Here is a 57,671-nt window from a genome sequence, read left to right as displayed (position 1 = left end):
GATAAAATAATTGGAAGTGTAAATATTGACAGAACAGCTTTATTTGAGTTATTATTTGAAATGCAAAATGAAAATGAAATTATTTGCCTACCAGGCAATTATTATGTAAAGATTAGATAGAGATGGATTAGGGGGGTAAAAGCTCCTAAGGAATATATAGGAGTTGATGGTATGGGTCAGAATCTTGTTATAGTAGAATCACCTGCAAAAGCAAAAACAATAAGTAAATACTTAGGGAAAAATTATACTGTTGAGGCATCAATGGGTCATGTTAGAGACTTACCTAAAAGTAAATTAGGTGTTGATATAGAAGAAAATTTTACTCCAAAGTATATAACTATAAGAGGAAAAGGTGAATTAATTAATAAATTAAAAAAAGCAGCAAAAAAGGCTGATAAAGTATATCTTGCAACAGACCCCGATAGAGAAGGGGAAGCAATATCTTGGCATTTAGCTAATATTCTAAAAATTTCGGAAGATGAAACTTGCAGAATAGTTTTTAATGAAATTACTAAGGGAGCTGTAAAAGAATCTATTAAGGAAGCTAGAAAAATTAATTTAAATTTAGTTGATGCTCAACAAGCAAGAAGAGTATTAGATAGATTAGTTGGATATGAAATAAGTCCTATTCTTTGGAAAAATGTTAAATGGGGATTAAGTGCAGGTAGAGTTCAATCAGCTGCGTTAAAGTTAATATGTGATAAAGAAGAAGAAATTAAGGCTTTTGAACCAAAAGAATATTGGACGGTAGATTGTGTTTTAAAAAAAGGAAGAAAAAAATTTCCTATCAAATTAACAAAGCATAACAATAAGAAAATAGAAATTAATAATGAAGAAGAAGCTAATAAAATAATAAATGATCTTTCACAAAATGATTATAGAGTTGAAAAAGTTAAAAAAGGAAGCAGAGCTAAAAATCCACTTCCTCCATTTACAACAAGTACACTTCAACAAGAAGCATCTAAAAAATTAAATTTTATAACTAAAAGAACTATGTCTATAGCACAAGCTCTTTATGAAGGTGTTGATGTAAAAGGATTTGGGACAGTAGGTCTTATAACTTATATGAGAACTGATTCTGTTAGAATTTCTGAAGAAGCGCAAGGAAAAGCTATAGATTTTATTAAGCAAAGCTATGGAGAAGAATATATACCAAAAGAATTAAGAGTATATAAAGGTAAGAAAAATATACAAGATGCTCATGAAGCAATTAGACCTTCTCATATAGAAATAACTCCTGAAGTTGCAAAAGCAAGTTTAACACCAGAACAATATAAGCTATATACTTTAATTTGGAAGAGATTTATTGCAAGTCAAATGTCATCTTGTGAATTAAGTACAAATAGCATTGATATAGTTAATGGAAACTATACTTTTAAAGCATCAGGATCAACTATTAAATTTGATGGTTTTATGAAAGTATATGATTATAAAACAGAAGAAGAAGATAATGATGTATTATTACCAGAATTAGAAGAGGGAGAAGTTTTAGAGCCAGCATCAATTGAAGGAAAACAACACTTCACACAACCACCAGCTAGATATACAGAAGCTTCTTTTGTTAAACTTTTAGAAGAAAAGGGAATAGGAAGACCATCTACATATGTACCAACAATATCAACATTGTTAAGTAGAGAATATGTAGTTAGAGAAAAGAAAAATTTAATTCCTACAGAACTTGGGTTTATTGTAAATAACATTATGTGTGATTATTTTAAACAAATAGTAGATGTAGATTTTACAGCAGGTATGGAAAGAAAACTTGATTATATAGAAGAAGGTAGTGAAGAGTGGAAATCTGTTGTAGGAGAATTCTTTGCACCATTACAACAAGCTATAGAAAAAGCGGAAAAGGAAATATCTAAAGTTGTAATTGAAGATAAAGTAAGTGATGTACCTTGTGATAAATGTGGAAGAATGATGGTTATTAAAAAGGGAAGATATGGAACATTTTTAGCATGTCCAGGATATCCGGAATGTAAAAATGCTAAGCCGATTGTTGAAGAATTGGATGTACCATGTCCAAAATGTGGAGGAAAGATTTTAGTTAAAAGAAGTAAGAAAGGTAAAAAGTTTTTTGGATGTTCTAATTATCCTGAATGTGATTTCGTTAGCTGGAATGAACCAATTAAAGAAGCTTGTTCTAAGTGTGGAAGCTATATGACTATTAAGTACTCTAAAACAAAAGGTAAGCAGGCAGTATGCTCAAATACTGAATGTGGAAATGTAATACAATTAGAAGAAGATAAAAAAGAAGAATAATGAAATCACCCCAATAAGTACTTGTCGAAAGAATGTAAAAAATGTTGTAAAAGAAATATTAATATGATACTATAAAAATAATAGAGATATCATAAAATTTTGATTATTTAGAAAATTAGCATTTATTAGATAAGGATTTTGATGGGGGGAGTATTTAATTGTCATCATTATTAAATAAAACAAGAAGATTAAATAAAATTCTACAAACAGGTGGTGCAGACCCAGTAGTATTTGATGATATATGCAAACTTTTAAGTGAGGTATTATCTTGTAATGTATATATTATTAGTAGAAAAGGAAAAGTTTTAGGGCATACATTTTCTAAAGATTTTGAATGTGGAATAATGAAAAAATATGTTTTAGAAGAATGTAGATTTCCAAAAGGGTATAATGAAAGCTTATTAAAAATTACAGAAACTTTAGCAAATGTAAAAAGCAATGGAATTTGTGTTTTTAAGGGTGAGGGTAACTGCGAAATATCTAATAAAATATCTACAATTGTGCCTATAATAGGGAATAGAGAAAGAATGGGTACATTACTTTTAGCTAGATTTGGAGAAGAATTTACAGATGATGATTTAGTTTTAGCTGAGCATAGCACTACTATAGTAGGAATGGAAATGTTAAGAGCTAAACAAGATGAATTAGAAGATGATTCTAGAAAGAAAGCTGTTGTTCAATTAGCAATTGGTACTTTATCTTATTCAGAATTGGAAGCTGTTGACCATATATTTAATGAATTAGATGGTAATGAAGGTTTATTAGTAGCTTCTAAAATTGCAGATAAGGTTGGAATTACAAGAAGTGTTATAGTTAATGCTTTAAGAAAATTTGAAAGTGCTGGTGTAATTGAATCTAGATCATTAGGCATGAAAGGTACTCATATTAAAATTTTAAATGAAAAATTAGTTGATGAGTTAAAAAAGATAAGATAAATAAAAATGTGGATGTTGCATTAAGAATAAATACTACAATAATATTGTGTTGATTTTTATTTTTAAAACAATATATTGTGTATAAAAGTTTTAGTGCGACAGCCCATTTTTTGTTTTAAAAAATAAATTTTAGGCAATAATAAAAAAGATGAATTATTATCTATAAGTTTATATCATGAGTTAATTATAATAGTTTTACAATAATTTTATTCTTTTATGGCGTGAAAGATAAAATATGCAAAAAATATGTTGCTACTATATAAAGCTTATGATATACTAACCTAGGTAATAAAATACACACACAACCCAATGTATAAAGTTGGTGCCTAATTATTTAGGAAGCTTTATAAAAATGAAGGTTGTGGAGGAAAAACCAGGAGGTAACAAAATGTCAGTAATATCAATGAAACAATTATTAGAAGCAGGCGTTCACTTTGGACACCAAACAAGAAGATGGAACCCTAAGATGGCTCCATATATATTCACAGAAAGAAACGGAATATATATAATAGATCTTCAAAAGACAGTTAAGAAGGTAGAAGAAGCTTACAACTTCATGAGAGAAGTATCAATGGAAGGAAAAGATATCCTTTTCGTTGGAACTAAGAAACAAGCTCAAGAAGCTATCCAAGAAGAAGCTATAAGATCAAACATGCACTTCGTTAACAACAGATGGTTAGGTGGTATGTTAACTAACTTCAAAACTATAAAAACAAGAATTAAGAGATTAGAAGAATTACAACAAATGGAACAAGATGGAACATTTGATGTTTTACCTAAGAAAGAAGTAATCAAATTAAAAGGTGAAATGGAAAAATTACAAAACAACTTAGGTGGTATCACTAACTTAAACGTTGATAACATCGGAGCTATGTTCGTAGTTGATCCAAGAAAAGAAAAGAATGCTATATCAGAAGCAAAAATCTTAGGAATTCCAGTAGTAGCTATCGTAGATACTAACTGTGACCCAGAAGAAGTTGATTACGTAATTCCAGGAAATGATGATGCTATCAGAGCTGTTAAATTAATAACTGCTAAACTTGCTGATGGAGTTATCGAAGGAAGACAAGGTGAACAATTAGCTGAGTAATAACTTTAAGAGGTAGGTGAGGGCAACTTCATTTACCTTTTAACCTAAAATAAGGTTTACATTTAATGTCAAGGAGGAATTTAATAATGATAACTGCTAAATCAGTTAAAGAATTAAGAGAAATGACTGGTGCAGGTATGATGGACTGCAAAAAAGCTTTAGTTGAAACTGAAGGAAACATGGAAAAAGCTATTGAATTTTTAAGAGAAAAGGGATTAGCTGCTGCTGCTAAAAAAGCTGGTAGAGTTGCTGCTGAAGGTATCGTTAAGACTTTCGTTTCAGCTGATAAGAAAACTGCTGCTATGGTAGAAGTTAATTGTGAAACAGACTTCGTTGCTGCTAACGAAGAATTTGTAGGATTTGCTACAAAGGTTGCTGAAATAGCTGCTAACACAAATGCTACAACAGCAGAAGAATTAGTTGCTGAAAAGTTTGATGGAGAAGCTACTATACAAGAAGCTTTAACTGCTTTAATTGCAAAATTAGGCGAAAACATGACAGTAAGAAGATTTGTTAAATTCAATATTGAAAACGGAGCTATTGCTAGCTACATCCACGGTGGCGGAAGAATTGGTGTTATGGTAGAAGTTGCTTGTGACACTGATAGCGCTATGTTAGAAGAAGTAGCAAGAGAAGTTTGTATGCAAGTTGCTGCTGCAAATCCTCTATTCTTAAGCAGAGAACAAGTAGATAGCGAAGCTTTAGAAAAAGAAAAAGAAATCTATAGAGTTCAAGCATTAAATGAAGGAAAACCAGAAAATATCGTTGAAAAAATGGTAATGGGAAGAATCCAAAAATACTACAAAGAAGTTTGTCTTTTAGATCAAGCATGGGTTAAAGATGGAGATAAGTCAATTGCTAAATTCTTAGAAGAAAAATCTAAAGAAGTTGGTTCTCCAATAACTATTACAAGATACGCTAGATTCGAAAGAGGAGAAGGTATCGAAAAGGTTGAAGAAGACTTCGCTGCAGAAGTTGCTAAGACTATGGGTATGTAATATAAAGAGAACACTTTTGTGTTCTCTTTTTTTAAGGAAAAGACTACATATATACCATAAGGAGGGATTACAATGGCAAATGTTGCATATAAAAGAGTAATGTTAAAAATTTCAGGAGAAGCTTTATCAGGAGCAAATGGATTTGGTTTTGATTTTGAAGTAGTAGGAAGAATAGCAAGAGAAGTTAAAACTTTAGTTGATATGGGCGTAGAAGTTGGCTTAGTTGTTGGTGGAGGAAACATATGGAGAGGTAGAACCGGCGAAGGTATGGATAGAACTACTGCAGACCATATGGGAATGTTAGCAACATGTATTAATGCATTAGCTTTACAAGATGCATTAGAAGGTATTGGTGTTATGACACGTGTTCAAACTGCTATAGAGATGAAAGAAATAGCTGAACCATTTATAAGAAGAAGAGCTGTTAGACACCTTGAAAAAGGAAGAGTTGTAATTTTTGGAGCAGGATCAGGAAACCCATATTTCTCAACTGATACTGCAGCGGCATTAAGAGCAGCAGAAATTGAAGCTGATGTTATATTATTAGCTAAAAATGTTGATGGTGTATATGATAAGGATCCAAATAAGTTTGCAGATGCTAAAAAATATGATAAACTTACTTATATGGAAGTAATCGAACAAGGATTACAAGTAATGGATACAACAGCGACTACATTATGTATGGACAATAATATTCCAATATTAGTCTTTGGTATAAGCGAAGAAGGAAATATTAAGAAAGTAATGGAAGGTCAAAAAATAGGTACAATTGTATCTAAATAATTAAGGAGGTATATATGATTAAGGACGTATTAAATACTGCAGAAAGCAAAATGAAAAAAACTATATCTGTATTAACATCAGATTTAACTACATTAAAAGCTGGTAGAGCTAACCCTAAGATGCTTGATAGAATTCAAGTTGAAGCTTATGGTGGATTATGTCCAATTGAACAAGTTGGAAATATATCTGCTCCAGAACCAAGAATGTTAGTTATAACTCCATGGGATAAATCTTTATTAAAGGATATAGAAAAAGCTATTTTAAAGTCAGATTTAGGAATTAACCCTTCTAATGATGGATCTATAATAAGATTATTAGTTCCAGAATTAACAGAAGAAACAAGAAAAAATCTTGTTAAAAATGTTAAAAAGCTTGGAGAAGATGCTAAAGTAGCAGTAAGATCTATTAGAAGAGATGCTAATGAAAAGATCAAAGCATTAAAGAAAGACGGACATATTTCAGAAGATGAAGTTAAAAAAGGTGAAGAATCTGTTCAAAAGAAAACAGATCAATATGTTAAAGAAATAGATTCACTAGTTGTAGCTAAGGAAAAAGAGATTATGTCAATTTAAAACCTGCTATTTAGCAGGTTTTTTTATTAACTGCAATTTTAAAATAAATTATAAATATATTTATATTATTAGTTTTAGGAAGGTTATTAAAAAAAGTAGTTAAAAGTTTAAAATATCATTTGTTGAAGTGTGGAGGCTAAAAAATGTTAAGCTATTTTAAAGCAAATAAGAAAGAAGAAAAAACTAAGTTTGAATTAGATGCTGATAATATACCACAACATATAGCTATAATCATGGATGGTAATGGGAGATGGGCAAAAGCCAAAAACTTACCTAGAACTATGGGACATAAAGCTGGAGTTGAAACTATTAGAAGAGTTATAAAAGAAGCTGATATACTTGGAGTAAAATATATTACACTATATGCTTTTTCAACTGAAAATTGGAAAAGGCCTAAAGATGAAGTTAATGCTTTAATGAAACTTTTAGTGCAATACTTAAGAAGCGAAGTTTCAGAATTGCATAGAAATAAAGTAGTTTTAAGAGTTTTAGGAGACATTACAGCTCTTGCAGATGAATGTAGAAAAGAAATTGAAGAATCTATAGAATTAACTAAAAATAATACTGGATTAGTATTGAATTTTGCCTTTAATTATGGTGGAAGAGATGAAATTATAAGGGCAGTAAAAAATGTTGTAGATGATGTTCAAGAAGGTAAAATAAATAAGGAAAATATAACGCAAGAATTATTTGCAAATTATTTATATACTAAAGATTCACCAGATCCAGATTTAATAATAAGACCATCAGGAGAACAAAGATTAAGTAATTTCTTATTATGGCAATGTGCTTATTCTGAATTTTGGTATTCAAATATAAATTGGCCAGATTTTTCAGAAAAGGATTTACAACAAGCTATATATGATTATCAAAATAGAGATAGGAGATTTGGTGGAGTATAATATAGGAGTTGGAATATGAAGGTTAATAGCAGATATATAGGTGCACTTGTACTTGCACCATTATTAATATTTGTACTTTTAGGGGGATTACCATTAAAATTATTTACTATAGCATTATCAGTATGTGGATTATATGAATTTTATCATGCATTAAGTACTAAGGAAATTAAGAGTATTCCAATAATAAGCTATGCTTTATTAATTGCTTATTATCTTCTTAATAATAATTTTGAATCTATGATGTATATTTTAGTAATAGCAATGGTATTATCTTTAATAATACCAATTATAGATTTAAAATATTCTTTTATGGATGTTTCAGTAACATTTTTAGGATTTGTTTATGTTGTAATTTTATTTAGCTTTATTCCATTAGTAAATTCTAAAATACATGGAGAATATTTAGTTTGGCTTATATTTATAGGTGCATGGCTTTCTGATACAGCTGCATATTATTTTGGAAAATATCTTGGAAAACATAAGTTATGTCCAAAAGTAAGCCCTAAAAAAACTATTGAAGGGTCTATAGGTGGTTTTTTAGGTGGAACACTTGGATGTGGAATTTTTGGAATAGTAGTAAGTAGCTATGTTCCAGAAGTTAGTGTTATTCATTTCTTTTTAATTGGTGCTTTATGTGGTATAATGGGTCAATTTGGTGATTTAGTTGCATCATCAATAAAGAGATATGTAGGTTTAAAAGATTATAGTAACTTAATTCCAGGGCATGGTGGAATATTAGACAGATTTGATTCAATATTATTTAATGCAGTAGTAGTATTTTATTATTTAACATTTATATTAAGAATTTAAAGTTAAAAGATACAATAGAAATTAAGCTATTGTATCTTTTTTTTTAGTTATGATAAATTGTACAAATATATTTTAAAAATTTAAAACTATAAGATTAATTCAATAAATTAGGAGTGAAGGAATCCAATTTTTTATTTATACAAAATAAAGTTCACTAAAAGTAAATTACTTTGATAAATAAAAAATATTCTAAAAGATATATATATATAATAAATTAGTAGTGTGGTAGAATATAATATTTTAAGTTAAGGAGAAAAAATGAGATTATATAAGGGATATAAAAAACATTATCAATATCAAACATTAGTTAATTTATTATTATTATTATTTCTTTTTGTAATTTTAGCATTTGTAATAAAAAATTATTTTAAACCTTTTTTTATTATTATAGTTTTATTAATAATTAGCAATCCTATGTATGATTTAATAAAAAAGATAATTCAAAAAAAAGAAATTTCAGGAGCCTTAACTATTTTATCAATAAATGTATTGATGTTTTGTTTTATATTTTATTTTGGAAATTCAATTGTAGGATTAATTCAAAGTTTTTACATAAATCATATAAATGAATTAAAAGAATGGCTTAACACAATTAAAGTTATTTTTAATATAGATTTAGAAAAATTTATTCAAAATAATTATCAAGGTTTAACATCATTAACATTTAAAAGTGGACTTGCAGTAACTGGACAAGGAATAATATCATATGTTATTGCCAATATAACTGTGTATTTTATACTTGTTGATAAAAGGATATTTATAAAATTTTTAAATTTTATTTTACCCTATGATGTTATTGAAACTATAAGAATTAAAAAAAATAATTTAGGGGAAGTAATAAAAATCGAAATTAAATTAGTAATAATATGTATGATAATAACTATCGTGGGATTTAAAATATTAAATGTTCCAAGTGCAATATTTTTAGGTGTGATATGTGGTATTTTAGATATATTGCCATATGTAGGAACAATAATTGTATTTATTCCAATTATAATATACAATATAATAATGAAGAAATACTTATTAGTGGTTGGATTAATTGCTTTATATTTATTATTACAAATAATAAGAGAAGTATTAGAATTGAAATTTTTAAGTTCTAAATTAGATATTCATCCATTAGTAGTAATGTTATCTATGTATATAGGAGCAGAGATATTTGGAATAATAGGAATATTGATAGGTCCTATATACTGTTTAATAGCAAAAGATTTAATATATGAAGGAACATTATAGGAGGTATAAATGAAGAGTATTTCAATTTTAGGGGCAACAGGTTCTATAGGAACGCAAACTTTAGATGTAATTAGAAATTCAAAAGAAAGAATTAACCTTATAGGAATTACTGCAAATTCTTCCGTAGATAAAATTAAAGAAATAATACAAGAATTTAAGCCTAAATATGTAGGTATGATGGAAAGTAATTCTGCTAAAAAAATAAAGGAGTATTGTGATGAAAATTATCCTGAAATACAAGTTTTTAGTGGTATTGAAGGATTGATAAAAATTGCAACATTAGATGAAATTGATACGGTAGTAACTTCAGTTGTAGGAATGATAGGGCTAAAACCAACTATAGCTGCTATAGAAGCAAAGAAAGATATTGCTTTAGCTAATAAGGAAACTTTAGTTGTAGCTGGTGAACTTGTTATGAATAAAGCAAAAGAAAACAATGTTAAGATATTGCCTGTTGATTCAGAACATAGTGCAATTTTTCAAAGTTTAAGTGGATATGAAAATAAAGATATAAATAAAATAATATTAACTGCTTCAGGAGGTCCATTTAGAGGTAAAACTTTAGAGGACTTAAAAGATGTAACTGTAAAAGAAGCACTTAAGCATCCAAAATGGAATATGGGGCAAAAAATATCAATAGATTCAGCTAGTTTAATGAATAAGGGGTTAGAAGTTATAGAAGCACATTTCTTATTTGATAAGGATTATGACAATATTGAAGTTGTTGTTCATCCTCAAAGTATAATTCATTCAATGGTTGAATATAAAGATGCTAGTATTATAGCTCAAATGGGTACTCCAGATATGAGATTACCTATACAATATGCATTAAATTACCCTAAAAGAAAAGAAATGATTGCAAAACCACTTAATTTTTATGAAGTAGGATTATTAACTTTTGAAAAACCAGATTTAGAAACATTTAAATGCTTAAAATTTGCATATGAGGCAGGGAGAATTGGAGGATTAGCACCTACTATTTTAAATGGTGCAAATGAAGAAGCTGTTGCATTATTATTAGAAGAAAAAATAAAATTCTTACAAATATCAGAAATAATAGAAGAATGTATGATTGTGTTTAAAGATAATTATTATGATGAATTAACTTTAGAAAATATTGTTGAATTAGATGAAAAAGTAAAAAAATATATAAGAGAAAAATGGGCGTTAGGAGTGAATTAAGTGTATATTATAATGGCAATATTAGGCTTTAGTTTATTAATAATTGTTCATGAATTAGGACATTTTATTATGGCTAAGGTTAATGGAATTAAAGTAGAAGAATTTTCAATAGGAATGGGTCCAGAGATTTTTTCTAAAAAAGGAAAGGAAACTCAATATTCATTAAGGTTATTTCCTATAGGTGGATATGTAAAAATGCTTGGTGAAGAGGAAGTAAGTGATGATGAGAGAAGTTTTTCATCTAAGTCACCATTAAGAAGAATTACAGTTATTTTAGCTGGTGTTACAATGAATATTATTTTTGCAATTGTAGCATTTTCTATAATAATTAGTAATAGAGGATATACAGAAGCAAGAATAAGCAAATTAGAACCAAATACCCCTGCAATTGAATCAGGATTACAAGTTGGAGATAAAATATTAGCTATAGATGGTTCTAGAGTATTTACTACTACAGATGTATCAATGGGAATTCAGCTTTCTAAGGGGAAAACTGTTGATTTATTAGTAAATAGAAATGGAAAAAAAGAAAATATTAAAGTTACACCAAGATTAGTTGATAAAGATGGAACACAAATGTATCAAGTAGGATTTTATTATACACCAGTAGAAAATCCAACAGTACTTGAATCTATTAAAGAATCATTCAATGAAACAATTTCTTTAGTAACACAAACATATAAAAGTTTAAAGATGATGGTTACAGGGAAAGTTAACTTTAAAACTGATGTAGGTGGACCAGTTACAATTATTAAGATGTCAGGTCAAGCAGCAAAGAATGGTTTAATGACATTGACATATTTCTTAGGATTCATTAGTATAAATTTAGCTGTATTTAATTTATTACCTTTCCCAGCACTTGATGGTGGATGGACAGTAATATTATTAATAGAGCTAATAACAAGAAGAAAGGTTCCAGATAAAATAGTTGGAGCTGCAAACTATATAGGGTTTATGATTTTAATTGGATTTATGATTGTAGTTACATTAAAAGATATATTATTCCCTATTAGTTTATAGGAGTGAGGAAATATGGAAAGAAAAATTACAAGAAAAGTTAAGGTTGGATCTGTTTATGTTGGTGGAGATTCACCAGTTTCAATTCAATCTATGACTAATACAGATACAAGAGATGTAGAAGCTACATTAGCACAAATAAGAGCACTTCATGTAGCTGGTTGTGAAATAATAAGATGTGCTGTTCCAGATATGGAAGCAGCACAAGCAATAAAGGATATTTGTGCAGGGTCACCAATGCCTGTAGTTGCCGATATACACTTTGATTATAGATTAGCACTAAAGTGTGTTGAAAATGGAATTAGTGCAATTAGAATTAATCCAGGAAACATTGGAAATATAGAAAGAGTAAAAGCTGTTACAGAAGCTTGTAAAGCTAAAAATATTCCAATAAGAATAGGTGTTAATTCTGGTTCTTTAGAAAAGGACATTTTAGAAAGGGATGGAAAACCTACTGCTAAGGGGCTAGTTGAATCAGCTTTAAGACATGTTAAGATTTTAGAAGAATTAAACTTTTATGATATAGTAATATCAATTAAATCTTCAGATGTACCTATGATGATTGAAGCTTATAGATTAATGAGCACAAAATGTAATTATCCATTACATTTAGGAGTTACTGAATCTGGTACTGTGTTTAGAGGAACTATAAAATCAACTCTTGGTATAGGAACTTTATTAGCAGAGGGAATTGGTGATACTATAAGAGTATCATTAACTAGTGATCCGATAGAAGAAATTAAGGTAGCAAAAGAAATGTTAATTGCTTTAGGTTTAAGAAAGCAAGGAATGACATTTGTATCTTGCCCTACATGTGGTAGAACACAAATAAACCTTATAAAAATTGCAGAAGAGGTAGAAAAGAGGCTTGAAAAGTGCAATAAAAATATTAAGGTTGCAGTTATGGGATGTGTTGTAAATGGACCAGGTGAAGCAAGGGAAGCTGATATTGGTATTGCTGGTGGAAAAGGTGAAGGATTAATCTTCAAAAAAGGTGAAATAATTAAAAAAGTTAAAGAAGAAGACCTTATAGAAGAATTAATGAAAGAAATAGAAAACTTATAATATTATAAAAAAAATTTTAATAAGGATAAATTAAGCTTAAAATCTTAATTTATCCTTATTTTTTATTAAATTAGAAAGTTGATTTATATAATATTTTAAACTGTTCTACATATATTGTTAGTAAACTAGAATATTTAAAAAAATGGAGTGATGTAAAGATGGATGATAATGCCCTGATATTGATTGTTGTTATTGCTATTCTTATTATTATGTCAGCATATTTTTCAGCAACAGAAACTGCTTTTTCTAGCTTGAATAAAATAAAATTAAAAAATTTAGCTACAAATGGAAGTAAAAGAGCTGAAAATACAATAAATCTTGATAAAAAATTTGATAGTATACTTTCAACAATATTAATAGGCAATAATATAGTGAATATAGCATCAGCATCTATAGCAACTATAGTTTTTACTAAATATTATGGAGATGCAGGTGTAACAATATCAACAATCGTTATGACTATAGTTGTATTAATATTTGGGGAAATATCTCCAAAAAGTTTATCAAAAGAAAGTCCTGAAAAATTTGCAATGTTTTCTACACCAATATTAAAAATATTAATGATTATATTTACACCATTAAATTTTTTATTTGGATTATGGAAAAAGATGATGTCTAAGGTAATAAAGGTTGAAGAAATACCAATAGAAGTTGAAGATGAATTATTAACAATGGTAGAAGAAGCTGAAATTAAAGGCGGTATAGATGAACATGAAAGCAAATTAATTCGTTCAGCTATAGAGTTTAATGATTTAGACGCAGATCAAATCTTAACTTCTAGGGTGGACATGATTTCAATACCAAAGGAAACTACAATGGAGGATGTTAGAAAGGTTTTTAAGGAAAATAAATTTTCCAGAATTCCTGTTTATGAAAATAATATAGACAATATAATTGGAGTAATTCATGAAAAAGATTTTTATGATGCATTAGATGAAAAAAAAGAAAATATTGATAGTATTATAAAGCCGATTTTATATGTAACATCAAATACTAAAATTTCAGAGCTTTTAAAAAAGTTTCAATATATTAAAAATCATATGGCAGTAGTTATAGATGAATTTGGGGGAACTATGGGGATTATAACACTTGAAGATGTATTAGAAGAACTAGTAGGAGAAATATGGGATGAACATGATGAAGTTGTAGAATATTTTAAGAAATTAGATGAAGGAAAGTATAATGTTATGTGCAGTGTTTCTTTATCAGATTTTTTTGAAGAATTTAATATGAAAGAAGAAATAGATGATTTTGAAGTACAAACTGTTAATGGATGGATTATAAAAGAATTTGGATATTTGCCTAGTATAGGAGAAAGTTTTATATATAAGAATTTAAAAATTTCTATTTCTAAAATTGGAGATAGAAAGATAGAGGAAGTGATAGTTGAAAAGCTTAATGAACAAGTAGTTTAATTAAAGTTTAAAAAAAGTAAAATACAATTGAGCATATTATAACTTATCAAAATTAAATTTTAATGGGGCTGTCGCACTAAAACTTTTATACACAATGTATTGTTTTAAAAAATAAAAATTAATACAATATATTGTAGTATTTATTCTTAATGCGACATCCCCATTAAACTATAATGGAAAGTAAATTAACTATATGTTATAATATGTAATAGTTTAATAAAAATGGTACATAGTGAGGGTGAAATGAATAAAGAAAATGAAAACAAAGTAACATTATTTAGTGAAAGATTAGTATTAAGAGAATTTAATGAAAAGGATTTTTCAGCAGTTCATGTAAATGCTTCTGATAAAGAAAATATAAAATATATGATATGGGGGTAAGGGATGAGAGTTGAGTTGAAGAGGGGTACATTAAATGATTTATTTACCCTTAAGGAGTTAGTATCTATGAATTATATAGATACTTGTGATAAAGACATTACACAAGCTTATATTACAGAATATATAGATAAAACTTTTACTATACCAAAGTTAAGTAAGGAACTTACAAGAGAAGATTCATTATTTTACCTTATGTATGTTGATAAAAAGTTAGTTGGATATACTAAATTAAATAAATATGAAGCACAGTTAGATATTAAGTCTCCAAAGTCATTAGAAATAGAAAAAATATATATTTTAAAGGATTATCAAAGTAAAGGATTAGGCAAAATTTTATTAAATGAAATAATTAGAATTGCAAAAAATGATAATAAGGAATTTATATGGAGCGGGGTATTAGAGAAAAATAAAAATGCAATTTCATTTTATAATAAAAATGGCTTTAAACAAATTGGAAGGTTTCCATTTAAGGTAGAAAACTATATTAAAACAGGCTTTATAATGCAAAGAAATATAAAGTAATATAGAAATAAGCTTTTGAAAAAATAAAAAAAGATATAATTAAAAATTAAAATATGAAAAACTCCAAATTTAAAATTTGGAGTTTTTTCAGACTGTTGACAAAGTGTCAGCAGTCTTTATTTTTATCCAAATATGTAATATAATCTAAAATATATAAAATTGTTACATAGAGGTTTTATTAATGATAAACGAAAGAAAAGAAGCACAAAGTGAAATAGAAGTAGTAATGTTAGAAGAATTAGTCCCACAAGACCATTTATTAAGGAAAATTGATAAATATATAGATTTTTCATTCATTAGGGATTTAACTAGGGATTTGTATTGTCATACAAATGGTCGACCAGCTGTTGATCCAGTAGTATTATTTAAAATGTTATTTATAGGATATCTTTATGGCATACGCTCCGAAAGGCAGTTAGTTAAAGATATAGAAGTAAATTTAGCATATAGATGGTTTTTAGGATATTCAATTACAGAGAAAATTCCAGATTCATCTACAATAAGTCAGAATAGAATTAGAAGATTTAAAGGTACTGATATTCCACAGAAAATATTTGATAATATAGTTTTTCAAGCTATGGAAAAAGATTTAGTTGGAGGTAAAATTCTTTATTCTGATTCAACTCATATAAAAGCAAATGCTAATAAAAGAAAGTTTGAAAAAGTTGAAGTAGACGTAACTCCTAAGGAATATATAGAACAGTTAGATATTGATGTTAATGAAGATAGAGAGAATCATAATAAAAAGCCTTTAAAACCAAGAAAGTTCAAAAAAGAAACAAAAGAAATTAAGAAAAGTACAACTGATCCTGATAGTGGATATATGATGAGAGATAATAAACCCGAAGGCTTTTTTTATTTAGACCATAGAACTGTAGATAGTAAAAATAATATAATTATGGATGTTCATGTTACCCCTGGTAACGTCAGCGATAACGAACCAATATTAAAGAGAATAGATAGAATTAAAGAAACATTTAATATAAAACCTAAGTATCTTGGTTTAGATGCAGGATATTCAACTAATCCTATTTTTAAAGGAATAATAGATAGAGATATAATACCTGTTATTGCATATAGACGTTCTCCTCACAAAAAAGGAATGTATACAAAGAATAAATATATATATGATTATGATAAAGACATATATATTTGTCCAAATAATGTTGCTTTAATATATAAAACAACGACTCGCGAAGGCTATAAAGAATATAGCTGTTTTGAAGAAATATGTATGTGTTGTCCTCATAAAGATAAGTGTCTTGGAGAAAAATCTAAATATAAAATAATTAGAAGACATGTTTGGGAAAATCACAAAGACGATAATAAAAATTTTCTTAGAACCGAGAAGGGAAAAGGAATTTATGATAGAAGAAAAGAGACAGTTGAGCGAAGCTTCGCAGATTCAAAAAATCTGCATGGGCTTCGCTATGCTCGCTTCCGCGGACGCGAAAAAGTTTCAGAGCAATGCCTGCTAACTGCAGCAGTGCAGAATATGAAGAAGATAGCAACAAGACTATCTTTGTTATTTTTATATTATATTATTAAATTTGATAATATTTTTAATATTAAATTTTATCCACAACTAATAATAGAAAAATCCTCTATTTTTAAACAGGGGGTTTTTCAACAAACTGGAAAAACTCCAAATTTAAAATTTGGAGTTTTTTTTATATAAATTGGATATATAAATAGATAAGGATTATAATAAACAATAATTATAATATTAATTTGGAAAGGTGGTTAAGGTATGGTTGATATATGTTTATTAGGATGTGGTGGAGGAATGCCAATGCCATTTAGAAGTTTATCATCAACAATTTTAAATTTTAAAGGTAGAAAAATTCTTATTGATTGTGGAGAAGGAACGCAAGTATCTATGAAAATTGCAGGAACAGGATTTAAAGATATAGATTTAATTTGCATAACTCATTGTCATGGAGATCATATTGTTGGACTTTCAGGTCTTTTAGCAACTATAGGAAATAGCGGAAGAATACAACCCTTAACTATAATAGGGCCAAGTGGAATTACGGAGGTAGTAAATGGGCTTAGGGTAATTGCTAAATATTTACCTTATGAAATAAATATAATTGAAAATCCAAAAGAAGTTAAATTTGATATAAACAAAGAAAAATTAGAATTATCAAAGGAAAATTGTCAATTAATATTAAGCTGTTTAGAGGTTGAACATTCATCGCCATGTTTAGGATATAGCTTTTATTTTAAGAGAGATAGAAAGTTTTCACTTGAAAAAGCTGAAGAAAATAATGTGCCTAAAGTTTTATGGAATAAGCTTCAAAAGGGAAATAATGAAATAATAATTTATGATGGTAAAACTTATAAAAAAGAAATGGTACTTGGTGAAGAAAGAAGAGGAATAAAATTAAGCTTAATTACTGACACTAGACCTTTAAAGGATATAATAACATTTATAAAAGATAGCGATTTATTTATTTGTGAAGGAACTTATGGTGATGATGCAGACATTGAAAAGGCAATTAAGAATAAACATATGACTTTTAGAGAAGCTGCATTGCTTGCAAAGGAAGGAAAGTGTAAAGAAATGCTATTAACTCACTTTTCTCCATCTATGATTGAGCCAAAGGAATATGAAGAAAATGCAAAAAGCATTTTTGAAAATACAATTATAGGTGAAGATAGGATGAAAAAAAAATTAGCGTTTAAATAGTTAGCATTTTTTAGTTAGTAGTTTGTAGTTTGGGTATAAATTCAGCTTAGTATGTGTAATACTTTGATTTTGAATAGGAGTAGGTTCCTTTATTCCTTATTTTTTTAATATATCATTTAAATCATTACTAATTCCTAAATTTTTAAAATTTATATTAACTTACCTTTTATCTTTCATATAAAGTTTTATCTTATTATAACATTCATATATGTTAAGTGAAAAGCAAGATTGTTATAAATATAAAAAATATTAACGTATAATTTGTAATAAACAAACAAATTTTTAATATAAATACAATAATATTAGGAAATCATCTAATTTTGTAGTAAAATAGTAATTAAGGAATAAATTTGATATTAAGATAAAAGTATATTATAAATTTATATAGGAAAAGAGGTCAAAAGTTATGCTAAATGAAATCAACATAAAATTAAAAAAGTTAAAGAATGATGTTTCTTTAAAAAGTACATTAAATTGTGATATAGAAATGTTAGATAATAATTTAAACAAAGAAGAAAAAGAATTAAGATATTTAGAAAGACAATTAAATAAAGAAAAAAAACAAATGGATGATTTGAACAAGCTATCTATTTCTAATATATTTACATCTATATTTAAAAATAAAAAAAGTAAAAAAGAAAATCAAGAAAAAGAATATCTTGATGCAAAGGTAAAGTATGAAAAACAATTATTAATAGTAAATTCATTAAGAGAAAAAATAAAAATTAAAAGAAATGAACTTGATAAAATAGAAAATTGTGAAGAAGAATATGATAAATTAATGGACGAAAAAATAAATGTTCTTAAATTACAAGGAGATTATTTTACTAAAGAAAAAATAAGGCTTTTAGATGAAAAATTAAATGAATATTTAAAAATAAATGAAGATATTAGAAAAACACATAAGATTGGAAAAAATTTATTAGAAGAAGTTAAATTAGCAAAGCATGATTTAGAATGCTCAAAAAAATGGGGGAAGGTTGATATGGTAGCTAAAGATTCAATGTCTTCTATAGCTAAACAAAATAAAATAAGAAAGGTAAAATTAAAATTTGAAAATATAGAAAAATTAATAAATCAATTTAATAAGGAATTAGAAGGTATAAAAATAAATAATTTAGAATTTTCTAATATTACTTTTGCAATGGATATATTTTTTGATAACATATTTACTGATATTTCTGTACAAAGACAAATTAATGATTCAATAGAAGATATTGAAAGATTAGAAGATAAAGTTCAAAATATTTTATATAAATTGCAAATAAAAAATGAAGAAGTTATAAAAAAAATAAATAATGTAAAAAATGATTATATTTCATTTGTAGAAGAGGCAAGTTAAAGAAAGTTAATGCTATTTAAGTTAAATTTTAAATAGCATTAACTTTTTACTATTTTATCATTTAATTTAACATGTTTAAGAAGTAAAAATTTGTGCTATAATAATGTAGTTAAAAAATTATAAACACAGGGGGAAAAGGATTGAGTAAAGATATTATAAAAAAATTAACCCTTGAAATAAATAAGCATGAGAGTTTAGAGGATAAAGAACTTAAAATAATTAAGTTCCAGCTTTTAAGAAAAAGTATGATTTTAAAAGTTGTTTTAAGAGGTAAAGAAAAATTAACTCATGAAGAGGAAGAGTTAATAAAAAAGATTATTTGTAAGACTTTAATGATAAGAATTACAGTAGAAATAGTATTTTATAGAGATGCATCGGATATTTCTTTAGAGGAAGTAATAGAAAATCATTGGATTGAATGTATTTCAAGTACTATAAAAAATACACCTTTATGTAAAAGTCTTTTATTAAATTGTAAAAGGGAAATTAAGGATAATAAAGTTATCATATATAATGGATATGATAAATTAACAGAGCATTTAAAAGGAAAAAATGGAGAAAAATCACTAGAAGATACTGTAAAAACTATATTTGGAATTTCTTGTAGGTTTGAATTAAAGTTTGAGCCTGAAATGGAAGTAACAATAGATTTTGAAGCAAGAAAAAAAGAAGAAAAAGAATTATTAAGTAAGGCAATGAAAGCAAGAGCACAAGAAGTAACGAAAAGTGTTACTGGCAATAAGTCTATAGAGAAAAGGCAAGCTGAAAAGAAACCTTATGAAAAAAGAGAAAATATTTATAAAAAAGAACAAAAAGCTGAAAATGCTATTTATGGAAGAAATATTTCTATTGAAGAAACTCCAATTAATGAAATAAATGAAAGATCAGGGTATGTTGCAGTTTTAGGAGAGGTATTTAAAGTAGATACAATGGAAACTAAAACAGGAAAGATAATTTTAACATTTTATATTACAGATTATACTAGTTCAATAACTGTAAAATGTTTCTTAAAGCCTCAGGAAAAAGATAAAGTTCTTGAAAATGTTAAAGAAGGACTTTATTGTAAAGTAAGAGGAGAAGCAATATATGATACTTATCAAAGAGAAGTTGTAATCATGGGAAGAGACATCTTAAAGATGAAAAAAGTAGAAAAGGTAGATTCAGTAGATGAAAAGAGAGTTGAACTTCATTGTCATACTACAATGAGTACAATGGATGGAGTTACACCAGTTTCTAAAATAATTGAAAGGGCTGCAAAATGGGGGCATCCTGCTATAGCAATTACAGACCATGGAGGGGTTCAAGCTTTCCCAGATGCTCAAATAGCTGCAAAGAAAAATAAAATTAAGGTTCTTTATGGAGTTGAGGGATATTTAGTTGATGATGGAGTACCATTAGCATTAAATGAAAAAGGACAAAATTTAAATGATACCTATGTTGTATTTGATTTAGAAACAACAGGTTTTTCATCTAAAAATGATAAGATTATTGAAATTGGAGCTGTGAAAATTAAAAATGGAGAAATAATAGGTAACTTTAGTGAATTTGTTAATCCAAAAAGACCAATACCATATAAGATAATAGAACTTACAGGTATTAATGATGATATGGTTAGAAATGCAGAAACAATTGAAGAAATACTACCAAAGTTTTTAGAGTTTATTGGTGATAGTGTAGTTGTTGCACATAATGCTTCATTTGACTGTAGTTTTATTTCGAAAAATTGTAATGACTTAGGATTAATTTTTGAACCAACTATAGTTGATACCGTACCTTTATGTAGATTTTTATATCCAGAATTAAAATCTGTTAAGCTAAATATAGTTGCAAAGCATTTAGGAGTTAAGCTTGAAAGCCATCATAGGGCTGTAGATGATGCAAAGGCAACAGGAGATATATTACTTGAATGTATTAAAAAAACTAAAGAAGAAATGCAAATTGATACATTGGCAGGATTAAATAAGATTTTTTTAGAAAAGGTAGATATAAAAAAATTACCAACTTATCACATAATTATATTAGCAAAAACTCAAGCTGGAATAAGAAATCTTTATAAACTAGTATCAGAAGCTCATATAGATAATTTCTTTAGAAGACCTAGAACTAAAAAGTCAAGACTTATGGAAATGAGAGAGGGACTTATAATAGGTGGAGCTTGTGAAGCAGGAGAAATTTACAGAGCAATTATAGGTGGAAAAAGTGATGAGGAAGTAAAAGACATAATGAGATTTTATGATTATGCTGAAATTCAACCTATTGGAAATAATGCATATATGATTGAAAAAGGTTCTGTTAAGGATGAAGATGAGCTTAAAGATATAAATAGAAAAATATATAACTTAGCAAAGGAAATAAATAAACCTACTGTTGCAACATGTGATGTTCATTTTTTAGATCCTCATGATGAAGCTTTTAGAAGAATCATAATGGCAGGACAGGGATTTGGTGATGCTGATAATCAAGCACCTCTTTATCTAAGAACTACGGAAGAAATGTTAAAGGAATTTGCTTATTTAGGAGAAGAAATTGCGAGGGAAGTAGTTATTAAGAATCCAAATTATATTGCAAATTCTATTGATGATAATTTAAAGCCAATTCCAGATGAAACTTATCCACCTAAAATTGAAGGTGCAGATGATGATATAAGAAATATGACAATGAATAAGGTGCATTCAATTTATGGTAATCCTTTGCCAGAAGTTGTCCAAAAAAGATTAGATAAAGAATTAAACTCAATTATAAATAATGGTTATGCTGTGTTATATCTAATTGCACAAAAGCTTGTTGCTAAGTCATATTCTGACGGATATTTAGTAGGTTCGAGAGGATCTGTTGGTTCTTCATTTGTTGCAACTATGTCAGATATAACAGAGGTTAATGGACTTCCACCTCATTATGTATGTCCAAAGTGTAAAAAATCACACTTTTTCTTAGATGGATCTGTAAGCTCAGGAGCTGACTTAGAAGATAAGGATTGTCCAGATTGTGGTGTTCCTTATATTAAGGATGGTCATGATATTCCATTTGAAACCTTCTTAGGATTTGAAGGTGATAAGGAACCAGATATAGACTTAAATTTCTCTGGTGATAACCAAGGAGATATTCATAAATATACAGAAGTTTTATTTGGAAAAGGATATGTATTTAAAGCCGGGACAATTGGTACTGTAGCAGAAAAAACAGCATATGGATTTGTTAAAAAGTATTTAGATCAAAAGGGACTTGTAGTATCGCAAGCAGAAATTGAAAGATTAACTATTGGATGCACAGGAATAAAAAGAACTACTGGTCAGCATCCAGGGGGAATTATGGTTGTGCCTAATTATACTGATGTGTATAATTTTACGCCAATTCAAAGACCAGCAGATGATTCAACATCTGATGTTACAACAACTCACTTTGATTACCATTCTATTTCAGGTAGACTACTTAAGCTAGATATTCTAGGACACGACGATCCGACAGTACTTAGAATGTTACAAGATATAACAGGATTAGATCCTAAAACTATACCTCTTAATGACAAGAAGGTACTGTCTTTATTTACATCTCCAGAAGCCTTAGGAGTTACAAAAAAAGAATTAGAATGTGAAGTTGGCTCTTATGGATTACCGGAGTTTGGAACTAAGTTTGTTCGTCAAATGTTAGTTGATACTCAACCACAAACTTTTTCAGATTTAGTTAGAATATCTGGTTTATCACATGGTACTGACGTTTGGTTAAATAATGCTCAATATTTCATTAAGGAAGGATATACTACCTTAAGAGATTGTATTGCAACAAGAGATGATATCATGGTTTACCTTATGTACAAGGGGGTTGCACCAAAAACCGCCTTTACAATAATGGAAAGTGTAAGAAAAGGTAATGGATTAACAGAAGAATTTGAAAAAACAATGAAGGAAAATAATGTTGAAGATTGGTATATAGAAAGTTGTAAAAGAATTAAATACATGTTCCCTAAAGGTCATGCTGTTGCATATGTTATGATGGCTGTTAGAGTAGCATATTATAAGGTATATTATCCTTTAGCATATTATGCAACATATTTTACAGTAAGAGGTGCTGATGATTTTGATGCAGACTTAATTTGTAAGGGAGAAACTGCAGTTCATGCAAGACTTCAAGAATTATATGAACTTGGAAATCAAGCAACTGTAAAAGATAAGGGATTAATAACTGTATTAGAACTTTCTTTTGAAATGTATAAAAGAGGATTTAAAATGCTAAAAGTAGATTTATATGAATCGCATGCAACAAAATTCTTAATTGTAGATAATGCATTAAGACCACCTTTAAGTTCATTACAAGGGGTTGGAGTGAATGCAGCAAAATCTATTGCAGAAGCAAGAAAAGATGGAGAATTTATTTCAAAAGAAGATTTAAGATTAAGATCAAAGGTATCAAAGACTGTAATTGAAACATTAAGTAATCATGGATGTTTAGAAGGAATGTCTGAAACTAATCAATTATCATTATTTTAATATTTTAAAATAAAAAAGACTTATTATTAAATGAGAAAATGTATCTTTATATAAGGATATAATGGTATTTTAAAATCATTTAATAATTTGTCTTTTTTTATTATTGAGTAATATTATATAGTTAATTTACTAAGGAAAGTTATTAAATTATAACTTTTTCTATATTGCTTAAATTTATATTATAATAATGAAAAAACATTGTAATTAGAACAAATATTAATTTATTATCATAGGATATATTTAAGTAATAATTAAAGGAGATTAAAGTGAGTTATAATTCAATTTATGATATCATAGGATTGCACAATGAGGTAAATAGGTTAGAAACTCAAGCAAAATTAGGATGGGATAAAGAATTTAGAACATTAAAATGGTTAGGATTAAGAGATGGAATGAAAATATTAGATGTTGGAGCAGGTCCTGGAGCTTATACAGAACTTTTATTAGAAAATTTACCCAATAGTAAAATAACAGCTTTAGAAATAGATAAAAACCTATTATCAATAGCTAAAGATAGATTATGTGAATATCCAAAAGAAAGATTAAACTTTAAATATGGTTCAATAAATAATTCTGGACTAAAAGAAAATTCTTTTGATTTTGTTATTTGTAGATTTGTGTTTCAGCATTTAGAAAAACCATTAACAGGAGCAAGAGAAATTTATAAAGTTTTAAAGCCAGGGGGAATAGTTGCAATTATTGATTCAGATAGGGGTATGTATGGAGTTAGTGACCCAGATATATTATTTAAAAGTGGAAGAGGATTTATTACTCAAATAGAAAAAAGGACAAGGTGGAATAGGGAAGTAGGCAGAAAGCTTATAAAAATTTTAAAATATGAAGGTTTTGATAAATTAGATTTTGAGGCAGTAACAATTCATAGTGATTTGGTAGGTATAAAAAATATTATTGGATATCAAGAGGTTCCACCTGAATTAATAAAAATTGTAAGCAGAAATAATCCAAGATTAGGAAGAATAATGAGGTTATGTTGTGATAAAAATGAAAGGGAAAATTGTACTATAATTTTTCTAAATTTAATAGCAAAAGGGCAAAAGCCAATTATAACATAAAATAAAGGGGATGTCGCATTAAGAATAAATACTACAATATATTGTGTTTATTTTTATTTTGTAAAATAATATATTGTGTATAAAATTTTTAGTGCGACAGCCACATTACTAGTTGTACCACCACTTAGATATAGAATTTTTTTTAGGATAATTAAAGTTTTGTGTATTTTTAATTAAAGTTTTATTATTATATAAATTAATACAATTAAAAGATAAATTTATAAATAATAATGGGATAATAAAAAATATTTTTTTCATCATAACCTCCTTAAAAATAAAATATTATATTAATAATATCCCACATATTTATATTAAATATTTATATGATAAAAGCTCAGTATAAAAATATAAATTAATACTGAGCTTTTATTTATGTTCTAAAATCAAATTTTGTAGAACATCTTTTACAAGTAACGACTATGTTTCCTTTTTTTCTTGGAAGTCTTAATTTTTGTTTGCAGTTAGGACAAGTAGTTATTTTATAATTACGAAATTCATTAAATTTATGTTTTATATTGTTAAATAAGATAACAAAGTTATTTAAATCATAATTTTGTAAATTATAAGGTATAGATTTACCGAACTTATTTAATAATTTATTTGTATATGTATAAAATACATTATATTCTTCTTTTCTTTTATAAATCTTCTTTGAAAATGCTCTGTAAATAGCATAAATTAATATTAATAATCCTAAAATTCTTGTTATATCAAAAACATTAAGTATAAAAGATAATAAAATAAGTACTATAGATAATAAATCAAATCCATAAGTGCCTTTTAAAAAATCCATTTAATCACTCCTAAAAAATATAAATTTTATGATAATTATAATATAAATTAAATGCTTGTACAATTTAAAATATAATAATAAATAATGAATAAAAAATTAATAATAGGAAAATATAAAAGTGTAGTCAGTTAGTTACAAAGTAACTGATGATGATTATGGGGCGTTGCAGTAAAAAATGCAACGTCTTTTGTTTTTATAATTTGGTTTTTAAATATAAAAATATTAATAATTGAATTATTAATATTAAAGGAAAACCTAAAGTAAATTTTAAGTGTTTAGTCTTATGTCTAAAAGTATATATTCCTAGTATTTCACCTAAACTTCCACCTAAAATACATAAGATAAAAAAAGATTTTTCACTAATTCTCCATTTATGTAATATAGCTCTTTTTTTATCAACATACATTAAAATAAACGATAGTAAATTTATTAATAAAAAATATATAAATATTAATTTCATATAATCTCCTAAAAATAAAAAACACTGATTTTTTTTCAGCGTTTTAATAAAGTTATTTTTCTTCACCTTTAATTAATCTTACTATATTAGCTTTATGTCTCCAAAAAACAAGTAAACAAGCAAATAACGTTGCATAAACATAATATTTATCATAACCAAGTAGCAATGTAGATAAAAATAATGTTACACCTGCTGCTAATGAGCGTATTGAAACTATTTTAGTAAATAATTTTAAACCAAAAAATATAATTGCTGTAATTATAAAAGGAATAGGTACAACAATCATAAATGCTGCAGCTGAAGTAGCAACACCTTTACCACCTTTAAATTTTAGAAAAATAGTATAGTTATGACCTAAGATAGCGGCTATAGCAACCAATGATAAACTTAAACTTTCATTAGTGTTTAAAATGTGTGTCCAAATCAAAATTCTTGTTAATAATACGGGAATTATAGCTTTTAGCATATCACAAATAGCAGTAATTTTTGAAAGTTTTTCTCCAGCAATTCTTCTAACATTTGTTGCTCCTATATTTCCACTTCCATAATCTCTAACATCTTTATTAAGCTTTTTCTTTACTAAAATATATCCAGTAGGAATTGATCCCATAAGATAAGAAAAAACGATTAGTAATGGTAACATGGATACCTCCTCAATATATATATTTACATAAATATAATATTTAAGAATGTTAAAATATGCAAGAGATATTTGGTGATTTTAAACTTACATATAAATAGTGCAATAAATTTTTTAATAATTTAATATATTCAAAGAATATTACTTTTAGTTAATTTAGAAATATTTAAATAATATTGATAATTAGTTTAATATAATTCATAAGAAAATGATAAACATAAAATTAAGATATTTAGGAAAATATAAATTATATAATTGCGGCAGAAAACTTAAGGGAAAAATTTATAACAATATAAAATACTAGAAAAATAAGAAAAATGTGAATAAAGCGAGAAAAAGCTACTAAAATCTTGAATTATAAAAGTAAAAATGTTGACAAATATTATTAAGTTGTCGTATTCTGTAAAAGTGTGAAATTTTATTTTAACATTTTATTGTATTAAAAAAAGTATGAGGTGAATTATCAATGGGAATAAGACTAGAAAATCTAGTTGTAAAATTTGGAGATTTTAACGCAATTAATAATGTTACGTTACAAATACCAAAAGGAAAATTAGTTTCATTATTAGGTCCGTCAGGTTCAGGGAAATCAACTACATTATTTACGATTTCTGGAATACATAAACCTTTTAGTGGGAAAATATTTTTTGGAGATAAGGATGTAACAGGATTAGAACCAGAAGAACTTGGAATAGGGCTTGTTTTCCAAAACTATGCACTATATCCACACATGACAGTAAGAGAAAACATAATGTTCCCTTTAAAGAATTTAAAGTGGAACAAAGAAGAAGCTGAAAAGAGAGTAATAGAAGTTGCTGAAATAGTAAAAATAGCTAATCAGTTAGATAAAAAACCAGCTCAACTTTCAGGGGGACAACAACAAAGAGTTGCAATTGCAAGAGCTTTAGCTAAAAAGCCAGATATTCTTCTTTTAGATGAACCATTATCTAACTTAGATACAAAGTTAAGAGTTGAAACAAGACAAGAAATAAGAAGAATTCAAAAAGAAACTGGTGTTACAGCTATATTCGTAACACACGATCAAGAAGAAGCAATGTGTATTTCTGATGAAATAGTATTAATGAAAGATGGAGCAATCCAACAAGTTTCTTCACCAACAGATATCTATATGAATCCTATTAATAAATTTGTTGCTTCTTTCATAGGAAGTCCAGAAATGAACTTTATTAATGTTGATTTAAAAGATGGAGTTGGTACTTTAGATACTTTAACTATGGAAAATTTACCAAAGAATAAGAACAAAGCAATTATTGGAGTAAGAGCAGAAGATTTTGAGGTAGCAGAAAAAGGTCTTAATACTAAAGTTGTTACAGTAGAAATATTAGGTAGAGAAAGATTATTAACATTAGAGCATGCGGGAAAAGAATATAAGATGCTAGTTGATAAAGAATTCTTTATAGATGAAGGAGCACAATTAACAATCAGACCTAAGGCTGGAAAGTGTTATGTGTTTGATGCTGAAAGTGAGGAGTTCATAACAAAATGTTAAAGAAAAATAGAAAAGGATATTTATATTTACTACCTGCACTTATTATACTTAGTGTTTTTGTATTTTATCCTATAATAAACACTATTATTTTTAGTTTTGATGAAACTAAGGCTAAGGGATTTGTTTTTGGTTTTGGATCTTATAAATACTTATTCCAAGATAAAAGATTTTTACAATCTTTATTAAACACTGTGATATATGCAGCAATAGTACCAGCATTATCAGTATTTATTTCACTTTTACTTGCAAATGCACTTGTAAGTATTAAAAATGAAAAGGTTAGAGGGATATTCCAAAGTATATACTTCTTACCATATGTAACATCTCTTGTTGCAATAGGGATAGTATGGTCATGGTTATTTAATTCAGAATATGGAATAATAAATTTCTTTTTGGAAAAGATAGGTATTAACCCTATAAACTGGTTAAGTGATCCTAAATATGCAATGGTAGCATTAATAATATTTGCTGTTTGGAAAAGTTTGGCGTTTAATACTTTAATATTAACAACAGGGATTGCATCAATTAATCCTCAATATTATCAAGCAGCTAAGATTGACCAAGCAACTAGTGGAACAATATTTAGACAAATTACAGTTAAGTTAGTTTCACCTATGATTGCATATACATACGTTATTAGTTTAATTGCTTCATTTAAGGTTTATACTGAAGTATATGTTCTTTTTGGAGGGCGTACATTAGATGGAGCAGTATCAACTGTAGTTAGATATATAATAGACAGATTCTATGGGGATCAAGATTTTCCATTAGCATTTTCAGCTTCAGTTGTTCTTTTAGTTATTATATTAACAGTAACTTTAGTTCAAAAAACTGTTGCACGTAATAAGATTCATTACTAAGAGGTGTAAAAATGAAAACTACAAATAATATAAAAGCAGCCATTAAATACTTCTTATTAGTTGCCTTTGCTATTGTAACGCTATTTCCATTTTATTGGATGATAGCATCTTCATTAAAATCAAGCTTTGAAGTTATTCAAACACCACCAACAATGGTACCGGATAAATTCATGTGGAGTAATTTTAGTACTGCATTATCAATGGCTCCTTTTGGAAGATATTTTATAAATACTATAATAGTTACAGCATTAAGTATAGTTACTACTGTAGTAGTTGCTATTTTATCAGCATTTGCTTTTTCACATCTTGAGTTTAAGGGAAGAGATTTAATATTTTCAATTTTCTTAGCATCAATGATGATTCCAGGAGAAGTACTTATTGTAACAAACTTTAAAACTATTTCAACACTAAAAATGATAGATAGTTATAGTGCTTTATTTGTGCCATATATGGCAAATGTATTATATATATACATGCTTAGAGAATTCTTTTTAAAGATTCCAAAACAGCTTTATTATGCTGCGAAGGTTGATGGAGCAAGTGATTGGAAATTTTTATGGCAAATAGTTGTGCCTATGGCAAAACCATCAATAATAACAATTTGTATATTAGTTGGTATAAATTCATGGAATGCATTCTTATGGCCTTTATTAGTTACTAATAGTGATAATATGAGACTTCTTGCAAATGGATTAACAGCATTCCAATCAGATGTAGGAAGCAGATATGAATTATTAATGGCAGCATCAACAATAATAACAATGCCAATAGTTATAGTTTATTTATTCTTACACAAGAAAATTATGAATGGTATATCAATTGGGGGGACTAAGGGATAACCAAAATTAGATTTTTAAGAAAAATATATTTTGAAAGATTAAATATTAATAAATTAATTATCTTATGTACTAGCAATTATATTTTGATAATTTAAATAAAGACTAATTTTTGTCTTTCAAATATATTTTCTTATAAATAAATATATATAAGGTTTTAGAGGTGAAAACAATGAGAAAAAGATTATTAGCATCTTTAATGGCTGCAACAGTTGCAGTTACAACATTAACTGGATGCGGAAAAACTGATTCATCAAAAAGTTCAGAAATAGTTACTGAATTAACAGGACCAGTTTCAATTGAAATGTGGCACTATATGACTGGTAAACAATCTGAAGTATTACAAAGTATAGTTGATGATTTCAATGCAAACAATGGGAAAGGAATAACAGTTACTGCTTTAAGCCAAGGAGCAATTCCTGACTTAAACAAAAAGATAATAGCAGCATCACAATCAAATACATTACCTGCAATAGTTAATATTTATCCAGATGCAGCAACAGGATTAATTAACGATAAAAAAATTGTTAATTTAAGTTCATATATAAATGATGACACAGTAGGAATGAAAGATGATATAAAAAATGACTTTATACCAGATTTCACTAAAGAATTATCTCAATGGGGAGAAAATAAAGTTTACGGATTACCAATGACTAAATCAACTGAAGTTCTATATGTTAATAAAAACTTATTAGAACAATTAGGTTACACTACAGATGATTTAAAAGATTTAACGTTTGAAAAGTTAGCTGAAATTTCTCAAAAAGCTTATGATGAATTGGGAATAGCTGGATTTGGATTTGATTCATCATCAAATGCCTTTATTTCTACTTTAAAAGAAGATGGTAAAGATTTCGTTCAAATGGATGGAAAGATAAATATTCAAAATGATTGGGCTAAAAAGTTCATGCAATTCTTTAGAGAAAAGACTCAAAGTGGAGCATTTAGAGTTGTTGGAGAAGACAAGTTCTTATCAGGGCCATTTTCAAATCAAAAGATATTATCTTACCAAGGTTCATCAGCTGGATTTGCACATATAAATAACAATGATGAATTTGAAATTGCTGTTGCGGAAGTTCCTCACTTTGAAGGAAAAGATAAAGCTATAATACAACAAGGGGCTTCTTTATTTATTACAAACAATGTATCTGCAGAACAACAATATGCAGCATATGAATTTATAAAGTTTGCTACAAATACTGAAAATACAGCGAAGTTTGCTACATCTACTGGATATTTACCAGTAAGAAAATCAGCTCAAGATACTGATACAGTAAAAAATCTTTTAGCTGACTCTACTTCTTTATATGGTAAGATTTATAATGTAGCATCAGAATCTTTAAAATTTGCTTATTTTACACCAGCAATAAACAATGCTCAATCAGCTAGAAGTGTTGCTGAAGAAAAATATGCATCATATGTTACAGGAACATCAGATGATGTTGATGCAATGTTAAAAGAAATGAATGCACAAGTTGAGACTTCTATAAGTCGTCAATAAAATAATTTTTAAATTCTACCCTACTTATTATAAGTAGGGTGTTTTTTATTTTAAATATTATTAGTATAATATAGTTATAAATTAAGGAGGTTAATATTAATGAAAGAAAAATTAATGAAAGATATAATAAATAAAATTGAAGAGTATGATACTATTGCAATATATAGACATGTATTTCCAGATCCAGATTCATATGGTTCACAAACAGCATTAAAAAGTATAATTAATAATACATATCCAAATAAGAAGGTTGTAATTTTAGGAGAGCATTCTAAAAATTTAGAATACATAAACAAAATGGATGAAGAAATTGAATTAGATGAAAATTCATTAGCTATTATTGTAGATGTAGCAAACAAAGAAAGAGTTGATAATCAAAGTTTTAATAAATGTGGTTATATTATAAAAATAGATCATCATAAACCTTTTGATGAACCTTTTGAGCATTTAACTTTTGTTGATACAAATTATTCTTCATGTAGTGAAATGATTTTAGATTTATATTTAAGTAATTCAGATAAGTTTAAAATAGATGAAAAGGGAAGAAAAGCAATATATACAGGGATTGTTGGAGATACAGGAAGATTTGCATATATAGAAGATCCTACTGAATTATTTAAAAAATTATCTAATATAACTTATGGTCTTGAAACAAAGGATATTTATGCAAATATGTATAGACGTGAAGAAAAAGAGTTAAAATTTTTAGGATATATATATAGCAATTATAAAACTACAGAAAATGGATTAGCATATTTAAAGGTTCCTAAAGAAGTTGTAAGAGAATTTGAATTAGAAACTATTAGGGCTGCTAGAATGGTTAATGCTCTTCAAGATACAGCTGGTATAATAAATTGGAATTTTTTTGTTGAAAAAGATGAAGATGGAATTTTATGTGAATTTAGATCTAGTGGGCCTAAGGTTAATGATATTGCAGCAAGCTTTGGGGGTGGCGGTCATATGTTGGCAGCAGGAGCAACATTAGCTAATTGGGAAAAGGTAGATGAAATAATTAAAGCATTTGATGAAAATTGCAAAGAATATAAAAAAAACAATTAAATATTTATAATAAAGATACCTAAAGGCAAAATTATAAAAATGTCTTTAGGTATCTTTTTGTGTAAAAAACATTTCAAATGAGTAATAATATGGTATAATTGATATGTATTTTACTTAATTAGTAATTAATTACAAATTAGGCGGAGTATAATTTGGTTTAAAGAGTGTTTATATTTAATTTATATGGAAGTTAAATATAAAAAAGAGAAAAGAAGATTTGTGGGAGGAGCAATATGGCAAGATTTACATTACCAAGAGATATTTATCATGGAAAGGGAAGTTTAGAAGTATTAAAAACATTAAAAGGGAAAAAAGCTATTGTAGTAGTCGGTGGCGGTTCAATGAAGAGATTTGGATTTTTAGATAAAGTAGAATCTTATTTAAAAGAAGCTGGATTAGAAGTAAAGTTAATAGAAGGTGTTGAACCAGATCCATCAGTAGAAACTGTTATGAAGGGTGCAGCTATTATGAGAGATTTTGAACCTGATTGGATAGTTGCAATGGGTGGAGGATCACCAATAGATGCAGCAAAAGCAATGTGGATTTTTTATGAATATCCAAATTTTACTTTTGAACAAGCTGTTATACCATTTGGATTACCAGAGCTTAGACAAAAGGCAAAATTTGTTGCAATACCATCTACATCAGGAACTGCGACAGAAGTTACAGCATTTTCAGTAATTACAGATTATAAGGCAAAAATTAAATATCCTTTAGCTGATTTTAATTTAACTCCAGATATAGCAATAGTAGATTCAGACTTAGCACAAACAATGCCAGCTAAACTAGTTGCACATACAGGTATGGATGCCTTAACTCATGCTATTGAAGCTTATACAGCATCATTAAGATCAAATTTTTCAGATCCATTAGCATTAAAAGCTATAGAAATGGTTAATGAAAATTTAGTTAATTCTTTTAATGGTGATGAAGAGGCAAGAAGTTTAATGCATGAAGCACAATGTTTAGCTGGTATGGCATTTAGTAATGCTTTATTAGGAATAGTGCATTCAATGGCTCATAAAGTTGGAGCTGTATTTCATATTCCACATGGATGTGCAAATGCAATATTCTTACCTTATGTTATTCAATATAACAGAAAGGAATGCGAAAATAGATATGCAGATATAGCTAGAGTATTAAAATTAGAAGGAAAAAGTGATAGTGAATTAACAAATTCATTAATTAATAAAATAAGAGAGTTTAATGTTGCACTTAATATTCCAGCAACTATGAAAGAATATGGTATTACTGAAGTAGATTTCTTAGCAAATGTTAAACATATAGCACACAATGCTGTATTAGATGCATGTACAGGATCTAATCCAAGAACTATAGACGATGAAACAATGGAAAAGCTTCTTTCATGTACATTCTACGGAAGTGAAGTGAAACTTTAGGATAGTAGGTAGCAAGTGACAAGGGATAAGTGACAAGTGACAAATTATAGGATAAGGAGGAAACTCCTTAAGGAGCTATGGGTAGTTAAAAGTGATAAGTTACAAGTTAAGGAGTTTCTTAAAATATATTTATTTAAATTCAGAATTAGCTGAATTTATACCTTAACTTGTTACTTGCCACTTAAAACTTGTCACTAACTATAAAATGGGGGTATTAATTTGTATAAAATAACGAATAAAAAATTATTAACTGATAATATTTACTTAATGGATATTGAAGCACCTAGAGTGGCAAAATCTGCTCAACCAGGACAATTTATTATTATTAAAAATAATGAAAAGGGAGAGAGAATTCCTTTAACAATAGCAGATTATAATAGGGAAGAAGGAATGGTAACAATAGTTTTTCAAACTGTAGGTTATACAACTAAAGAATTAGCAAAGTATGAAGTTGGAGACTATGTGAAAGATTTTGTTGGACCATTAGGTCAACCAAGTGAGTTAATACATGAAGATTTAAATCATTTAAAAGATAAAAATCTTATATTTATTGCTGGGGGAGTAGGGGCAGCTCCAGTATATCCACAAGTTAAATGGTGTCATGAAAATAATATTGATGTTGATGTTATTATTGGAGCAAGAAATGAAGAGCTTATTATATTAGAAGAAGAAATGAAAAAAGTTGCTAAAAATTTATATATATCAACAGATGATGGCTCTTATGGATTTGATGGTAGAGTTACAGATTGTTTAATTGACTTAGTTGAAAATCAAGGGAAAAAATACGATCATGCAATAGTGATAGGGCCTATGATAATGATGAAGTTTATTAGTGCTCTTACAAAGAAATTAGAAATTAAAACTACAGTTAGTTTAAATCCAATTATGGTTGATGGAACAGGAATGTGTGGTGCATGCAGAGTTACTGTTGGAGATAAAGTTAAATTTGCATGTGTAGATGGTCCAGAATTTGATGGGCATTTAGTAGATTTTGATGAAAGCATGAGAAGGCAAACTCTTTATAAAAGTGAAGAGGGAAGAGCTATGTTAAAGTTAGAGGAAGGCGACACACATCATAGAGAAGGTTGCGGATGCGGAGGTCATAAGTAATATGAATAATGTAGTTGATAGAATGAAAAGAACACCTGTTGTTGAACAAGAAGCTAGCATAAGAGCTAAGAATTTTGAAGAAGTATGTTTAGGATATGATGAAGAAAGAGCGTTTAAAGAAGCAAATAGATGCTTAGGATGTAAAAATCCTAAATGTGTTAGTGGATGCCCGGTATCTATAGATATACCAGGATTTATTTCCAAGCTTAAAGAAAATAATATAGAAGGGGCAGCAAAAGAAATAGCAAAGTATAGCTCATTACCAGCAGTTTGTGGAAGAGTTTGTCCTCAAGAAACACAATGTGAAGGAAAATGTGTTTTAGGAATAAAAGGTGAAGCTGTAGCAATAGGTAAACTAGAAAAGTTTACTGCAGATTGGGCTAGAAAAAATGATATTGATCTTTCAAGCAAAGGGGAATCTAAAGGGAAAAGAGTTGCTGTTATAGGTTCAGGGCCAGCAGGACTTACTTGTGCAGGGGATTTAGCAAAGAGAGGTTATGATGTTACTATTTTTGAGGCATTACATGAAGCAGGTGGGGTTTTAGTATATGGTATTCCAGAGTTCAGATTGCCAAAAGATGAAGTTGTAAAAAAAGAAATAGAAAATATTAAAAAGCTTGGAGTTAAGATTGAAACTAATGTAATAGTAGGGAGAACAGTAACAATAGATTCTTTAGTAGAAGATGATGGCTTTGATGCTATATTTATAGGTTCAGGTGCAGGGCTTCCTAAATTTATGGGTATACCAGGTGAAAATTCTAATGGTGTTTTTTCTGCAAATGAATTTTTAACAAGAGTAAATTTAATGAAGGCATTTAAAGAGGAATATGATACTCCAGTAAAAGTAGGTAAAAAGGTTGCTGTAGTTGGAGGAGGAAATGTTGCAATGGATGCAGCAAGAACTGCATTAAGACTAGGAGCAGAAACACATATTATATATAGAAGAAGTGAAGCTGAGCTTCCAGCAAGACTTGAAGAAGTACATCATGCAAAAGAAGAAGGTGTTATATTTGATGTATTAACTAATCCTACTGAAATTTTATGTGATGAAAATGGATGGGTAACAGGAATGAAATGTGTTCAAATGGAACTTGGGGAACAAGATAAATCTGGTAGGAGAAGGCCTGTAGTTAAAGAAAACTCAGAGTTTATTATGGATGTAGATACTGTTATTATGTCTTTAGGAACATCACCAAATCCACTTATATCATCTACAACAAAGGGATTAGAAATCAATAAGTGGAAGTGCATAGTTGCAGATGAGGAAACTGGATTAACTACTAAAGAAGGGGTTTATGCAGGAGGAGATGCAGTTACAGGTGCAGCAACAGTTATTTTAGCTATGGGTGCAGGTAAAAAGTCAGCTATGGCAATAGATGAGTATTTAAGTAATAAATAACAAGAAAACTAATTGACAATTTTATAATAAATTAATAAAATTATCTTATAACTCCAAAGTTATTATCTTTCTTTGGGGTTTTTCTTTATAATAATGGAAAGTAACAGTAGGTGGGAAAATGAAATTAACTAAAGTACAAGATAGATTTATAAAAAATAAAAATATGGGCTTTTCATTGATGAAAGGAAAATCATTAACAGGAAAGACATTAACAGCTTTGTATAGAGTTATAAATTTAGAAAATAATTATTGTATATATAATAATGATAAAATATTATATATTTCTTTAGAGCATGATAAAGCTAGGGAAAATGAAAGATTATATAAAAATATAAGCAAAAAAGAAGAATTTTATTCTTTATTTTCATTAAATGAAAAGAGAGTAAGTTTTAATTCAATAAAAGTATTAATTGAAAAATATTCTAATAAATATTTAAAATATAAAAATAAAAATTTAAAATTAATATCTTTTGAAAAGGGAATTGAATTTTTAAAACATGAAGAATTTATAAAAAATTTAAATGAATTTTTAAAGAAATCTAAAGTTTTAAAACGAATTTCTATTGAAGAACTATACGATGAGATTTTATGGATTAAATCATGTAATTTTTCAAAAGAAGAATATGAAATTACTGAAAGAAAAGCAAGAAAATTTAGGTGTGTTAAAAATTCATTTACAAGAAAAGCAATATATACATTGATGGAAGTATATACAAATTTATTAAGAAATTATGAATCTTATGATAAATATGATGAAACTATATTTGCAATTAAATACAGTAAAATTATAAATGATAAATACACTCATGTAGTTTTAGATAATGTAGAAGCCCTAACTAAGGGAGAAATAGAATTTGCAAAAAGTGTTTATTCAAATAATGCTCATTCTTCATTTGCATTTATTTTAAATAATGAAATAAAAAATAGCTATAATTGTTGGATGATTAAAGGAAGAAGGCTTAAAACTCTTGGTGCAGATTTTAAAGGAAAGAGCTTTAGCTTAAAGAAAGAATTTAATAAAGAAGAAAAATTAAATAATATAATAGAAAATAAATTTATAGATAAATTTGAATATGTAAATTTAAAATATAAAAATATTGTTGATTTTAATTTAGATAATGGATCATCTAAAAAGGAAATTTATTTAGAGGATAATATAGTATTTTCTGAAGATGAATTAATAGACGTAAATGTTTATAGTGACATTGCAGCAGGAACTCCTATTGAAATGAATGATGAGGTAATAGAAAAGTTCCCATTGCCAAAAAGTTGGATAGAAAGAGGAAAAGATACATTTATACTTCATGTTAAAGGTGATAGTATGATTGAAAAAAACATCAATGATGGAGATATGGTAGTTATAAAGAAGCAAAATACTGCATTAAACAATGAAATTGTTGCTGCAAGTTTAAATGGGGAAGCCACACTTAAAACTTTAAAATTAAATGGGGATTCTCCTATGTTAGTTCCTGCGAATCCTAAATATAGTGAAATTTATTTAGAAGGAAAAGAAGTAAGTATTTTAGGTGTAGCAATAGGTATTATTAAAAATAAATTAAATTAATATAGGGGGCTAATATATGATTTCTAACAAAATGAAAACTATGGTTTCAAATAGCTCTGTAATTAGAGCAATGTTTGAAGAGGGAAAAAGACTTTCAGAAATTTATGGTGAAGAAAATGTTTTTGATTATAGCATAGGTAATCCTAATATAGAAGCACCTAGTGAAATAAAAGATATAATAATTAAAATTCTTAATGAAGAAAATCCAAATAAATTACATGGATATATGAATAATTCAGGATATGAGGATGTTAGAGAAGGTATAGCTGAAAATATAAATGTAAAATATAATACTAAGTTAAATTATGAAAATATAGTAATGACATGTGGAGCTGCAGGGGGATTAAATATTATTTTAAAAAGTATTTTAAACCCAGGTGATGAAGTGATTATATTTGCGCCTTTTTTTGGTGAATATATAAATTATGTAAATAATTTTGATGGAAAAATTAAGATTATTTCAGCTGATACAAAGAGTTTTCAGCCCAATTTAAAAGAGTTAGAAAAAGAAATAACATCAAAAACAAAAGCTATAATTATAAATTCACCTAATAATCCAAGTGGTGTTATATATAATGAAAATACTATAATTAAAATGTCAAAAATTTTAAAAATGAAAGAAGAGGAATTAGGAAGTCAAATATATTTAATTTCTGATGAACCATATAGAGAAATTATATATGATAATGCAAAAGTTCCTTTTATTTTAAATTATTATGATAATTCTTTTATTGGATATTCTTATAGTAAATCATTGTCTTTACCAGGTGAAAGAATTGGTTATGTTGTTGTTAATTCAAAAATAAAAGAATTTAAAGAAATGGTAGCATCATTAAATATAGCAAACAGGATTTTAGGGTTTGTTAATGCACCATCATTATTTCAAAGGGTAATAAAAGAAAGTTTAAATTTAGAAGTTGATTCTAATATTTACAAAAAAAATAGAGACTTATTATATAATCATTTAATTCAAATAGGATTTGAATGTATGAAGCCAGAAGGGACTTTTTATTTGTTCCCTAAATCACCAATTGATAATGATGTTAAGTTTTGCGAAGATGCAAAGAAATTTAATATTTTAGCTGTGCCAGGAAGTACATTTGGATGTCCAGGTTATTTTAGATTATCTTATTGTATATCTTATGAAAAAGTTGAAAAATCCTTAAAGGCTTTTGATAATTTAATGAAATTATATAAAAGTTAAAATAAAAAAGTTATAAATATTACATATTATAAAGCTTATTGAATAAAAACATTATATTTAGGGTAAGTTTAAAATGGGGAACGTAAAAGTTGCTTAGCCCCTTGTTTTTATTAGTAAAGTATGTTAGTATGTATAAAGAAGTAATTTACTAATAGCTAGGAAGTATAGAGTGGGGCAGGTTCCCGCTCTTTCTATTTGAACGCAACTACTTTTTTAGTTGCGTTTTTACATATATATTTTTTAAATTACTTAAAAATTGAATATTGCAAAGGAGGATAATTATGAAAAATGATGCCTTAGTTAATGAAATTTACGAAATGGTAAAGCCAATAGCTGATGAACTTAACTATGATATATATCATGTAGAATATGTTAAGGAAAATGGAGAATTATATTTAAGAATATATATAGAAAAAGATGGCGGCATCACTTTAAGTGATTGTGAAGCTCTTTCAAGAAGAGTTAGTGATCTTATGGATGAAAAAGACCCAATTAAAGATCCTTACTTCTTAGAAGTATCATCACCAGGATTAAACAGAACATTATTTACAGAAGAACACTATAAAAGATTTATAGGAAGAGAAGTAATGGTTAAGTTTACCAAATCTGTTGATGGAAAGAAAAATATTAAAGGTATTTTAAAAGAAGTTAATGAAGATAGTATAGTTGTTGAAGCAGACCAATTAATTAATATACCAAAAGATAAAATCAAGTCTGTAAATATTGAAGGGGAAATATAGTAAGGAGGGTATTTAAGATGAACCAAGAGTTTATAGGTGCTCTTAAAGAAATAGTAAAAGATAAAGGTATTAGTGAAGATTTATTATTCACAACAATAGAAGATGCATTAGTTGCTGCATATAAGAAAAATTATGCTGGACCAACATCATCTGCACAAAATGTAAAGGTAACAATTGATAGGGAAACAGGTGAAATACATGTTTACTCTCAAAAGGTTGTAGTAGAAGAAGTTTTTGATAATGTTACAGAAATAGGTTTAGAAGAAGCTCAAGAAATAAAGCCTACTTATGATTTAGATGATGTTGTTGACTTTGAAGTTACTCCAAAGAACTTTGGAAGAGTTGCAGCTCAACTTGCTAAGGGTGTAGTTACTCAAAGAATAAGAGAAGCTGAAAGAAGTATCATATATGGTGAATATAAAGAAAAAGAATATGATATTATCACTGGAACAGTTTTAAGAGAAGATAAAGGAAATGTTTTTGTTAACATTGGAAAACTTGAAACTGCAATAGGACCAAATGAACAAATTCCTAGAGAAAAATATAAATTTAATGAAAAAATTAAATTATATGTTGTTGAAGTTAAAAATACTTCAAAGGGAGCTCAAATTATAGTTTCTAGAACACATCCAGGATTAGTTAAGAGATTATTTGAATTAGAAGTTCCTGAAATATATGAAGGTGTAGTAGAAATAAAGAGTATTTCTAGAGAAGCTGGTTCAAGAAGTAAGATAGCAGTAGTTTCTCATGATGAAAATGTTGATCCAATGGGTGCATGTGTTGGACCTAAGGGTGCAAGAGTTCAAAATATAGTAAATGAACTTAAGGGTGAAAAAATAGACATAATTAAGTGGAGTAAGAACCCAGAGGAATTTATAGAAAATTCTTTAAGTCCAGCAAAAGTTTTAAGTGTAACTGTTGATGAAGATAAAAAATCAGCAAAAGTAATTGTTGATGATAGTCAATTATCACTTGCTATTGGTAAGGAAGGACAAAACGTAAGATTAGCTGCAAAATTAACTAATTGGAAAATAGACATAAAAAGCAAATCACAAGCAGAAGCAGAAGCAACAGAAATTGTAGAAGAATAGGGGGATTTTTTATGAAAGTAAAAAAAATACCTTTAAGAATGTGTACTGGATGTATGGAAATGAAACCTAAAAAGGAACTTATAAGAGTTGTTAAGAGCCAAGATGGTGATGTTTCTGTTGATTTAACTGGTAAAAAAGCAGGAAGAGGTGCTTATATTTGTAAAAATATAGAATGCTTAGAAAAAGCTTTTAAAGCTAAAAGATTAAGTAGAAACCTTGATGTTGCAATAGATGAAGAAATATACAACAAATTAAGGGATGAGATAGTTAATGAATAAGTTTTTTAATTTTTTAGGTCTTGCTAAAAGATCAGGAAATTTAGTTGAAGGATACAGCAAATGTGATGAACAAAGAAACAAAGTGAAATTTCATCTTGTTATATTAAGTGATGATGCTTCAAATAGTACAAGAAAGAAATTTAAAAATCACTGTGCTGAAAAGGGAATTCCGATTATAGAAGACTTTTCAAAAGAACAACTAGGAAGCCCAATTGGAAGAGAGGAAGTAAAAGTTTTAGCTGTGTTAGATAAAAATATGGCTCAAAAACTAATAGCCTTATACCAAAATGAAGAAGGAAGAAATTAACCGGGGGTGATTTTATTGTCAAAAATCAGAGTATATGAATTGGCAAAAGAGTTAAATGTAAGCTCAAAAAATTTAATAAATTTATTAATGGAAGAGTTTGGCGTTGAAGTGAAAAATCATATGAGTGTAATAGAAGATGAGGATGCTACACTTATAAAGGAATTATTAGGAGATACGTCTAGTGAATCAGAAGGAAAGAAAAGTCTCGTAGATGAATATGAAGATGAATTAGCTGAATCACTTAACAAAGGTGTAAAAAGAAAGAAGAAAAATAAAAAAGAATTAGAAAAAGAACAAGCAGAGCAAAATGCTGAAGCTGCATGTGGAGTAATTGAAATTGGTGATACAATAACAGTTAAAGAATTATGTGAAAAGCTTGGTAAGCCTGCAAATGATGTTATTAAGAATTTAATATTCTTAGGTGTTATGGCTGGTGTAAACCAAGAAATAGATTTTGCTACAGCTGAAAAACTTTGTGAAAAGTATGAAGTTTTAGTTGAGAAAAAAGAAAATGAAGTTGAATTAGAAGCTTTTGAAGAAGATACAGATGTAGTTGAAGAAAACTTAGTTAAGAGACCTCCAATAGTTACAATTATGGGGCATGTTGACCATGGTAAGACTTCACTTTTAGATGCTATAAGACATGCAAAAGTTACTGCTAGCGAAGCTGGAGGAATCACTCAACATATAGGTGCATATACAGTATCATTAAATGGAGAAAAAATAACATTCTTAGATACTCCTGGACACGAAGCATTTACAGCAATGAGAGCAAGAGGAGCTCAAGTTACTGATATAGTAATATTAGTTGTTGCTGCTGATGATGGTATAATGCCACAAACTAAAGAAGCTATAAACCACTGTAAAGCTGCTAATGTTCCTATGATAGTTGCAATCAATAAGATTGATAGACCTGGAGCAAACATTGATAGAGTTAAACAGGAATTAACTGAACATGGTTTAGTTTCAGAAGACTGGGGTGGAGATACTATATGTGTTCCAGTTTCAGCTAAGACTGGTGAAAACTTAGAAAGCTTATTAGAAATGGTTTTATTAACTGCAGAAATGCAAGAGTTAACAGCAGATCCAAACAGAAAAGCTAAAGGAACAGTTATAGAAGCTAAACTTGATAAAGGTAGAGGTTCTGTTGCTTCTTTACTTATCCAAAATGGAACATTAAATGTTGGAGATTCAATTTTAGTTGGTTCTACTTATGGTAGAATAAGGGCTATGTTTGATGATAGAGGAAAGAAAATTAAGAGTGCTGGACCATCTATTCCAGTTGAAATCTTAGGTCTTTCAGAAGTTCCAGCTGCTGGTGACAGATTTATAGTTTGTAAAGATGAAAAAACAGCAAGAAATATGGCTGAATTAAGAAAGCAAAAAATCAAAGCTGATAGTCATCAAGCTTCAAACAGAGTATCTTTAGAAGATTTATATAGCCAAATCCAAGAAGGTAAAGTTAAGGAATTAGCTATAGTTGTTAAAGCTGACGTTCAAGGTTCAGTTGAAGCAATAAGACAATCATTAGAAAAATTATCTACTGATGATGTTAAGGTTAGAGTTATCCATGGTGCTGTTGGAGCAATAACAGAAACAGACGTTACACTTGCTGCTGCTTCAAATGCATTAGTAATTGGATTTAACGTAAGACCAGATGGTAATGCTACAGTTCAAGCTGAAAAAGAAAATATTGAAATAAAGACATATAGAATAATCTATGATGCAATTGAAGATGTTAAATCAGCTATGATTGGTATGCTTGAACCAGAATATAAAGAAGTTGTAAATGGTAAAGCTGAAGTAAGAATGACTTACAAGATTTCAAATGTTGGTACTATAGCAGGGTGCTATGTTACTGATGGTAAGATAGTTAGAAATTCTGAAATTAGAGTTATTAGAGATGGTATTGTTATATTTGAATCAACATTAGCTTCATTAAAGAGATTTAAAGATGATGCTAAAGAAGTAGCTAAAGGTTATGAATGTGGTTTAAGTGTAGAAAAGTTTAATGATCTTAAAGAAGGCGACGTTATAGAATCATTTACAATGGAAGCTATAAAAAGAAAAGAGCTTTAAGAGGTGTTTTAAATGGCTAACTATAGAGGCGGAAGAATAAACGAAGAAGTAAAAAGAGAAGTCAGTAATATAATACAAAATGAAATCAAAGATCCTAGACTTACTGCTATGGTATCAGTTACTGATGTTAAGGTAACAAGGGATTTAAGATATGCAAAAGTATTTGTAAGTATATTTGGAAAGAATGATGAAGAAAAGAACAATACATTTGTTGCTTTAAAGAATGCTAGTGGATATATAAGAAAAGAAATAGGTCAAAGAATTAATTTAAGATATAATCCTCAAATTATATTTGAACTTGATGATTCAATTAATTATGGAATGCATATTGAAGAATTAATTCAAAGGGTAAAAGACAAGTAATATGACATTAAGTCAAATTGCAGAATATATTTTAAAGAGCAAGAAAATAGGCATTACCTATCATGTATCACCTGATGGTGATGCTGTAGGTAGTGTCCTTGCACTTATTAATGGATTAAAAAGTTTAAATAAAGATTGCTATGTAATATCAAAGGATAAATTATCGGATAATTTAAAGTTTTTAAAGGACTCTGAGGAAATTACTAGTGAAATAGTAGAACCTACTATTGATACTGATGTAGTAATAGTATTAGACTGTGGAAATTTAGAAAGAGTAAGTGCAAATTTAAATGAATTCACTGGTACAATAATAAATATAGATCATCATATTACAAATGATAAGTATGGAGATATTAATTACATTGATTCAAAAGCAGCAGCTACAGCTGAAATAGTCTTTGAATTATTAGTAAAAATGGGTATTGATTTTGATAATGAAAATAGCAATACTTTAAGGGAAATAGGAACATGTATATATACTTCAATAGTTACAGATACAGGTGCATATAGACATTCAAATGTTACTGAAAGAACACATGATATATCTGCAAAATTAAAGAAAATTGGTGTTGATAATACAAATATATATCAAAATCTTTTTGATAATAAAGATTTTAGCAGAATAAAAATTATAGGAAAAGCTTTAAGTAGTATGCAATTAATCTTAAATGGAAAAGTTGCATTATTAGAAATAGATAAAGATTTTACTAAAGACTTAGGTGTAGATGATATAGGTGATACATCAGATATAATTTCTTATGGACTTCAAATTAAAGGCGTTGAAGTAACGTTATTAATCAAAGAAGTTGAAGATGGAGTTAAGGCAAGCTTAAGAGCTAAAAGCTATGTTGATGTAAGAAAAATAGCTGAAATTTTTGGCGGTGGAGGCCATGTAAGAGCTTCAGGTATAAAAATTAAAAATATATCAATGGAAGAAGCTAAATATGAAATATTAAATGAAATACAGAAAGAGTTGTAAGACATGAATGGTGTTTTAAATATTTTTAAACCAAAGGGAATGTCATCTTTTGATGCTGTTAGAGTTGTAAAAAAGGTAGCAGGAACTGGAAAAGTTGGTCATACAGGAACTTTAGATCCAGAAGCAACAGGGGTGTTGCCTATTTGCATAGGAAAAGCAACTAAGATAATAGATTATATTATGGATTCTGAAAAGGTTTATGAAGTAACTTTAAAGCTTGGAATTAGGACAACTACCTATGATTTAGAAGGTGAAGTGTTAGAAGAAAGAGATCCTTCACATTTAACAGAAGAAGAAATATTAAATGCTATTAATAGTTTTAAAGGAGAGTATTCTCAAATACCTCCAATGTATTCAGCTTTAAAGCAAAATGGAGTTAGACTTTATGAGTTAGCAAGAAAGGGAATAGAAGTTGAAAGAAAGGGAAGATTAGTTAATATTTATAATTTAGAAGATATTAAAATTAATAATCCATATATTTCAATGAAAGTTACTTGTTCTAAAGGTACTTATATAAGAAGTTTATGTTATGATATAGGAGAAAAACTAGGAGTTTTTGCAACTATGACGCAATTAAATAGAGCTAAGACTTCAGTTTTTTCACAAGAAAAGTCAATTAATATAAATGAGTTAACTAAAGAAAATATAAATGATTATATTTTATCTATGGAAGAAGCTCTTGAAAAATATGATAAAATAATTGTTAATAAAAAATATGTTAAATTGTTGGTTAATGGTGTAAGAGTTGCAGATGGTAGATTTACTAAAGATAAAGTTATAAATAATAAATTATATAGAGTATATGATGATGAAAATAACTTTATAGGCCTTGGAGAAAGAAATGATGCAGGGTTTAAGATAGAGAAGTTATTAATCACATAGGAGAAAAGTAATGCTGATATATGATAATAACATTCTTGAGAATGAAAGTAAAAATAATTATATAGCTTTAGGTAGTTTTGATGGTTTACATTTAGGACATTTATCATTAGTAGAAAAAGTTAAAAAATTAGCTAAACAAAATAATGGTTTATCTATAGTTTTTACATTTAAAAATCATCCAAAAAAATTTATAAATCCTAATTCTGATATTAAATTAATAATGAATAATGATGAAAAAATTAAAGTTTTAGAAAAAGAAAATATAGATATATTAGCTTTTAAAAATTTTGATAATGAAGTTATGAAAATGATGCCAGAGGATTTTATAAAGTGGCTTTGTGAAACTTATAAGATTAAAGGAATTGTTGTTGGATTTAATTTTAAGTTTGGTTATAAAAATTTAGGTAATGTAGAACTTTTAGAAAAGCTTCAACAAAAATATAATTATAAATTATATATTATAAAACCTTGTATGTTTGAAAATGAAATAATAAGTTCTACTTATATTAGAACTCAATTATTAGAAGGTAATGTAAAAAAGGCATGTGAAATGTTATCAAGACCATATATGCTTTTAGGAAAAGTAGTAGATGGTAAAAAATTAGGTAGAACAATAGGTTTTCCAACAGCTAACTTACAAGTTAAAGGTTCAAAAGTTATTCCTAAAAAAGGAGTTTATTACACTAATGTTGAAATAAATGAAGAAATTTTTAAGGGAATGACTTCTGTAGGGAATAATCCTACAGTAAATGGGATAGACTTAACAATAGAAACTTATATTTTAGATTTTAATGAAAATATATATAATAAAGAAATTAAGCTTTATTTTATTGATAAAATAAGAGATGAAATAAAATTTAATAATATTGATGAATTAGTTAATCAATTAAAAAAAGATAAAAAATATGTGGAAACTAAAAATATAGCAATTTGTCAAAAAAATTTATAAAATTAAATTATTAGATAATATATTCTAAATAGATTTAAAATTATAAATTATGTTTACAAGATAGACGTACTTTGCTATAATATTTCATGAAGAACCTACTTCTAAGATTTGAGGGTGATTTCTCTTTTCCTGGAAATAGGGGATAATATTACTGGAGGTGTCAATATGGACGCAATAAGAAAGCAAGAATTAATCAAACAATACGGAAGACATGAAGGAGATACTGGTTCACCAGAAGTTCAAATCGCTCTTTTAACTGAAAGAATCAACTCATTAACTGGACACTTAAAAGTTCACAAAAAAGACCACCACTCAAGAAGAGGTCTTTTAATGATGGTTGGACAAAGAAGAGGTCTTTTAAATTACTTAGCTGCACAAGATATCGAAAGATACAGAACTATAATAGCACAATTAGGATTAAGAAGATAGTCTTTATAGAGCGGGTTTTATCCGCTCTATTATTTTAAAAAAATTAAATTTGAAGAACTGTAAAACCTGAAGGGAGGTTATTAAATGACTAATGTACTAGAAAAAAATATAGCTGGTAGAACTATGAAGGTTGAGTATGGTAAAGTTGGAATGTTATCAAATGCAGCCATTTTTATGAGCTATGGAGATACAGTTATTTTAACTAATGTTAATGCGTCAGAAAAACCAAGAGATGGGATTGATTTCTTCCCTCTAAGTGTTGAATATGAAGAAAGATTATATGCTGTAGGTAAAATACCAGGCGGATTTATAAAAAGAGAAGGTAGACCTTCAGAAAATGCAATTCTTTTTGGAAGAGCTGTAGATAGACCATTAAGACCATTATTCCCAAAAGGATATAGAAATGATGTTCAAGTGGTTTGTACAGTTGTATCAGTAGAGCAAGACAATTTACCAGAAATTCTAGCAATTAATGCAGCATCAATGGCATTATCAATCTCAAGTATTCCTTTCACTACACCAGTTGCAGCAGTGCAAATTGGTTTAATCGATGGTAATTATGTATTAAATCCAACATCTAAAGAAAGAGAAGAAAGTATTCTTCAATTAACTGTTTGTGCAACAAAAGATAGAGTTATGATGATTGAAGCAGGTGGAGATGAAATACCTGAAGATGTAATGATAGGTGCAATAGAATATGGTTTTGAAAAATGTCAAGAAATAGTTGCATTCCAAGAAGAGGCAATGGCTAAGTTTGGTAAAAAGAAAGATGAACCTGTTTTATATAAGCCAAGTGAAGAACTTGCAAAGGATATACAAGAATTTGCAGGTGAAATGATTAAAGAAGCTATGTGGATTACAGATAAAGATGAAAGAAATGCAGCTATGGATGTAGTAAACGATAAAATAGCTGAAGAATTTACTGAAAAATATCCAGATAATTTAGCTGATATAAAAGAAATTGTATATAATATGCAAAAAGAAGTAGTAAGAGATATGCTTTTAAATCACAAAAGAAGACCTGATGGTAGAGCTTTTGATGAAATAAGAAAGATTTCTTGCGAAGTTGATTTATTACCAAGAACTCATGGAACAGGATTATTTACAAGAGGATTAACTCAAGTTATGACTGTTGCAACATTAGGAGCAGTTGGTGATATACAAATAATAGATGGTATTGGTGAAGCAGAATCTAAGAGATATATGCATCACTACAATTTTCCTGCATATTCTGTAGGAGAAGTAAAACCATTAAGAGGACCAGGAAGAAGGGAAATTGGTCATGGTGCTTTAGCAGAAAGAGCTTTAGAACCATTGATTCCTTCAGAAGAAGAATTCCCATATACTATTAGACTTGTTTCAGAAGTATTAAGTTCAAATGGATCTACTTCACAAGCATCTGTTTGTGGATCTACTTTAGCATTATTAGATGCAGGTGTTCCAATAAAGAGACCAGCAGCAGGTATTGCAATGGGACTTATAACTTCAGAAGATTTAAAAGAAGAAGAAGTTTTAACTGATATTCAAGGAATTGAAGACTTCTTTGGAGATATGGACTTTAAGGTAGCTGGAACAACTGAAGGTATAACTTCTATTCAAGTTGATACTAAAATTAAGGGATTAAGCTTTAATGTTATTGAAACAGCAATTAAAAATGCAAGAAAAGCAAGATTACACATTTTAGATAAAATAAATGAATGTATTCCAGAACCAAAGAAAGAAGTATCTAAGTTTGCACCAAAGACATCTACTATTTCAATAGATCCAGAAAAAATTAGAGATGTAATAGGCGCTGGTGGAAAAGTTATTAATAAAATAATAGCTGACACTGGAGTTAAAATAGATATTAAGGAAGATGGTACAGTATTTGTTTCTTCAACAGATCATGATGGAGTAAATGAAGCAATAAGAATTATTGAAAGTTTAACTAAAGAAGTTGAAGCAGGAGAAGTTTATTTAGGAAAGGTTACTAAAATAGCTGCATTTGGAGCATTTATAGAAATATTACCTAATAAAGAAGGTCTTTGCCACATTTCTAAACTTGATAAGAATAGAGTAGAAAAGGTTGAAGATGTTGTATCTGTAGGAGATGAAATTTTAGTTAAGGTTACTGATATTGATTCACAAGGAAGGATAAATCTTTCAAGAAAAGATGCTCTTCCACAAGATGAACCAACTGAATAATTGAAATAGTAAAAGAGAATTAATTAAAATTCTCTTTTTTTTACTATATAGAATAAATATGATAAGATTAAAATAAACTAAAATCAAACTTATAAAAATGGAGGTAAGTATGTTTAATTTATATACGCTAGATAATGGATTAAGAGTAGTAACTGAATATATTGAACATGTTAATTCTATAAGTGTAGGGATTATGGTTCAAAATGGATCAAGAAATGAAACTAAAGATGAAAATGGTATTTCACATTTCATAGAGCATATGTTTTTTAAAGGAACAGATAAAAGAAATGCTAAAGAAATAGTACAAGAAATAGAAAATATAGGTGGGCAAATAAATGCATATACAAGTAAAGAAACAACTTGTTATTATATTAAAGCCTTAAATACTCATGTGGATTTATGTTTAGATGTAATTTCTGATATGCTTTTAAATTCTAAATTTGATGAGGAAGAAATAAAAAAGGAACAAGGTGTAGTAATAGAGGAAATAAATATGAGTCAGGATAGCCCTGAAGATGTTTTAGACGAAATACATTCCGAAGCTATATTTGGCAATAATTCATTAGCTTATCCTATATTAGGAACAGCTGATAAAATTAAGTCTTTTAATAGAAAAAAAATAAAAGATTATATTAAAACCCATTATACACCTTATAATTCTGTATTAAGTATATGCGGTAAGTTTGATGAAAAAGAACTAAAAAAACTTATTGAAGAATATTTTGGAAAGTGGAGCAAGGATAATGTTTATAATCCAACATATGAAAGTGTTATATTAAATAGTGATAGTAAATATTGTGAAAAACAAATTGAACAAGTTCATATTAACTTAGGATTAAATGGGTTAGCATATGCAGATGATAAAGCATATTCATTAGTATTATTAAATAATATATTTGGTGGTGGTGCATCATCAATACTTTTCCAAAAGGTTAGAGAAGAATTAGGTTTATGTTATAGCATATACTCATACATGCAACCTTACTTAGGGGTTGGAACAATGAATATATATACTGGATTAAGCAATAAATATGCTGACAAGGCAATAAGCGTAATTAATGAACAATTACAAAAGTTTGCTAAAGAAGGAATTAGTGATGAATTATTAGAAATTAATAAAGAAAAAATTAAAGCCAACTATATACTAGGATTAGAAAGTACATCTTCAAGAATGTTTGCTAATGCAAAATGTGTTTTATTACAAAATAAAATAAAAACTCAAGAAGATGTAATTAACAGAATTAACAAAATAGATAAGCATGACATAAGCTATGTATTGGAGAGATGTTTTAAGCCAGGAATAATAAGTACTGCCTTTGTAGGTCAAGGAGTAGAAACTGATAAATTAAATTCAATTTTAGAAAATTCTAAAGTGGCTTATAAAAATAGTATTGATAAAAAGTTTTTATTGTAAGTTTTAAATATAGTTGATATATTAAATATGTAAAACTAAGTAACTTAAAGTCTTATAATATTTTTATAAAAGTAATATATTACTATAACTATGCATAATATTATGTGTAGTAGGGAGGTAATTATTATGAAGGATTTTGAGTATTATGAAAAAAAACCTGAAAGTTCAATAAGAAGTTTAAGTGACTTAGAAAGGTATGAGATTTTTAATCTTGAAAGTGCAGAAAAGTACGATAGTGCTTCAAATATTGACTTTATAATAGATGAAGAAGGAAATATTAAGTTCCTGGTTGTTGGTATTAGTACAGGTAAGTTTAGTTTTTTTGGTAGTAAGGAATATGTTGAAATACCATGGGAATGTGTAACAAAAGTTGGAACTAATGTCATAGTAATCTCTGCCGAGGAAGGAAAGATAAAGAGAGCGAGAGCTTAAAAAACTTAAGGGGGAAATTTCCTTGGATATTATAGTGCAAAAGTTCGGAGGAACATCTGTATCAACAGAAGAAAGAAGAAAACAAGTAATAAAAAAAATAAGTAAGGCAATTGAAAGTGGATTAAAGCCTGTTGTTGTTGTATCTGCAATGGGAAGAGCTGGAGAACCTTATGCAACAGATACCTTATTATCACTTGTTGATGGTAACTTTAAAGAAAATAATAAAGCTGCTCAAGATTTACTAATGTGCTGTGGAGAAATAATAAGTTCAGTAGTAATGTGTAATGATTTATATAAGCATGGAATAACTGCTGTTCCATTAACTGGAGGGCAAGCAGGGATAATAACTAATAGTAATTTTACTGACGCTCAATCTATTAAAGTTGATACTACTAATATAATGAAAATAGTTGAATCAGGAAAAGTACCAGTTATAACAGGATTTCAAGGTGTAACGGAAAATGGATTCTTTACAACATTAGGAAGAGGTGGAAGTGATACTTCTGCATGTATATTAGGTGTTGCTTTAAAAGCTAAAGAAATAGCAATATATACAGATGTAGATGGAATTATGACTGCTGATCCAAGAGTAGTTGAAGATGCTTCTCTTATAAATGAAATGACTTATAATGAAGTATTTCAATTAGCAGATCATGGAGCTAAGGTAATACATCCTAAGGCTGTTGAGATAGCTAAGAGGGGAAATGTACCATTAGTAATAAAAAATACAATGAGTGAGTGCAAAGGAACTGTAATAAAGAGTAATGTTTCTGAAGAAGAAAAGAGATTAATTTCAGGAATTACACATTTAAATAATAGAATACAAGTTAGGGTAAGATTATCTGAAAATAGAGATAGTAAATCTTATAGAAGTTTATTAAAATTACTTGCTAAAAATCATATTAGCTTAGATTTAATTAATATTTTTCCAGAGCATCAAATGTTTACAATAGATGCATCAGAAAAGGAAAAGCTTAATGAAATTATGAATAAAGCAGGAATTAAATATAGCATTATTGAGGGATGTAGTACAATTGCTATAGTTGGTGCTGGAATGAATGGTGTTCCTGGCGTTATGGCAAGTATAATAAATACTCTTATAAGTAATGAAATTGAGGTATTGCAAACAACGGATTCAAATATGACAATCTGGTGTTTAATTTATACTTCAAAGGTTAAAGAAGCAATAAGATTACTTCATAAAGAGTTTAATTTAGGAAATATAAATTAAGATTAAAATGGTATAAAATACTTAGGAGGAAATGAGATGAAATTTACTTTTGATATAAAAGCAAAAGAAGCTTTAAGTGAGTTAATAAAAAATAGCTCAGAAAATTATATAAAAATTAAGGTTTTTTATGGCTGTGGTAGACCTGCATATGATATATATGCTGATTTCAAAGGCGAAGAAGATGAAGAAGTCATAATAGATGGAATTAGCTTTGTTGTTAACAAAAAAGATGTAAGAGCATGTCAAAACCTTGAAATTAAATATGATAAAGAAATATATAATAAAGGTTTTTATATTAAAGATTTAGATTAGTAAATATTTTAAATGGTAAGTTAGATATAGGTTATTAACAAATTAAAAAGTTTTTAGCCTATATCTTTTTATTTTTAGTATTATTATTAATATTGGATTTAAGTATGATAATTCAAAATATAATTACTTTATTTTGAATAAGTTTAATTTTTAGGTATAACTTTCATAATAGTTTAAAAAATAGCTTTAATTTTACATAGTATATATTTAAATTTGGAATTATGTTTTTATAAATAATATTTTTAAATAATGGATAAAATAATATAAAAAGAATAAAGGTGATAAAATGAAAGATAAAGTGGTAAAAGAATTAAATAGATTTTTAACTGGTATTCATATGGGTGGGGTTACATTTAAGGATTATTTAGATAAAGCTGAAAATTTAGAATTAAAGGAGTGTTTAAGAGAAATAATAGAATCTTTTAAAAGGCATGAAGAAGCAATTACACATAGAATTGAACAGCTTGGTGGAAATGCAAGTGATTCTTTGGGGATAAGGGGAAATATTGCTGAATTTTTTGAAAAGTTAAGCCTTATTCCTATTGATACAGATAGTGAAGTATGTGAACAGGCTATAAAAGCAATGCATATGGGAATTAAAAATGCTAATAAATTCATAGAAGAAAATGAAAATATGGAAGAAAGCATATTAAATGATATTAATGGAGTAGTAAAGGATTATGATAATCATTTATTTAAATTAAACAATTTAAATACCAAGTTAAGCAAATATTAGTGAAATTTTCTGTCGTATGGTGTATACTTAGTTAGAGAAATTACGATTGTGAGGATTTTAATTATGAAGAATTTTAAAAAGTTATTAACTTTATTATGCTTAGTAACTATTGTTTTTACAATGCTTACTGGATGCGATAAAAAAGTAGAAATGGTTAGGGCTAATAGTGCAGAAGAAGTATTAAATTTATTTAATACATATAATTCAGAAAATAATGTTGAAGAAATGGTTAAATTGTATTCTAATGCATATATAAATTATATAGGTTATGATGCAAATCAAATAATAAAAAATATTAAAGCAAATAGAAAAGATGTAATTATTAATTCATCAACAACAAAAAGTATAGAAGATATAAATGATAATTTAAAAAAGGCTATAGTAAATATAAGTGCAGTAATAAATGGTGAAGAAACTAATGAGGATTATGAATATGCTTTAATTAAAGAAGAAAATGGATGGTCAATATCACCAGATGGAATAATAGATTGTGTTGAGTTTGATGTTCCTGCAAACGAAGATAAGCAATTAAATTTAAGATTGATAAAAGAAGGAGTAATGTTTAATGGTGCATTAATCCGTGTAAATTTATATAATAATACTAATAATACATATACTTTTGGAACTGAAGATGATAAAGCACAAATAATAGTAGAAACTTCAGAAGGTACATTTACTAGTGAAGTAATGGAACCACAAAAAATAGATAAAAAGGTAAAGAGTTATTTTATAGCTAACATACAAGATTTAAAAGGTGACATAAAAAAAGTTACTGTTACATCAATTTATGATTTAGATAGCGATGGAAATCCATTAAAAGATAGTAAACGAGAAATTGTAGTTTATAATAAGTAAAAATACAAATACCAGTAGTAATTAATTGCTACTGGTATTTGTATTTTTTGCATTAAGAAAAGGGTATTTTTTCAAAACTTCATAATATTTATTTAACATTCCTAAATTAATAACATTATCAATAATAGAAAAATGTTTTTTAAAAGGTATGGTTTTTAATATATCACTGCAATTGATAATACAGTTTGAAATATAAAATTCTATTTCATCAATATAAGATGAAAGAAAAGATTCAATATTTAAATTTTTATTATTAAATAAAGTTAGATAAGGATTAAAGTTATTGGTATTAGTATCATCTTGTAAATCATCAAGAGCATCAATTAAATAAATCCATTTACCAATAAAATAACCAAGATAATATAAACTTTCCCTTAAGGTTTTATTATCATCTTCAAAGGGATAAGGAAAATTACTTAAAATACAACCCATTATTTCACTAAATGGATGAGATATTTCATCTAATGAAGAAAGGGATTTTGTTTTTTCTAAATTTGAAATTAAGATTAAATTGTTTGAAATTTTATTGGCTATTGAGTTCAATTTAACAATACTTTTTTTTGTTGATGGAGAAAGTATTAATTTAAAAAACTTACTTTTTAAACTTTTGTCATCTTCTATGTTATCTTTTAGTTTATAATCAAATAGTAATATGCTTAAATTAGCACAATAATCTAAAGCAGTGGTATCGGTTAATATTAAAATTTTTTTATTGGCATGCTTAATACATCTAACTTGTTTAATAAATATTTGATTACTAAACAAACCATCTAATAAAAAACCAATAAATGTTAAATCATAATTTAAGCAAAATCGTGGAATGTTTCCAAACTTATTTTTTATTTCATTACATAAGCCACAGTAATAGCTCCTAAAGTATTCAAATTCTTTAACTTTAAGTTCACTTTTAAGAGGTGTGATATAACCAAACATTAAAAATCTCCTTTAAAGGGCTTTAAAGTATTTGTTTAAGTTAATTAAGTTTAACACATTCCTCCGCCACCGTTACCACACATATTCATTCCGTTTCCACCGCCATTTAAAAGGCTTTGAAGTAATATATTTTGCATTGGATTTCCACCCATACCAGCCATATTATTTAAAGGATTATTTGCAGCATTCATATTACCATTCATAGGGTTAGCAGAATTCATAGGATTAGCAGAATTCATAGGATTAGCACCACCCATATTAGCACCACTATTCATTAGCATATTTAATATATTAGGATCTATTCCGCCACCAGAATTTTGCCCACCGCACATATTAGCTTGATTGCTGCCAGTGCCGCCACACATATTGTTATTATTTGCAGCAGTATTATTTTGCATAGTACGAGCATAATTAGTTTTCATTTGTTTTACTTTTTTAGCTAAAACCATTAATGCTTCTTGATACTCTTCATTTTCAGGATTAAGTTCAGCAGCAATTTTTACATGATTAACTCCAGCTTTAAACCATCCTTTTTTTAATAAAACAAAACCTTCAAGGTAATTCCATTCAGCAGAAGATTTATCAGAAATTAAATTTAATTGAGTTTCAGCTGATAAAAATTGTTGGTTTTCTATTAAATCACGAATATCCTTATATTTATATTCGTTGATTAAAGAATTATAAGCTGTATTTAATTCAGAAATTTTATCTTCAGCAAGAGGTTCTTCGGAAGAACCTTGGTAATTACTTATATCATAGGTATTTGCAAGTGATTCATAAGCTGTTTTAATTTCGTCTAAAGAAGCATTAGGACGTATGCCTAGTACTTTATAAGGGTTCATATTAAATCTCCTTAAAAAGATTATTAAAGTCAATTATAATATATTCATAATAAGTTAAATAAGTGATTCATTAACCTAAATGCAGCTTATTAAATCACCACCAATACATTCGCAGCATTTATCCATACAAATAAGATCACAACAACTAAAATTTCCACAATCACAGCAACAATCATCACAGCAACAGCAAGCACAACCACGATTTCGTCTTCTGTAGCCATTGTTATAATAATCATCTGCATAATGTCTATGTCTTCTCATTAATGAAATAAGTTCATTTTTATATAATTCATTAGAAGGAGATAAATTTACTGCTTTTTTTAAATGATATAATGATTCATCAAACCAAGCCTTTTTCTTTAAAATTAATCCATAAAGGTAATGATAGTCAGAGTTTTTCTCTTTTATAGATGATAATATATTTTCAGCTTCTGTATAATTTCTATTATTTACTAAATTCTTTATAATATTAAACAATACTTCATTGTTTATTAAATATTCCAAGATAAACAGCTCCTTTAATTAATAATAAATTTAAAATATACTATTAATAGTATATACAGTTATGTAATATTAATAATAATAGAGTAATATAAAATAATTATACTATTATTTACTATTATAAGATATATGTGATAGAATTATAAAAAAAGCTATATAAGGAGAAGCATATGAAAAAATTATTTATTCAATATCCAAAATGTACAACATGTAAAAAGGCTAAGAAGTTTTTAATTGATAATAATATTGAATTTGAAGATAGAGATATAACTTTAAATAATCCAAATGAAGAGGAATTAAAAAAATGGATTAAATTAAGTGGCTTAGATGTTAAGAAATTCTTTAACACTTCAGGAATATTATATAGAGAAATGAATTTAAAAGATAAGCTAAAAGAAATGAATGAAGAAGAAATGATTAAGATTTTAGCAACAGATGGAAAACTTATAAAAAGACCTTTATTAGTTTCAGAAGAAGGTATTTTAGTTGGATTTAAAGAAGACTCATATAAACAAATAATTTAATTTATTAAAATGTATCAAAATAATTTATAAAAAAATATTTTGATACATTTTTTTGGTTAAAAAATGTATTATATTATTAAAATTATGGTAAAATAAATGATAGTACTTTTTTAATAAAGATTATAGAATAGTTCATTTGATGAGGTGACTTAGTATGAATATTACGCAATTAAACGCTTTAATAATAAAAAAAGATTCTAATAATCGTCTTTATAGGGGATTAAGATGTTTTAAGGGTGACTTAGTACTTGAGATAAAATCAATAGTAGATGAAGAGTATGATTCTTTGGATATTTATGGGAAAGTGATGTCTGAAAGTGATTTTAATTTATATAATACAAATTTATCATTTGACTTAAAAAATAATGAGTTAATTTATACTGAGTGTAATTGTGCAGACTTTGGAGAAAATTGTGATTTTAATTCAACATATATTTGTAAGCATATAGGGGCTACATTTTATAAATTTCAAGAAGAAGTTAAAGAAAGAAGTAATAATAAATCAAA

Annotated in this window: 55 protein-coding genes and 1 pseudogene (2 of these 56 only partly in view); 50 read left to right on the top strand and 6 right to left on the bottom strand. The window is 27.5% G+C overall.

Annotated elements, in window-relative coordinates; all coding sequences use genetic code 11:
• The 21 genes and pseudogenes from dprA to ACUN06_RS08125 all read left to right on the top strand — a co-directional run.
• Positions 1-120, top strand: the final stretch of a protein-coding gene (dprA, locus tag ACUN06_RS08225; RefSeq protein WP_291731633.1) for a DNA-processing protein DprA. The gene continues 939 nt to the left of window position 1, outside the view; 120 of the gene's 1,059 nt are visible here — the last part of the coding sequence; its start codon lies off the left edge, out of view; it ends in the stop codon at positions 118-120.
• Positions 121-171: 51 nt separating this feature from the next.
• Entirely contained in the window at positions 172-2,262 is a 2,091-nt protein-coding gene (gene topA / locus ACUN06_RS08220; RefSeq protein ID WP_301953374.1) for a type I DNA topoisomerase, read from the top strand.
• 158 nt (positions 2,263-2,420) lie between these two features.
• Positions 2,421-3,197: a GTP-sensing pleiotropic transcriptional regulator CodY gene (gene codY / locus ACUN06_RS08215; protein WP_291731639.1), complete on the top strand. Its 777-nt coding sequence runs from the start codon at positions 2,421-2,423 to the stop codon at positions 3,195-3,197.
• A 388-nt stretch (positions 3,198-3,585) separates the two neighbouring features.
• Entirely contained in the window at positions 3,586-4,287 is a 702-nt protein-coding gene (gene rpsB / locus ACUN06_RS08210; RefSeq protein WP_291731641.1) for a 30S ribosomal protein S2, read from the top strand.
• Positions 4,288-4,373: 86 nt separating this feature from the next.
• Complete coding sequence (gene tsf / locus ACUN06_RS08205) at positions 4,374-5,285, top strand: translation elongation factor Ts (RefSeq protein ID WP_291731643.1); 912 nt, start codon at positions 4,374-4,376, stop codon at positions 5,283-5,285.
• A gap of 72 nt (positions 5,286-5,357) precedes the next feature.
• Positions 5,358-6,068 carry a UMP kinase gene (gene pyrH / locus ACUN06_RS08200; RefSeq protein ID WP_291731646.1) on the top strand — a complete coding sequence of 237 codons (711 nt, stop codon included), beginning with the start codon at positions 5,358-5,360 and terminating at the stop codon, positions 6,066-6,068.
• A 14-nt stretch (positions 6,069-6,082) separates the two neighbouring features.
• Entirely contained in the window at positions 6,083-6,640 is a 558-nt protein-coding gene (gene frr / locus ACUN06_RS08195) for a ribosome recycling factor (protein WP_291731647.1), read from the top strand.
• A gap of 143 nt (positions 6,641-6,783) precedes the next feature.
• Positions 6,784-7,542 carry an isoprenyl transferase gene (locus tag ACUN06_RS08190; protein WP_449389610.1) on the top strand — a complete coding sequence of 253 codons (759 nt, stop codon included), beginning with the start codon at positions 6,784-6,786 and terminating at the stop codon, positions 7,540-7,542.
• 15 nt (positions 7,543-7,557) lie between these two features.
• Positions 7,558-8,352, top strand: coding sequence for a phosphatidate cytidylyltransferase (locus ACUN06_RS08185; RefSeq protein ID WP_291731651.1), 795 nt, complete (start codon positions 7,558-7,560; stop codon positions 8,350-8,352).
• Positions 8,353-8,610: 258 nt separating this feature from the next.
• Positions 8,611-9,591 (top strand): AI-2E family transporter, encoded by a 981-nt coding sequence (locus tag ACUN06_RS08180; protein WP_291731653.1) that lies wholly within the window; start codon positions 8,611-8,613, stop codon positions 9,589-9,591.
• A gap of 9 nt (positions 9,592-9,600) precedes the next feature.
• Positions 9,601-10,773, top strand: coding sequence for a 1-deoxy-D-xylulose-5-phosphate reductoisomerase (locus ACUN06_RS08175; RefSeq protein ID WP_449389609.1), 1,173 nt, complete (start codon positions 9,601-9,603; stop codon positions 10,771-10,773).
• Complete coding sequence (locus ACUN06_RS08170; RefSeq protein ID WP_291731657.1) at positions 10,774-11,793, top strand: M50 family metallopeptidase; 1,020 nt, start codon at positions 10,774-10,776, stop codon at positions 11,791-11,793.
• Positions 11,794-11,805: 12 nt separating this feature from the next.
• Positions 11,806-12,855, top strand: coding sequence for a flavodoxin-dependent (E)-4-hydroxy-3-methylbut-2-enyl-diphosphate synthase (gene ispG, locus ACUN06_RS08165; protein WP_294124585.1), 1,050 nt, complete (start codon positions 11,806-11,808; stop codon positions 12,853-12,855).
• A 158-nt stretch (positions 12,856-13,013) separates the two neighbouring features.
• Positions 13,014-14,270 carry an HlyC/CorC family transporter gene (locus ACUN06_RS08160; protein ID WP_449389608.1) on the top strand — a complete coding sequence of 419 codons (1,257 nt, stop codon included), beginning with the start codon at positions 13,014-13,016 and terminating at the stop codon, positions 14,268-14,270.
• Between the two features lie 243 nt (positions 14,271-14,513).
• Complete coding sequence (locus ACUN06_RS08155) at positions 14,514-14,651, top strand: hypothetical protein (protein ID WP_449389607.1); 138 nt, start codon at positions 14,514-14,516, stop codon at positions 14,649-14,651.
• Between the two features lie 3 nt (positions 14,652-14,654).
• Entirely contained in the window at positions 14,655-15,173 is a 519-nt protein-coding gene (locus ACUN06_RS08150) for a GNAT family N-acetyltransferase (RefSeq protein ID WP_294367545.1), read from the top strand.
• A 181-nt stretch (positions 15,174-15,354) separates the two neighbouring features.
• Positions 15,355-16,722 (top strand): annotated as a pseudogene (locus ACUN06_RS08145) (IS1182 family transposase); the annotation flags it as partial.
• 201 nt (positions 16,723-16,923) lie between these two features.
• Positions 16,924-17,865, top strand: a complete 942-nt coding sequence (locus ACUN06_RS08140; protein ID WP_449389606.1) for a ribonuclease Z — start codon at positions 16,924-16,926, stop codon at positions 17,863-17,865.
• Between the two features lie 406 nt (positions 17,866-18,271).
• Complete coding sequence (locus ACUN06_RS08135; protein ID WP_294367543.1) at positions 18,272-19,207, top strand: hypothetical protein; 936 nt, start codon at positions 18,272-18,274, stop codon at positions 19,205-19,207.
• Positions 19,208-19,347: 140 nt separating this feature from the next.
• Positions 19,348-23,691, top strand: a complete 4,344-nt coding sequence (locus ACUN06_RS08130) for a PolC-type DNA polymerase III (RefSeq protein ID WP_449389605.1) — start codon at positions 19,348-19,350, stop codon at positions 23,689-23,691.
• 266 nt (positions 23,692-23,957) lie between these two features.
• On the top strand, positions 23,958-24,764 hold the full coding sequence (locus tag ACUN06_RS08125) for a class I SAM-dependent methyltransferase (protein ID WP_291735480.1): 807 nt from the start codon (positions 23,958-23,960) through the stop codon (positions 24,762-24,764).
• Positions 24,765-25,134: 370 nt separating this feature from the next.
• On the opposite strand, the gene ACUN06_RS08120 is transcribed toward ACUN06_RS08125, so the two are convergent.
• From ACUN06_RS08120 to plsY, 3 genes are all read right to left on the bottom strand, one after another.
• On the bottom strand, positions 25,135-25,557 hold the full coding sequence (locus ACUN06_RS08120; protein WP_294124577.1) for a zinc ribbon domain-containing protein: 423 nt from the start codon (positions 25,555-25,557) through the stop codon (positions 25,135-25,137).
• Between the two features lie 193 nt (positions 25,558-25,750).
• Positions 25,751-26,017: a DUF1294 domain-containing protein gene (locus ACUN06_RS08115; protein ID WP_291731805.1), complete on the bottom strand. Its 267-nt coding sequence runs from the start codon at positions 26,015-26,017 to the stop codon at positions 25,751-25,753.
• A 52-nt stretch (positions 26,018-26,069) separates the two neighbouring features.
• A complete protein-coding gene (gene plsY, locus ACUN06_RS08110) occupies positions 26,070-26,660 on the bottom strand; it encodes a glycerol-3-phosphate 1-O-acyltransferase PlsY (RefSeq protein ID WP_291731807.1) in 591 nt (196 codons plus the stop codon).
• 463 nt (positions 26,661-27,123) lie between these two features.
• On the opposite strand from plsY, the gene ACUN06_RS08105 reads away from it, so the two are divergent.
• From ACUN06_RS08105 to ACUN06_RS07975, 27 genes are all read left to right on the top strand, one after another.
• Entirely contained in the window at positions 27,124-28,167 is a 1,044-nt protein-coding gene (locus ACUN06_RS08105) for an ABC transporter ATP-binding protein (RefSeq protein ID WP_294124575.1), read from the top strand.
• On the top strand, positions 28,161-29,027 hold the full coding sequence (locus tag ACUN06_RS08100; protein ID WP_294124574.1) for a carbohydrate ABC transporter permease: 867 nt from the start codon (positions 28,161-28,163) through the stop codon (positions 29,025-29,027). Before ACUN06_RS08105 ends, ACUN06_RS08100 begins: the two co-directional genes overlap by 7 nt.
• A gap of 11 nt (positions 29,028-29,038) precedes the next feature.
• The gene (locus ACUN06_RS08095; protein ID WP_294124573.1) at positions 29,039-29,866 is read left to right on the top strand and encodes a carbohydrate ABC transporter permease; all 828 of its coding nucleotides are present in this window, start codon (positions 29,039-29,041) and stop codon (positions 29,864-29,866) included.
• A gap of 169 nt (positions 29,867-30,035) precedes the next feature.
• On the top strand, positions 30,036-31,367 hold the full coding sequence (locus ACUN06_RS08090) for an extracellular solute-binding protein (RefSeq protein WP_294367536.1): 1,332 nt from the start codon (positions 30,036-30,038) through the stop codon (positions 31,365-31,367).
• A gap of 99 nt (positions 31,368-31,466) precedes the next feature.
• On the top strand, positions 31,467-32,426 hold the full coding sequence (locus ACUN06_RS08085) for a DHH family phosphoesterase (protein ID WP_294367535.1): 960 nt from the start codon (positions 31,467-31,469) through the stop codon (positions 32,424-32,426).
• Between the two features lie 233 nt (positions 32,427-32,659).
• The gene (locus ACUN06_RS08080) at positions 32,660-33,826 is read left to right on the top strand and encodes an iron-containing alcohol dehydrogenase (RefSeq protein WP_449389604.1); all 1,167 of its coding nucleotides are present in this window, start codon (positions 32,660-32,662) and stop codon (positions 33,824-33,826) included.
• Between the two features lie 219 nt (positions 33,827-34,045).
• Entirely contained in the window at positions 34,046-34,936 is an 891-nt protein-coding gene (locus tag ACUN06_RS08075) for a sulfide/dihydroorotate dehydrogenase-like FAD/NAD-binding protein (protein ID WP_449389603.1), read from the top strand.
• Position 34,937: 1 nt separating this feature from the next.
• Positions 34,938-36,335 (top strand): NADPH-dependent glutamate synthase, encoded by a 1,398-nt coding sequence (gene gltA / locus ACUN06_RS08070; protein WP_331891868.1) that lies wholly within the window; start codon positions 34,938-34,940, stop codon positions 36,333-36,335.
• 118 nt (positions 36,336-36,453) lie between these two features.
• Positions 36,454-37,899: a LexA family protein gene (locus tag ACUN06_RS08065; RefSeq protein ID WP_449389602.1), complete on the top strand. Its 1,446-nt coding sequence runs from the start codon at positions 36,454-36,456 to the stop codon at positions 37,897-37,899.
• Between the two features lie 16 nt (positions 37,900-37,915).
• Positions 37,916-39,103: a pyridoxal phosphate-dependent aminotransferase gene (locus ACUN06_RS08060; RefSeq protein WP_291731833.1), complete on the top strand. Its 1,188-nt coding sequence runs from the start codon at positions 37,916-37,918 to the stop codon at positions 39,101-39,103.
• 281 nt (positions 39,104-39,384) lie between these two features.
• The gene (gene rimP, locus ACUN06_RS08055; RefSeq protein ID WP_291731835.1) at positions 39,385-39,843 is read left to right on the top strand and encodes a ribosome maturation factor RimP; all 459 of its coding nucleotides are present in this window, start codon (positions 39,385-39,387) and stop codon (positions 39,841-39,843) included.
• A 17-nt stretch (positions 39,844-39,860) separates the two neighbouring features.
• On the top strand, positions 39,861-40,934 hold the full coding sequence (gene nusA / locus ACUN06_RS08050; RefSeq protein ID WP_291731837.1) for a transcription termination factor NusA: 1,074 nt from the start codon (positions 39,861-39,863) through the stop codon (positions 40,932-40,934).
• An 11-nt stretch (positions 40,935-40,945) separates the two neighbouring features.
• On the top strand, positions 40,946-41,212 hold the full coding sequence (gene rnpM, locus ACUN06_RS08045; protein ID WP_291731839.1) for an RNase P modulator RnpM: 267 nt from the start codon (positions 40,946-40,948) through the stop codon (positions 41,210-41,212).
• Complete coding sequence (locus ACUN06_RS08040) at positions 41,205-41,519, top strand: ribosomal L7Ae/L30e/S12e/Gadd45 family protein (RefSeq protein ID WP_291731841.1); 315 nt, start codon at positions 41,205-41,207, stop codon at positions 41,517-41,519. Before rnpM ends, ACUN06_RS08040 begins: the two co-directional genes overlap by 8 nt.
• A gap of 15 nt (positions 41,520-41,534) precedes the next feature.
• Positions 41,535-43,598 carry a translation initiation factor IF-2 gene (infB, locus tag ACUN06_RS08035; protein WP_291731843.1) on the top strand — a complete coding sequence of 688 codons (2,064 nt, stop codon included), beginning with the start codon at positions 41,535-41,537 and terminating at the stop codon, positions 43,596-43,598.
• 12 nt (positions 43,599-43,610) lie between these two features.
• Positions 43,611-43,961, top strand: a complete 351-nt coding sequence (rbfA, locus tag ACUN06_RS08030; protein ID WP_291731845.1) for a 30S ribosome-binding factor RbfA — start codon at positions 43,611-43,613, stop codon at positions 43,959-43,961.
• A 1-nt stretch (position 43,962) separates the two neighbouring features.
• Entirely contained in the window at positions 43,963-44,940 is a 978-nt protein-coding gene (locus ACUN06_RS08025; RefSeq protein WP_291731848.1) for a DHH family phosphoesterase, read from the top strand.
• 3 nt (positions 44,941-44,943) lie between these two features.
• Positions 44,944-45,822, top strand: a complete 879-nt coding sequence (gene truB, locus ACUN06_RS08020; protein WP_294367525.1) for a tRNA pseudouridine(55) synthase TruB — start codon at positions 44,944-44,946, stop codon at positions 45,820-45,822.
• Positions 45,823-45,832: 10 nt separating this feature from the next.
• Positions 45,833-46,771 carry a bifunctional riboflavin kinase/FAD synthetase gene (locus tag ACUN06_RS08015; RefSeq protein WP_291731855.1) on the top strand — a complete coding sequence of 313 codons (939 nt, stop codon included), beginning with the start codon at positions 45,833-45,835 and terminating at the stop codon, positions 46,769-46,771.
• Positions 46,772-46,936: 165 nt separating this feature from the next.
• Positions 46,937-47,200, top strand: coding sequence for a 30S ribosomal protein S15 (gene rpsO, locus ACUN06_RS08010; protein ID WP_291731857.1), 264 nt, complete (start codon positions 46,937-46,939; stop codon positions 47,198-47,200).
• Positions 47,201-47,284: 84 nt separating this feature from the next.
• Positions 47,285-49,384: a polyribonucleotide nucleotidyltransferase gene (locus tag ACUN06_RS08005; protein ID WP_291731860.1), complete on the top strand. Its 2,100-nt coding sequence runs from the start codon at positions 47,285-47,287 to the stop codon at positions 49,382-49,384.
• A 109-nt stretch (positions 49,385-49,493) separates the two neighbouring features.
• A complete protein-coding gene (locus tag ACUN06_RS08000) occupies positions 49,494-50,798 on the top strand; it encodes a M16 family metallopeptidase (protein WP_294161325.1) in 1,305 nt (434 codons plus the stop codon).
• Positions 50,799-50,924: 126 nt separating this feature from the next.
• Positions 50,925-51,230, top strand: coding sequence for a YlmC/YmxH family sporulation protein (locus tag ACUN06_RS07995; RefSeq protein WP_294124559.1), 306 nt, complete (start codon positions 50,925-50,927; stop codon positions 51,228-51,230).
• Between the two features lie 22 nt (positions 51,231-51,252).
• The gene (gene dapG / locus ACUN06_RS07990) at positions 51,253-52,461 is read left to right on the top strand and encodes an aspartate kinase (protein WP_291731866.1); all 1,209 of its coding nucleotides are present in this window, start codon (positions 51,253-51,255) and stop codon (positions 52,459-52,461) included.
• A 36-nt stretch (positions 52,462-52,497) separates the two neighbouring features.
• Positions 52,498-52,773 carry a hypothetical protein gene (locus ACUN06_RS07985; protein ID WP_449389601.1) on the top strand — a complete coding sequence of 92 codons (276 nt, stop codon included), beginning with the start codon at positions 52,498-52,500 and terminating at the stop codon, positions 52,771-52,773.
• Positions 52,774-53,059: 286 nt separating this feature from the next.
• Positions 53,060-53,509 carry a DUF2383 domain-containing protein gene (locus tag ACUN06_RS07980; RefSeq protein ID WP_449389600.1) on the top strand — a complete coding sequence of 150 codons (450 nt, stop codon included), beginning with the start codon at positions 53,060-53,062 and terminating at the stop codon, positions 53,507-53,509.
• Positions 53,510-53,572: 63 nt separating this feature from the next.
• Positions 53,573-54,364, top strand: coding sequence for a hypothetical protein (locus ACUN06_RS07975; RefSeq protein ID WP_449389599.1), 792 nt, complete (start codon positions 53,573-53,575; stop codon positions 54,362-54,364).
• Positions 54,365-54,385: 21 nt separating this feature from the next.
• On the opposite strand, the gene ACUN06_RS07970 is transcribed toward ACUN06_RS07975, so the two are convergent.
• The 3 genes from ACUN06_RS07970 to ACUN06_RS07960 all read right to left on the bottom strand — a co-directional run bounded on the left by ACUN06_RS07970 (position 54,386) and on the right by ACUN06_RS07960 (position 56,643).
• On the bottom strand, positions 54,386-55,297 hold the full coding sequence (locus tag ACUN06_RS07970) for a DUF5685 family protein (protein WP_449389598.1): 912 nt from the start codon (positions 55,295-55,297) through the stop codon (positions 54,386-54,388).
• 50 nt (positions 55,298-55,347) lie between these two features.
• Positions 55,348-56,139: a J domain-containing protein gene (locus ACUN06_RS07965; protein ID WP_301953393.1), complete on the bottom strand. Its 792-nt coding sequence runs from the start codon at positions 56,137-56,139 to the stop codon at positions 55,348-55,350.
• A gap of 75 nt (positions 56,140-56,214) precedes the next feature.
• Positions 56,215-56,643 carry a tetratricopeptide repeat protein gene (locus tag ACUN06_RS07960; RefSeq protein ID WP_449389597.1) on the bottom strand — a complete coding sequence of 143 codons (429 nt, stop codon included), beginning with the start codon at positions 56,641-56,643 and terminating at the stop codon, positions 56,215-56,217.
• Positions 56,644-56,810: 167 nt separating this feature from the next.
• On the opposite strand from ACUN06_RS07960, the gene ACUN06_RS07955 reads away from it, so the two are divergent.
• Positions 56,811-57,164, top strand: coding sequence for a Spx/MgsR family RNA polymerase-binding regulatory protein (locus ACUN06_RS07955; RefSeq protein ID WP_449389596.1), 354 nt, complete (start codon positions 56,811-56,813; stop codon positions 57,162-57,164).
• 154 nt (positions 57,165-57,318) lie between these two features.
• A protein-coding gene (locus ACUN06_RS07950; RefSeq protein WP_449389595.1) for a DEAD/DEAH box helicase crosses the window boundary here: on the top strand, positions 57,319-57,671 show its 5' portion. It continues 2,887 nt past the right edge of the window; 353 of the gene's 3,240 nt are visible here — the first part of the coding sequence; its start codon is at positions 57,319-57,321; its stop codon lies off the right edge, out of view.

Source organism: Clostridium sp. ETTB3 (genome assembly GCF_053571985.1).
This window is presented reverse-complemented; position numbering and strand designations above follow the sequence as displayed.

Bases quoted from the DNA above. Each gene is read 5' to 3' on its own strand.
- ACUN06_RS08095 (WP_294124573.1), top strand. From the start codon at position 29,039: ATGAAAACTACAAATAATATAAAAGCAGCCATTAAATACTTCTTATTA.
- topA (WP_301953374.1), top strand. From the start codon at position 172: ATGGGTCAGAATCTTGTTATAGTAGAATCACCTGCAAAAGCAAAAACA.
- ACUN06_RS08000 (WP_294161325.1), top strand. From the start codon at position 49,494: ATGTTTAATTTATATACGCTAGATAATGGATTAAGAGTAGTAACTGAA.
- ACUN06_RS08065 (WP_449389602.1), top strand. From the start codon at position 36,454: ATGAAATTAACTAAAGTACAAGATAGATTTATAAAAAATAAAAATATG.
- ACUN06_RS07985 (WP_449389601.1), top strand. From the start codon at position 52,498: ATGAAATTTACTTTTGATATAAAAGCAAAAGAAGCTTTAAGTGAGTTA.
- ACUN06_RS07965 (WP_301953393.1), bottom strand. From the start codon at position 56,139: ATGAACCCTTATAAAGTACTAGGCATACGTCCTAATGCTTCTTTAGAC.
- ACUN06_RS07970 (WP_449389598.1), bottom strand. From the start codon at position 55,297: ATGTTTGGTTATATCACACCTCTTAAAAGTGAACTTAAAGTTAAAGAA.
- ACUN06_RS08160 (WP_449389608.1), top strand. From the start codon at position 13,014: ATGGATGATAATGCCCTGATATTGATTGTTGTTATTGCTATTCTTATT.
- plsY (WP_291731807.1), bottom strand. From the start codon at position 26,660: ATGTTACCATTACTAATCGTTTTTTCTTATCTTATGGGATCAATTCCT.
- ACUN06_RS08040 (WP_291731841.1), top strand. From the start codon at position 41,205: ATGAATAAGTTTTTTAATTTTTTAGGTCTTGCTAAAAGATCAGGAAAT.
- ACUN06_RS08190 (WP_449389610.1), top strand. From the start codon at position 6,784: ATGTTAAGCTATTTTAAAGCAAATAAGAAAGAAGAAAAAACTAAGTTT.
- ACUN06_RS07995 (WP_294124559.1), top strand. From the start codon at position 50,925: ATGAAGGATTTTGAGTATTATGAAAAAAAACCTGAAAGTTCAATAAGA.
- rimP (WP_291731835.1), top strand. From the start codon at position 39,385: ATGAAAAATGATGCCTTAGTTAATGAAATTTACGAAATGGTAAAGCCA.
- frr (WP_291731647.1), top strand. From the start codon at position 6,083: ATGATTAAGGACGTATTAAATACTGCAGAAAGCAAAATGAAAAAAACT.
- ACUN06_RS08135 (WP_294367543.1), top strand. From the start codon at position 18,272: ATGCTAAATGAAATCAACATAAAATTAAAAAAGTTAAAGAATGATGTT.
- rbfA (WP_291731845.1), top strand. From the start codon at position 43,611: ATGGCTAACTATAGAGGCGGAAGAATAAACGAAGAAGTAAAAAGAGAA.
- ACUN06_RS08180 (WP_291731653.1), top strand. From the start codon at position 8,611: ATGAGATTATATAAGGGATATAAAAAACATTATCAATATCAAACATTA.
- ACUN06_RS08015 (WP_291731855.1), top strand. From the start codon at position 45,833: ATGCTGATATATGATAATAACATTCTTGAGAATGAAAGTAAAAATAAT.
- ACUN06_RS08085 (WP_294367535.1), top strand. From the start codon at position 31,467: ATGAAAGAAAAATTAATGAAAGATATAATAAATAAAATTGAAGAGTAT.
- gltA (WP_331891868.1), top strand. From the start codon at position 34,938: ATGAATAATGTAGTTGATAGAATGAAAAGAACACCTGTTGTTGAACAA.
- ACUN06_RS08150 (WP_294367545.1), top strand. From the start codon at position 14,655: ATGAGAGTTGAGTTGAAGAGGGGTACATTAAATGATTTATTTACCCTT.
- ACUN06_RS08155 (WP_449389607.1), top strand. From the start codon at position 14,514: ATGAATAAAGAAAATGAAAACAAAGTAACATTATTTAGTGAAAGATTA.
- ACUN06_RS07975 (WP_449389599.1), top strand. From the start codon at position 53,573: ATGAAGAATTTTAAAAAGTTATTAACTTTATTATGCTTAGTAACTATT.
- tsf (WP_291731643.1), top strand. From the start codon at position 4,374: ATGATAACTGCTAAATCAGTTAAAGAATTAAGAGAAATGACTGGTGCA.
- ACUN06_RS08175 (WP_449389609.1), top strand. From the start codon at position 9,601: ATGAAGAGTATTTCAATTTTAGGGGCAACAGGTTCTATAGGAACGCAA.
- ACUN06_RS07980 (WP_449389600.1), top strand. From the start codon at position 53,060: ATGAAAGATAAAGTGGTAAAAGAATTAAATAGATTTTTAACTGGTATT.
- ACUN06_RS08080 (WP_449389604.1), top strand. From the start codon at position 32,660: ATGGCAAGATTTACATTACCAAGAGATATTTATCATGGAAAGGGAAGT.
- pyrH (WP_291731646.1), top strand. From the start codon at position 5,358: ATGGCAAATGTTGCATATAAAAGAGTAATGTTAAAAATTTCAGGAGAA.
- ACUN06_RS08025 (WP_291731848.1), top strand. From the start codon at position 43,963: ATGACATTAAGTCAAATTGCAGAATATATTTTAAAGAGCAAGAAAATA.
- ACUN06_RS08060 (WP_291731833.1), top strand. From the start codon at position 37,916: ATGATTTCTAACAAAATGAAAACTATGGTTTCAAATAGCTCTGTAATT.
- ACUN06_RS08105 (WP_294124575.1), top strand. From the start codon at position 27,124: ATGGGAATAAGACTAGAAAATCTAGTTGTAAAATTTGGAGATTTTAAC.
- ACUN06_RS08120 (WP_294124577.1), bottom strand. From the start codon at position 25,557: ATGGATTTTTTAAAAGGCACTTATGGATTTGATTTATTATCTATAGTA.
- ACUN06_RS08100 (WP_294124574.1), top strand. From the start codon at position 28,161: ATGTTAAAGAAAAATAGAAAAGGATATTTATATTTACTACCTGCACTT.
- nusA (WP_291731837.1), top strand. From the start codon at position 39,861: ATGAACCAAGAGTTTATAGGTGCTCTTAAAGAAATAGTAAAAGATAAA.
- ACUN06_RS07955 (WP_449389596.1), top strand. From the start codon at position 56,811: ATGAAAAAATTATTTATTCAATATCCAAAATGTACAACATGTAAAAAG.
- ACUN06_RS08115 (WP_291731805.1), bottom strand. From the start codon at position 26,017: ATGAAATTAATATTTATATATTTTTTATTAATAAATTTACTATCGTTT.
- ispG (WP_294124585.1), top strand. From the start codon at position 11,806: ATGGAAAGAAAAATTACAAGAAAAGTTAAGGTTGGATCTGTTTATGTT.
- rpsO (WP_291731857.1), top strand. From the start codon at position 46,937: ATGGACGCAATAAGAAAGCAAGAATTAATCAAACAATACGGAAGACAT.
- truB (WP_294367525.1), top strand. From the start codon at position 44,944: ATGAATGGTGTTTTAAATATTTTTAAACCAAAGGGAATGTCATCTTTT.
- rpsB (WP_291731641.1), top strand. From the start codon at position 3,586: ATGTCAGTAATATCAATGAAACAATTATTAGAAGCAGGCGTTCACTTT.
- rnpM (WP_291731839.1), top strand. From the start codon at position 40,946: ATGAAAGTAAAAAAAATACCTTTAAGAATGTGTACTGGATGTATGGAA.
- ACUN06_RS08090 (WP_294367536.1), top strand. From the start codon at position 30,036: ATGAGAAAAAGATTATTAGCATCTTTAATGGCTGCAACAGTTGCAGTT.
- ACUN06_RS08140 (WP_449389606.1), top strand. From the start codon at position 16,924: ATGGTTGATATATGTTTATTAGGATGTGGTGGAGGAATGCCAATGCCA.
- ACUN06_RS08185 (WP_291731651.1), top strand. From the start codon at position 7,558: ATGAAGGTTAATAGCAGATATATAGGTGCACTTGTACTTGCACCATTA.
- ACUN06_RS08005 (WP_291731860.1), top strand. From the start codon at position 47,285: ATGACTAATGTACTAGAAAAAAATATAGCTGGTAGAACTATGAAGGTT.